The sequence below is a fragment of the Ruegeria sp. AL3 genome (genome assembly GCF_056536065.1).
This window is the reverse complement of record NZ_JBQFJG010000002.1, coordinates 630,158-687,828: the sequence shown is the minus strand read 5'-3', so window position 1 is coordinate 687,828 and position 57,671 is coordinate 630,158. Positions and strand designations below refer to the sequence as shown.

The 57,671-nt window shown below is 57.7% G+C and carries 45 protein-coding genes (2 of these 45 running past the window's edge); 18 read left to right on the top strand and 27 right to left on the bottom strand.

The window, feature by feature from the left end; translation table 11 throughout:
- On the bottom strand, nt 1–89 hold the 5' portion of the coding sequence (locus ACR3E6_RS19550) for a TRAP transporter small permease (protein ID WP_480488884.1). Its footprint begins 448 nt before the window's first position; 89 of the gene's 537 nt are visible here — the first part of the coding sequence; the start codon lies at nt 87–89; its stop codon lies off the left edge, out of view.
- Nucleotides 90–156: 67 nt separating this feature from the next.
- Entirely contained in the window at nt 157–1,173 is a 1,017-nt protein-coding gene (locus ACR3E6_RS19545; protein WP_480488882.1) for a TRAP transporter substrate-binding protein, read from the bottom strand.
- Nucleotides 1,174–1,330: 157 nt separating this feature from the next.
- Here ACR3E6_RS19545 and ACR3E6_RS19540 point away from each other — a divergent pair, with 157 nt between their 5' ends.
- The gene (locus tag ACR3E6_RS19540) at nt 1,331–2,257 is read left to right on the top strand and encodes a LysR family transcriptional regulator (RefSeq protein ID WP_480488880.1); all 927 of its coding nucleotides are present in this window, start codon (nt 1,331–1,333) and stop codon (nt 2,255–2,257) included.
- Between the two features lie 80 nt (nt 2,258–2,337).
- Here ACR3E6_RS19540 and ACR3E6_RS19535 read toward each other — a convergent pair whose 3' ends face one another.
- Nucleotides 2,338–2,682 (bottom strand): RidA family protein, encoded by a 345-nt coding sequence (locus tag ACR3E6_RS19535; protein WP_480488878.1) that lies wholly within the window; start codon nt 2,680–2,682, stop codon nt 2,338–2,340.
- Nucleotides 2,683–3,132: 450 nt separating this feature from the next.
- Here ACR3E6_RS19535 and ACR3E6_RS19530 point away from each other — a divergent pair, with 450 nt between their 5' ends.
- The gene (locus ACR3E6_RS19530) at nt 3,133–5,172 is read left to right on the top strand and encodes an oxidoreductase (RefSeq protein ID WP_480488876.1); all 2,040 of its coding nucleotides are present in this window, start codon (nt 3,133–3,135) and stop codon (nt 5,170–5,172) included.
- 86 nt (nt 5,173–5,258) lie between these two features.
- Nucleotides 5,259–7,277 carry a CocE/NonD family hydrolase gene (locus tag ACR3E6_RS19525; protein WP_480488874.1) on the top strand — a complete coding sequence of 673 codons (2,019 nt, stop codon included), beginning with the start codon at nt 5,259–5,261 and terminating at the stop codon, nt 7,275–7,277.
- A gap of 131 nt (nt 7,278–7,408) precedes the next feature.
- Here the strand turns inward: ACR3E6_RS19525 and ACR3E6_RS19520 are convergent, their stop codons facing one another.
- Nucleotides 7,409–7,870 carry an Lrp/AsnC family transcriptional regulator gene (locus ACR3E6_RS19520; protein WP_171636299.1) on the bottom strand — a complete coding sequence of 154 codons (462 nt, stop codon included), beginning with the start codon at nt 7,868–7,870 and terminating at the stop codon, nt 7,409–7,411.
- A 109-nt stretch (nt 7,871–7,979) separates the two neighbouring features.
- Here ACR3E6_RS19520 and ACR3E6_RS19515 point away from each other — a divergent pair, with 109 nt between their 5' ends.
- The 3 genes from ACR3E6_RS19515 to ACR3E6_RS19505 all read left to right on the top strand — a co-directional run bounded on the left by ACR3E6_RS19515 (nt 7,980) and on the right by ACR3E6_RS19505 (nt 11,756).
- The gene (locus ACR3E6_RS19515; RefSeq protein ID WP_480488872.1) at nt 7,980–9,122 is read left to right on the top strand and encodes an amidohydrolase; all 1,143 of its coding nucleotides are present in this window, start codon (nt 7,980–7,982) and stop codon (nt 9,120–9,122) included.
- Nucleotides 9,123–9,136: 14 nt separating this feature from the next.
- Nucleotides 9,137–10,309 carry a diaminopropionate ammonia-lyase gene (locus ACR3E6_RS19510; RefSeq protein ID WP_480488870.1) on the top strand — a complete coding sequence of 391 codons (1,173 nt, stop codon included), beginning with the start codon at nt 9,137–9,139 and terminating at the stop codon, nt 10,307–10,309.
- Between the two features lie 178 nt (nt 10,310–10,487).
- On the top strand, nt 10,488–11,756 hold the full coding sequence (locus tag ACR3E6_RS19505; protein WP_171636305.1) for an MFS transporter: 1,269 nt from the start codon (nt 10,488–10,490) through the stop codon (nt 11,754–11,756).
- A 48-nt stretch (nt 11,757–11,804) separates the two neighbouring features.
- Here ACR3E6_RS19505 and ubiV read toward each other — a convergent pair whose 3' ends face one another.
- The 3 genes from ubiV to ubiT are packed head-to-tail and all read right to left on the bottom strand — an operon-like array spanning nt 11,805 to nt 14,246.
- The gene (ubiV, locus tag ACR3E6_RS19500; RefSeq protein ID WP_480488867.1) at nt 11,805–12,722 is read right to left on the bottom strand and encodes a ubiquinone anaerobic biosynthesis protein UbiV; all 918 of its coding nucleotides are present in this window, start codon (nt 12,720–12,722) and stop codon (nt 11,805–11,807) included.
- A 4-nt stretch (nt 12,723–12,726) separates the two neighbouring features.
- Nucleotides 12,727–13,704 (bottom strand): ubiquinone anaerobic biosynthesis protein UbiU, encoded by a 978-nt coding sequence (gene ubiU, locus ACR3E6_RS19495; protein WP_480489168.1) that lies wholly within the window; start codon nt 13,702–13,704, stop codon nt 12,727–12,729.
- On the bottom strand, nt 13,704–14,246 hold the full coding sequence (gene ubiT / locus ACR3E6_RS19490) for a ubiquinone anaerobic biosynthesis accessory factor UbiT (RefSeq protein ID WP_480488865.1): 543 nt from the start codon (nt 14,244–14,246) through the stop codon (nt 13,704–13,706). Before ubiT ends, ubiU begins: the two co-directional genes overlap by 1 nt.
- Nucleotides 14,247–14,383: 137 nt before the next feature.
- Between ubiT and ACR3E6_RS19485 the strand changes: the two genes are divergently transcribed.
- Complete coding sequence (locus ACR3E6_RS19485) at nt 14,384–15,892, top strand: UbiD family decarboxylase (RefSeq protein ID WP_480489166.1); 1,509 nt, start codon at nt 14,384–14,386, stop codon at nt 15,890–15,892.
- Nucleotides 15,889–16,506, top strand: a complete 618-nt coding sequence (locus ACR3E6_RS19480) for a UbiX family flavin prenyltransferase (RefSeq protein ID WP_480488863.1) — start codon at nt 15,889–15,891, stop codon at nt 16,504–16,506. The genes ACR3E6_RS19485 and ACR3E6_RS19480 overlap by 4 nt, the downstream gene beginning before the upstream one ends.
- Nucleotides 16,507–16,567: 61 nt before the next feature.
- Here ACR3E6_RS19480 and ACR3E6_RS19475 read toward each other — a convergent pair whose 3' ends face one another.
- From ACR3E6_RS19475 to ACR3E6_RS19465, 3 genes are all read right to left on the bottom strand, one after another.
- Nucleotides 16,568–18,985 carry a GcvT family protein gene (locus ACR3E6_RS19475; protein ID WP_480488862.1) on the bottom strand — a complete coding sequence of 806 codons (2,418 nt, stop codon included), beginning with the start codon at nt 18,983–18,985 and terminating at the stop codon, nt 16,568–16,570.
- Between the two features lie 28 nt (nt 18,986–19,013).
- Entirely contained in the window at nt 19,014–20,264 is a 1,251-nt protein-coding gene (locus tag ACR3E6_RS19470; protein WP_171724535.1) for an aminotransferase class V-fold PLP-dependent enzyme, read from the bottom strand.
- Between the two features lie 241 nt (nt 20,265–20,505).
- Nucleotides 20,506–22,980: a CoA transferase gene (locus tag ACR3E6_RS19465; protein WP_480488859.1), complete on the bottom strand. Its 2,475-nt coding sequence runs from the start codon at nt 22,978–22,980 to the stop codon at nt 20,506–20,508.
- Nucleotides 22,981–23,620: 640 nt separating this feature from the next.
- Here ACR3E6_RS19465 and ACR3E6_RS19460 point away from each other — a divergent pair.
- Nucleotides 23,621–24,727 (top strand): saccharopine dehydrogenase family protein, encoded by a 1,107-nt coding sequence (locus ACR3E6_RS19460; protein ID WP_480488857.1) that lies wholly within the window; start codon nt 23,621–23,623, stop codon nt 24,725–24,727.
- Between the two features lie 18 nt (nt 24,728–24,745).
- Complete coding sequence (gene amaB / locus ACR3E6_RS19455) at nt 24,746–26,242, top strand: L-piperidine-6-carboxylate dehydrogenase (RefSeq protein ID WP_480489164.1); 1,497 nt, start codon at nt 24,746–24,748, stop codon at nt 26,240–26,242.
- A 263-nt stretch (nt 26,243–26,505) separates the two neighbouring features.
- Here amaB and ACR3E6_RS19450 read toward each other — a convergent pair whose 3' ends face one another.
- The 4 genes from ACR3E6_RS19450 to ACR3E6_RS19435 form a co-directional block, all read right to left on the bottom strand.
- A complete protein-coding gene (locus tag ACR3E6_RS19450; RefSeq protein ID WP_480488855.1) occupies nt 26,506–27,285 on the bottom strand; it encodes an IclR family transcriptional regulator in 780 nt (259 codons plus the stop codon).
- 11 nt (nt 27,286–27,296) lie between these two features.
- Complete coding sequence (locus ACR3E6_RS19445) at nt 27,297–28,655, bottom strand: TRAP transporter large permease (RefSeq protein WP_171636325.1); 1,359 nt, start codon at nt 28,653–28,655, stop codon at nt 27,297–27,299.
- Complete coding sequence (locus tag ACR3E6_RS19440) at nt 28,655–29,320, bottom strand: TRAP transporter small permease (protein WP_480488853.1); 666 nt, start codon at nt 29,318–29,320, stop codon at nt 28,655–28,657. Before ACR3E6_RS19440 ends, ACR3E6_RS19445 begins: the two co-directional genes overlap by 1 nt.
- 64 nt (nt 29,321–29,384) lie before the next feature.
- Complete coding sequence (locus tag ACR3E6_RS19435; RefSeq protein WP_171636329.1) at nt 29,385–30,623, bottom strand: TRAP transporter substrate-binding protein; 1,239 nt, start codon at nt 30,621–30,623, stop codon at nt 29,385–29,387.
- A gap of 109 nt (nt 30,624–30,732) precedes the next feature.
- Here ACR3E6_RS19435 and ACR3E6_RS19430 point away from each other — a divergent pair, with 109 nt between their 5' ends.
- Entirely contained in the window at nt 30,733–32,328 is a 1,596-nt protein-coding gene (locus ACR3E6_RS19430; protein WP_480488851.1) for a GMC family oxidoreductase, read from the top strand.
- Between the two features lie 92 nt (nt 32,329–32,420).
- On the opposite strand, the gene ACR3E6_RS19425 is transcribed toward ACR3E6_RS19430, so the two are convergent.
- On the bottom strand, nt 32,421–33,662 hold the full coding sequence (locus ACR3E6_RS19425; protein ID WP_171724541.1) for an acyl-CoA dehydrogenase family protein: 1,242 nt from the start codon (nt 33,660–33,662) through the stop codon (nt 32,421–32,423).
- Nucleotides 33,663–33,673: 11 nt separating this feature from the next.
- Nucleotides 33,674–34,789, bottom strand: coding sequence for a phosphotransferase family protein (locus ACR3E6_RS19420; protein WP_480488849.1), 1,116 nt, complete (start codon nt 34,787–34,789; stop codon nt 33,674–33,676).
- On the opposite strand from ACR3E6_RS19420, the gene ACR3E6_RS19415 reads away from it, so the two are divergent.
- Nucleotides 34,782–35,747, top strand: a complete 966-nt coding sequence (locus tag ACR3E6_RS19415; protein WP_480488847.1) for a LysR family transcriptional regulator — start codon at nt 34,782–34,784, stop codon at nt 35,745–35,747. The genes ACR3E6_RS19420 and ACR3E6_RS19415 overlap by 8 nt on opposite strands.
- Before the next feature lie 81 nt (nt 35,748–35,828).
- Here the strand turns inward: ACR3E6_RS19415 and ACR3E6_RS19410 are convergent, their stop codons facing one another.
- The 4 genes from ACR3E6_RS19410 to ACR3E6_RS19395 form a co-directional block, all read right to left on the bottom strand.
- The gene (locus ACR3E6_RS19410) at nt 35,829–37,124 is read right to left on the bottom strand and encodes a glycosyltransferase WbsX family protein (RefSeq protein WP_209835045.1); all 1,296 of its coding nucleotides are present in this window, start codon (nt 37,122–37,124) and stop codon (nt 35,829–35,831) included.
- A 129-nt stretch (nt 37,125–37,253) separates the two neighbouring features.
- Nucleotides 37,254–38,519, bottom strand: coding sequence for a glycosyltransferase WbsX family protein (locus ACR3E6_RS19405; RefSeq protein ID WP_209835046.1), 1,266 nt, complete (start codon nt 38,517–38,519; stop codon nt 37,254–37,256).
- Nucleotides 38,519–39,502: a class I SAM-dependent methyltransferase gene (locus ACR3E6_RS19400; protein WP_480488845.1), complete on the bottom strand. Its 984-nt coding sequence runs from the start codon at nt 39,500–39,502 to the stop codon at nt 38,519–38,521. Before ACR3E6_RS19400 ends, ACR3E6_RS19405 begins: the two co-directional genes overlap by 1 nt.
- Before the next feature lie 326 nt (nt 39,503–39,828).
- Nucleotides 39,829–40,167 (bottom strand): hypothetical protein, encoded by a 339-nt coding sequence (locus ACR3E6_RS19395; RefSeq protein ID WP_480488843.1) that lies wholly within the window; start codon nt 40,165–40,167, stop codon nt 39,829–39,831.
- A 142-nt stretch (nt 40,168–40,309) separates the two neighbouring features.
- Between ACR3E6_RS19395 and ACR3E6_RS19390 the strand changes: the two genes are divergently transcribed.
- Nucleotides 40,310–41,164, top strand: coding sequence for a glycosyltransferase family 2 protein (locus ACR3E6_RS19390; RefSeq protein WP_480488841.1), 855 nt, complete (start codon nt 40,310–40,312; stop codon nt 41,162–41,164).
- A gap of 73 nt (nt 41,165–41,237) precedes the next feature.
- On the opposite strand, the gene rfbA is transcribed toward ACR3E6_RS19390, so the two are convergent.
- The 5 genes from rfbA to ACR3E6_RS19365 form a co-directional block, all read right to left on the bottom strand.
- Nucleotides 41,238–42,104: a glucose-1-phosphate thymidylyltransferase RfbA gene (gene rfbA / locus ACR3E6_RS19385; protein WP_209835050.1), complete on the bottom strand. Its 867-nt coding sequence runs from the start codon at nt 42,102–42,104 to the stop codon at nt 41,238–41,240.
- Between the two features lie 18 nt (nt 42,105–42,122).
- Nucleotides 42,123–42,986: a dTDP-4-dehydrorhamnose reductase gene (gene rfbD, locus ACR3E6_RS19380; RefSeq protein WP_209835051.1), complete on the bottom strand. Its 864-nt coding sequence runs from the start codon at nt 42,984–42,986 to the stop codon at nt 42,123–42,125.
- Nucleotides 42,983–44,023: a dTDP-glucose 4,6-dehydratase gene (rfbB, locus tag ACR3E6_RS19375; protein ID WP_171724549.1), complete on the bottom strand. Its 1,041-nt coding sequence runs from the start codon at nt 44,021–44,023 to the stop codon at nt 42,983–42,985. The genes rfbD and rfbB overlap by 4 nt, the downstream gene beginning before the upstream one ends.
- A complete protein-coding gene (gene rfbC / locus ACR3E6_RS19370) occupies nt 44,020–44,589 on the bottom strand; it encodes a dTDP-4-dehydrorhamnose 3,5-epimerase (protein ID WP_480488838.1) in 570 nt (189 codons plus the stop codon). The genes rfbB and rfbC overlap by 4 nt, the downstream gene beginning before the upstream one ends.
- Before the next feature lie 377 nt (nt 44,590–44,966).
- The gene (locus ACR3E6_RS19365) at nt 44,967–47,024 is read right to left on the bottom strand and encodes a dockerin type I domain-containing protein (RefSeq protein WP_480488836.1); all 2,058 of its coding nucleotides are present in this window, start codon (nt 47,022–47,024) and stop codon (nt 44,967–44,969) included.
- Between the two features lie 151 nt (nt 47,025–47,175).
- Here ACR3E6_RS19365 and ACR3E6_RS19360 point away from each other — a divergent pair, with 151 nt between their 5' ends.
- The 5 genes from ACR3E6_RS19360 to ACR3E6_RS19340 are packed head-to-tail and all read left to right on the top strand — an operon-like array spanning nt 47,176 to nt 56,736.
- On the top strand, nt 47,176–51,087 hold the full coding sequence (locus ACR3E6_RS19360) for an Ig-like domain-containing protein (RefSeq protein ID WP_480488834.1): 3,912 nt from the start codon (nt 47,176–47,178) through the stop codon (nt 51,085–51,087).
- Between the two features lie 47 nt (nt 51,088–51,134).
- Nucleotides 51,135–51,968, top strand: a complete 834-nt coding sequence (locus ACR3E6_RS19355) for a SapC family protein (protein ID WP_480488832.1) — start codon at nt 51,135–51,137, stop codon at nt 51,966–51,968.
- Nucleotides 51,955–53,298, top strand: a complete 1,344-nt coding sequence (locus tag ACR3E6_RS19350; RefSeq protein WP_480488830.1) for a TolC family protein — start codon at nt 51,955–51,957, stop codon at nt 53,296–53,298. Before ACR3E6_RS19355 ends, ACR3E6_RS19350 begins: the two co-directional genes overlap by 14 nt.
- Nucleotides 53,295–55,442 (top strand): type I secretion system permease/ATPase, encoded by a 2,148-nt coding sequence (locus tag ACR3E6_RS19345; protein WP_480488828.1) that lies wholly within the window; start codon nt 53,295–53,297, stop codon nt 55,440–55,442. Before ACR3E6_RS19350 ends, ACR3E6_RS19345 begins: the two co-directional genes overlap by 4 nt.
- Complete coding sequence (locus ACR3E6_RS19340; RefSeq protein ID WP_480488826.1) at nt 55,426–56,736, top strand: HlyD family type I secretion periplasmic adaptor subunit; 1,311 nt, start codon at nt 55,426–55,428, stop codon at nt 56,734–56,736. Before ACR3E6_RS19345 ends, ACR3E6_RS19340 begins: the two co-directional genes overlap by 17 nt.
- A 142-nt stretch (nt 56,737–56,878) precedes the next feature.
- Here the strand turns inward: ACR3E6_RS19340 and ACR3E6_RS19335 are convergent, their stop codons facing one another.
- Nucleotides 56,879–57,580 carry a response regulator transcription factor gene (locus ACR3E6_RS19335; RefSeq protein WP_152460491.1) on the bottom strand — a complete coding sequence of 234 codons (702 nt, stop codon included), beginning with the start codon at nt 57,578–57,580 and terminating at the stop codon, nt 56,879–56,881.
- On the bottom strand, nt 57,580–57,671 hold the 3' end of the coding sequence (locus ACR3E6_RS19330; protein ID WP_480489162.1) for a PAS-domain containing protein. The gene runs 1,774 nt beyond the window's last position; 92 of the gene's 1,866 nt are visible here — the last part of the coding sequence; its start codon lies beyond the right edge, outside the window — the gene reads right to left on this strand; its stop codon occupies nt 57,580–57,582. Before ACR3E6_RS19330 ends, ACR3E6_RS19335 begins: the two co-directional genes overlap by 1 nt.

Below are 57,671 nucleotides of genomic sequence, written 5' to 3'. Positions count from 1 at the left end.
ATGATCTGCACGAACAAAAGGCAGACGAAGCCGGATAAGAGGATCCGGCAGATGACACTTTCTATGTTGTCCAGAAATTTCCAGAACATGTGGTTTCACTCCTCCCTGACGTGAGAAGAGCGCCGCAGCGCTCTTCCCGGTATCGCCGTGCGACGATTATTGCTGGACCGGCTCGCGGCCGATGGCTTCGAGAACTGCATTCAGTTTCTCGACACCACCAATGGACTCGTAGAATTGCGGCCATACAGCTTCGGTCGCCAGTTGAATGAACTCGGCTTCGTCGTTCTCGGGGTCGATGATTTCCATCCCCTTGGCCGTCAGCTCTTCCTTGATGGCTGCTTCCGAGTCCCGCAGGAACTGGGCCGAGACCTGAGTGGCTTCCTGCCCTGCTTCCAGGATCATCTGCTGTTCCTCTTCGGACAGTTCCTGGAACACGGCTTCCGAGATGATCAGCGGTTCGATCGAGAAGATGTAACGCAGGTTGGTGACGTGGTTCTGAACCTCGTAGAACTTCATCGCATTGATCGTCAGGTAAGGGTTGTCCTGACCGTCAACCACTTTGGTCTGCAGGCCGGTGAAGGTTTCCGACCAGGCCATCGGGGTCGGGTTGATGCCCCATGCCTTGTAGGTTTCGATCATGATTTCGTTTTTGGGAACGCGAATGATCAGGTCCTGCAAATCCGCAACCGATTTGACCGGCTTCTTCGAGTTCGTCAGACGGCGGAAACCGGTATAGGTCCAGCCGATGATGCGCACACCGGCATCACGGATGGTGTTTTCGACCAGTTCCTGACCGATTGGACCCTGGGTCAGTTTTTCGGCATCTTCCAGGCTGAGGATCACGTAAGGCAGTGTGAAAACACCGACCGAAGGCGAGAACGGCGTGATGTTGTTGATCGCCAGCAGCGACATATCCAGCGTGCCGATCGCCGCCTCGTTCACCGTGTCCTGCTCGGAACCGAGCTGACCGTTGAGAAACAGTGTCGCGGTGTGCTCACCACCTGATTTTTCTTCGAGCGCTTTTACGAACGCGAGCCCCAGCGCCTCTTGTGCGCTGCCCGCGCTGTCGCCGACAGCGATCTTGAAGTTCTTCGCCTCGGCCGTGCCTGCAACCATCAGTGCGGCAACGGAAACGGCTGCGCTGAAAGTGCCAAGCTTTTTGATAAATGACATGGATTTCCTCCCATATGTCGTGTTTCGAGGTGCGCGCTGACCTGGGGAGAAGGTGGCCAGTCCGATTCTACCTCGGCGACACGAAGCTAACTTGCCAACTTGGTTTCGTCGTTGTTAATATTTGCGCGAAAGGTTTCATAAATTTCAAACATACGATATGAGACAGAACAAACTTGATACCCGGATCGGCGACACGGACATCCGTCTGCTGCGCGTGTTCAAAACCGTCGCGGAAAGTGGTGGCATCACGGCCGCCGAGATCGAGCTGAACATCGGCAAATCGACGATCTCGAAACACTTGTCTGACCTGGAACTGAGGCTTGGCCTAAAGCTGTGCAACCGGGGGCCGGCAGGGTTTTCACTGACGGAAGACGGCGAAAAGGTGCTGGCCGCGGCAGAAGACCTGCTTATTTCCGTGGCGCAGTTCAGAACCGAGGTCAATGAAGTCAAACAACAACTGGCCGGCAGCATTCGCGTGGCTCTGTTCGATCAATGTACGACCAACCCGGAAGCCCAACTTGCCCGCACCATTCACAAGTTCAATGAGGCCGCACCGGCGGTTCACATCGAACTGTCGCTGGAACCCCCCAACGTGATCGAAACAATGGTCATCAGCGGGCAACTGGATGTCGGTATCATCGCTTTGCACAGACCATCGGCAAGCCTGGAATACACGCCGCTCTACGGGGAAAACATGTATTTGTACTGTGGGCAGGAACACCCCCTGTTTGACCGCTCGGATCCAGAGTTGAAACTGAGTGTTCTTCGCAAGTTCAACTACGCCGGCCTGCACGTGAACTCTCCGAACCTCATCGTTGGTCAACAACTGGGGTTTCGACGTGCGGCCAAAGTGCAGAACGAACAAGCCCTTGTCATTCTGATACTTTCAGGTCGCTACCTTGGGTTTCTTCCCGATCATCTGGCGCAGGAATTTGTCGAACATGGGCTTATGAAAAAGGTTCTGCCCAAAGAGATCAAATACAGAACCCGTTTCGCGGCCGTGGCCAGAAAACAACCTGCGCCAACACGCGTGGCCAAGCTGTTTCTGGAAACTCTGGTAAAGGTACATTCTCAGGTACAGTAGGAACGCGGGCAGGACGTCTTGTTTCCCAGACCCAAACCCGCCCACGCCTGAAATCAGCACACGGCGCAAGGCCGGGCGGATCAATCGCAGGCTGCGGTAACGATCATCTCGACCTTCAGAACATCACGGGCCAGTTTCGCCTCGCCGCAGGCGCGGGCCGGGGCGTGGCCCTCTGGCACCCAGGCATCCCAGACCGCGTTCATTTCGGCAAAGTCGGCCATGTCCGACAGCCAGATCACGCATTGCAGGATACGCGTCTTGTCGCTGCCAGCCTTGGCCAGAAGGTCCTCGATCTTGGCAAGGATGTCACGGGTTTGATCGGCAACGGTTGCGGCATCGGAAACCTGACCGCACAGATAGGCGGTTTCGTTATGTTTGACGATGCGGCTCATGCGCTTGCCGGTCTCGATCCGAGTGATGGTCACGACTGCTGTCTCCTGTCACGAAAGGTATGTTCCAGTTGGGCGATAGAGCGAAACGACGCCAACCGCCAGCCCAGACCTTCAATCATCGAAAAATTGCCAGCCTGCCGCGCGGGAGTTTTCAGCCTAACAGCACGCTTATGTCCGGTGCGCGGCGACGGGATAAGCGGTTGCCAGCGCCTTGCGGACAGGTCGTTTTCGCGGATACCTTTTCTGTCCTGTCTTGCGCGCCTCGGCCAACGCATTCGGAGAAACATCGCGACTTTGGTTCACAAGGCGTTTGACGGAGGTTTCCCAGTCTGCTTTCAATCGGTCAAGAGCTTCTCCGCTCGCCCCAATATCGGAGCGCCATATGCCACCCGGCACTGCCGAAACACTGCTTTTTGCATGTCCGATCCAGGACAGCGAAGTTGGTCGACTGACGTCAATGGTTCCAACAAAGGACGGGTGGTCATGACCCGCGATGTGCTGCTGCAACCCTATCAGCTGAAGCATCTGACGCTGAAGAACAGGATCATGACGACCAGTCATGAACCCGCCTACCCCGAAGACGGTATGCCGAAAGAGCGTTACCGCGCCTATCATGAGATGCGCGCGAAAGCTGGGGTCGCGATGACCATGACGGCGGGTTCCGCCACCGTCAGTCGCGACAGCCCACCGGTGTTCAACAACATCCTTGCCTACAAGGACGAGGTGGTGCGCTGGATGGCTGAATTGACGGATGCCTGCCATGCTCATGGTTGCGCGGTCATGATCCAGTTGACCCATCTGGGGCGGCGCACGGGTTGGAACAAGGGCGATTGGCTGCCGTCGGTCTCTTCTTCGCATTATCGTGAACCGGCCCACCGGGCCTTTGCCAAGAAGATGGAAGACCATGATGTCGAACGGATCGTAAGCGACTACGCCGATGCAGCCGAGCGTATGAAGGCCGCGGGTCTCGACGGAATCGAATTGCAAGCCTATGGCCACCTGATCGATCAGTTCTGGTCACCACTCACCAATACGATGGACGCGCCCTATGGCGGCAGTTTCGACAATCGGTTGCGGTTCGGCTTCATGGTTCTGGATGCAATCCGCAACCGTGTCGGGCAGGATTTCATCGTTGGCGTCCGCTATACCGCGGATGAAGTCGAAAAAGGCGGCATCACCGAAGAAGACGGGCTGGAAATCGCCCGAAGGCTGCGCGACAGCGGTCAGGTCGATTTCCTGAACGTCATCCGCGGGCGCATTCATACGGATCCGGCCATGACGGATGTGATCCCGGTACAGGGCATGAAAAGTGCGCCTCATCTGGATTTCGCCGGGCGCGTACGAGCCGAAATCGGGATGCCGACCTTTCATGCATCGCGCATTCCCGATGTGGCAACCGCACGACATGCCGTGGCCTCGGGGTTGTTGGATATGGTCGGCATGACCCGCGCGCATATGGCCGACCCGATGATCGTGTCCAAGATCCGGGCCGGTCAGGAGGATGACATCCGCCCCTGCGTCGGTGCAACCTACTGCCTGGACCGAATTTATCAGGCGGGTGAAGCCCTTTGCATTCACAACCCCGCTACCGGGCGCGAATTGTCGATGCCGCATGTGATCCCCGCAGCCAAATCCCGCCGCCGGGCGGTCGTCGTCGGCGCAGGGCCCGGAGGGCTTGAAGCCGCGCGGGTCGCGGCAGAGCGCGGGCATGACGTTACCGTTCTGGAAGCGGCCCCTGAACCCGGAGGTCAGGTGCGTCTGGCCGCGCAATCCCGACGCCGGGCCGAGATGATCGGGATCATCGACTGGCGCATGGCGCAATGTGCTGCGCGCGACGTCAGGTTTCAGTTCAACACGTTTGCAGAGGCGGAGAACGTAACAACCTTTGCCCCGGATATGGTCGTGATTGCAACCGGAGGCTTGCCCGAGACAACAATATTGGAAACCGGCAACGATCTGGCGGTTTCGGCCTGGGACATCCTGTCGGCAGACGTGCAACCGGGCGAAAATGTCCTGATCTACGATGATGCGGGCGACCACCCGGCCCTGATGGCGGCCGAGTTCATCGCCGGGTCCGGTGCGCGGGTTGAGATCATGACCCGCGACCGCAGCTTTGCGCCCGAGATCATGGGCATGAATCTGGTGCCATATATGCGTGCGCTGCAAAAAACGGGGGCGGTGTTCACCGTTACCCGAACGCTGAAATCGCTGGTTCGCTCAGGCAATCAACTGGAAGCGGCGATTGGAACGGATTACTCGAAACTTGTTGAAAAGCGCGTGTATGATCAGGTCATTGTCAATCAGGGCACCTTGCCTCTGGATGATCTCTATTTCCAACTCAAGCCGCTTTCGCGAAATCGTGGCCGTGTGGATCACGACGCTCTTGTCGCCAATTCGGGTGACGTGTTTCCGCAGGTGAACCCGAATGCCGGTTTTGATCTTTACCGGATCGGAGACGCCGTTTCTTCGCGCAACATACACGCGGCAGTCTATGACGCGCTGCGCCTAGGCCTTCGGTGGTGACGCCATCTGAGAATGCGTTGAACACGTACAGCCGATTGCCCGCACGGCATGAAACCCCTTATGCGCCCGAACGAAAAGGACCGGACATGAGCAATATTGAGGTCATCGAGACTGTTTGGATACCGCTGCCTGACGGCACGAAACTTGCGGCGCGCCTGTGGCTGCCGGAAAGCGCGAACAACGCCCCTGTGCCCTGTATCGTGGAATACATCCCCTATCGCCGCCGGGACAGGACACGCATGCGGGATGAAAGCATGCATCCGCAGTTTGCCGCCGCCGGTTACGCGTCGATCCGCGTTGATATCCGAGGCTATGGCGACAGTGATGGTGTTTCCGAAGATGAGTATTCGCATCAGGAGATTCAGGACGGTCACGACCTCATCCAGTGGATCGCCGATCAGGACTGGTGCGATGGGAACGTCGGAATGTTCGGCAAAAGCTGGGGCGCATATAACGCGTTCCAAGTGGCGGCGACGCGCCCTGCGGCGTTGAAGGCGATCGCACCGGTGATGGGCACAGACAACCGGTGGCGCGAGGACATCCACTTTTACGGCGGATGTCTGGCCAACGACAATTTCTGGTGGGGCTCGATCATGCAGCTGTACAACGCCATGCCACCCGACCCAGAGATTGTCGGCCCGGACCGCTGGCTTGACATGTGGCGCGAGCGGTTGGAAGGCGCCGTGTTCTGGCCGGCCATGTGGCTGGAACACCAGACCCATGACGAGATGTGGCGGCGCGGTTCGATCTGCGAGAACTATGCCGACGTGGATATACCGGTCTACTTTTTCGGCGGCTGGATGGATCTATACCGCGATACCCCATTCCGCATTGCCGAACACCTCAGCGGACCGGTCAAGATCCTGATGGGGCCCTGGGCGCATCTTTACCCGCATGAAGGGGTGCCCGGCCCCAAGGCTGATTTCGTCGGCGAGGTCATCCGGTTCTGGGATCACTGGCTGAAGGGAAAAGACACAGGGTTGATGGACGAACCACCCTTGCGTTTTTTCCTTCAAGACAGCGCAGCGCCGACCGGAACGCATCTGGAACGCACGGGGCGCTGGGTCGAAGAGCCGAGCTGGCCGTCACCGAATATCACCAACACGTCCCTGTGGCTGAATCATCTGACGCTTGAGGCAGACCCCGTTTCCGCGGCAGAGCTTGCGATTTGCTCGCCGCAAAGCTTTGGGGCGGCCGCAGGTGATATGTGCTCTTTCGCCATTCCCGGAGACATGGCGGCAGATTGCCGGATCGACGCCGCCGGCGCGTTGCAGTTCAAAGCGGCGCCACTTGAAGACGCACTTGATATCCTGGGGCAACCATCGGTCGATCTGAAGGTGTCAGCAGATCAGACTCAGGGCTTTGTCGTTGTATTGCTGGTGGACGAAGCCCCGAACGGTGCGCAGACGCTGATTGCCAGGGGATTCTGTAACCTCAACCACCGGATCAGCGATACAGAACCCACGCCGATCACACCCGGGGAAGAGATGGCTGTTACCGTCTCGATGTATGGAACAGGATATCGGGTTCCGTCAGGTCATCGCATCGTTTTGCAGATCGCTTCGGCTTACTGGCCGGTACTCTGGCCCGCCCCCGAACCTGTGACACTTACAATCCGCCCGGGTCAATCTCATTTGCACTTGCCCATCCGCAACCCAGGCGTTGACACAACCGAACCCCGCCCGCTGCCGGAACCATCGGCGTCCGGTGAGGCCGCAAGAAAGACCAAGGTGCGCTCGGGCTCGATGGAACGCTCGGTCCACACGGACCTGACCAATGGCAAGGTGACACACAGGTTTTTTCTGGACGGGGGCGTCTTCGGGCCGGTGGGTGATTTCCGCCTGGACGATATTGGGACGGTGCTCAGCGACGTGTCGGATCGAAGATATTCAATCCATCCGGGTGACCCGCTTTCTGCTGTTGCCACGATGGAGCAGACCGCCGGTTTCGACCGTGAGGACTGGTCGGCCAGGATATGGACCTATTCCGAACAACGGGCAACGGCCACCGAGTTTCATTTGATCTCGCGCCTGAAGGCATGGTCAGGGGAGGAGCTGATCTTTGAGGAAGAGAAAGCGCATGTCATTCCGCGCAATGGAATGTAGTTGAAAACACGTTGGAAAAATTGCGTTGAGACCCGTGACTGGACTTGCCTTCGCAGTCCTGTCAACCCAACCGAATGGTCCAGACTTGCGCGGACATGTCTGGACGGTCCTGTCGTTGCACCATGTGCCGGTCAGAAACCCAAAGCACTGCCGGATTTGATGGTATCCATGGAAACGAAGGTTCTGAACTTTCTAATATTGCCGTTTTCAAAGAACATCCTGCGGGTGAAATCTTCGTAAACCGCCATGCTTTCGACGACCACGACAACCATGAAATCAACCTCTCCGGTCACGTAAAAGCATTGCTGGACTTCCGGAGCATTCAGCAGGGTTTTCTTGACGGCATCGATCTCGTCCGGGGTTTCACTGACCAGTTCAAGTTCAACGAAGATGGTAAGTTGAAGACCTACGGCCGCCGGGTCAACGACGGCCACATTGGCTCGTATCACGCCCTCGGCCTCCATCCGGCGGATACGGCGCTGCACCGAGGGTGCGGACAGATTTACGGCCTCGCCAATCTTGTGCTGCGTGGTTCTGTTGTCTTGTTGCAGAATCCGCAGGATCGCGCGGTCAAAGTCATCCAATTGCGTCATGTGAAAGAAACTTGCATGGCTTGCCACTAACTAGAGCCCTTTTTTCAGGTCACTTGCAATAAACTTGTTTCTCACATGTGAAGCAACACGTCGAAGGGGAAGTTTTGCCGTGACAGCATTGACAGAACGCCTGCGTGCGTTGCGCCATGAGTTTCATCGCAACCCCGAGCTTGGGTTTCAGGAAGTCTGGACCAAGAACCGGATTGCCGGGCATCTGCGCAACCTAGGCATCGAGGTGTTTGAAGGGGTCGGTGTCGTGGGCGTCTTGAAGGCGGGCAATGGCAATCGCGCCATTGGGCTGCGCGCGGATTTCGACGCGCTCCCGATTACCGAGGTCAATACGTTTGCGCACAAGTCGCAGAACGAAGGTGTCATGCATGCCTGTGGACATGATGGCCACACGGTGATGCTGCTTGGGGCCGCCGAATTGCTGGCCAAGGATCCGACGTTTGACGGCACGGTTGTCTTTCTGTTCCAGCCCAATGAAGAGCATGGGCTTGGGGCAAAAGCGATGATCGATGAGGGCGTTTTGCCGACCTTCCCGATTGATGAGGTTTACGGCGCGCACAATCTTCCGGGTGAGCCTGTCGGGCGGGTTTCCACCCGCGCCGGTGTCATCTGTTGCAGTGAAAGCCTGTTTGAAATCACGCTTTCCGGTCAAGGCGGTCATGCCTCGATGCCCCATGTCGGGCGCGAAACGATCACGCCTGCGGCGGAACTTGTATTGGCCCTGCAAACCATCGTTTCACGCAAGCTTGCACCTTCATCCGGCGCCGTGGTGTCGGTGACCGAGTTCACCACCGACGGGCAGCGCAATGTCCTTCCGGGGCGTACTGTTCTGAAAGGTGACGCGCGGGCCATGTCACCGGCAGACCGCAAGCTGATCGAACGCACCATGCGCCAGATCGCAGGCGGTGTGGCCGAAAGCCATGGCGTCGAGGTGAGTGTGGATTTCCGTACCGCATTCATCGAGGCAAACAATGATGCCGATGCCGCATCGCATGTCGTTGCAGCGGCTTCGGCCATGGGTCTTGAGGTGGACGGAGACCGCTCTGCCATGTCTTTCTCGGAAGATTTTGCTGAATTTGCCGCCGTTGTGCCCGGGTGTTTCCTGCTTATCGGCAACGGGACCGAAGGATCAAACGGCCGTCCGCTGCACTCGGCTGATTACGATTTCAACGACGCACTGCTCCCGCTGGGTGCAGAACTCTGGGCAGAGCTGGTACGGCAGCGCCTGCCGCTGACCCCCTGACAGGATACACGACCATGACAGAAATCATCGCCCATCAGGCAGGCAGGCCGAGCTTTGGCCCCGCTGCCGAAACCGTTTTGACACAACAGGATTTCGATCGCGCAGCAAGGGAAATCACCCAATGGGAGGGGTATGCGCCAACGCCTCTGCATTCTTTGCCATCGTTGGCAGCCGAGATCGGAGTCGCGGAAGTCCACTACAAGGATGAAGGTCCCCGGTTTGGTCTTGGAAGTTTCAAGGCCTTGGGGGGGGCCTTTGCCGCCTTGCGTGTTCTGCAACGCGAAATATCGCGCCGGACCGGTCAGGACGTGTCATTGGAAGATATCCGTACTGGCCGCTGCGCCGACATGGTTGCCAGTATCACGCTTGTTTCGGCAACCGATGGCAACCACGGTCGGTCGCTCGCATGGGGGTGCAAGCGGTTCGGCGCGCCGTGCCGGATCTACATTCACGCCGAAGTCAGTGAAGGCCGCGCGCAGGCCATGCGCGAACTCGGGGCCGACGTCGTGCGCATCGATGGAGACTATGACGCCTCGGTGGATCAGTGTCGGCGGGAAGCTGACAAGAACGGCTGGTTCGTGGTTTCGGACACATCCTGGCCAGGCTACACCGACCCGCCGCGCGACGTGATGTCGGGCTATGGTGTCATGGTCAAAGAAGTCGTGGATGTAATGGACGCGGCACCGACGCATGTCTTTCTGCAAGGTGGAGTTGGAGGGCTTGCCGCGGCAGTTGCGGCAGCATTGCGTCAGGCCTGGGGTGATGCCGCGCCGCGCGTCGTGGTCGTGGAACCGCATCTGGCGGCGTGTTTGTTCGAAAGCGCAAGGCAGGGGCAAGCCGCGTCCGTAGATATCGATGAAGAGACCATTATGGCGGGTTTGTCCTGCGGGGTGCCGTCACCGATGGCGTGGGAGGTTTTGCGCAGCGAAGCCTCGGACTTTCTGACAATCGACGATCAGCTGATACCGCCCACCGTCCGTCGCCTGGCGCGTCCGCATGGTAGTGATCCGGCGATCGAAGCCGGAGAGAGCGGCGTTGCCGGATTGGCCGCATTGATCGAAGCGGCCAACAACCCCGAGCTTTTCCAGAAGCTTGGATTGACGCCGCAGTCTCGGGTTTTGACGATAGGCTCTGAAGGCGTGACGGATCCCGATATCTATGCCCGGATCATGCAAGGCGACGTGTAACTCAGCCGCAATTCCTGCGGGTACTGAGGCCAATCAGCTCAGCCGAAAACCCAGTTGCAATGGGCCTTGGGACGGTTGAATCCGACATTGTGGCCCGCAACGGAGAAGTTCCATCAAACGACATCCCGATGTCGTAGGAGTTGTATACAGGCCCGCCCCGCATCAGTAGCGGTTCGCTATGATACGCGCGTTAAACGAAAACTGGGCACTGTTCCTTGGGATGTTCATGCTGATGGTTGCCAACGGTCTGTTGGCGACGTTGCTGACGATCCGGGGGGCCAGTCTGGGCTTTAGTGACTTCACGATTTCCGTCATGCAGGCAAGCTATCCCCTGGGTGCGCTTGCAGGGACGGCACTTGCCCCGAGGCTGGTCGAAAATGTCGGGCATATTCGGGCATTTTCGGCCCTCGCCTCGCTGGTTTCGATTGCGGCCATCGTGCATCTGCTGACCAGCGACGCGATCAGCTGGAGCGTGATGCGTCTGTTGGGCGGATTTTGTTACCCGGGGCTTTACGTCATCACCGAAAGCTGGCTGAACGCGAAGTCCGAGAACAACATGCGCGCTCAGGTCCTGTCGCTGTATTTCATTATCCAGCTTGCCGGCCCGGCGCTTGGCACCGCCATAGTAGGCTTTCCCGACCCCACTGGGAACCTGCTGTTCGGGCTTGTTTCCATCCTGATTTCGCTTTCGATCGTGCCGCTTCTTCTGTCGGGCAACAAGGCGCCGGAATATGCCGCTCCGGAACGCATGTCGGTTCCCGTGCTTTACAAGGTTTCGCCCATCGCAGTCATCGGTATCGTTCTGGTCAGCATCGGTGTCGCGGCGTCTTATATCTCGTTGCCGCTTTATGCGTTGCAAAACGGCTTTACGACGGCGCAGGCGTCAGGGGCGCTGGTGGCGGCGCTGATCGCCGGTGCGGTTGTGCAATACCCGATCGGCTGGCTGTCGGATCACACCGACAGACGCTATGTGGTCATCGGGCTGGGTGTCGTTACGACCCTGTCCAGTCTTTGGATGGCCATCGATACGTCGCCGTCTCATATCGTCTATGGTTTTGTTCTGATCGCAATCGGGCTGTATCCCGCGTATTCGATCCTGACGGCGCATGCCAATGATCAGCTCAAGCTGTCTCAGATCGTTCCCGCCAGTGGCACGATGGTGCTGCTGCTGAATGTCGGCCTGCTGGTGGGAACCATGCTGGGGCCGAACTCTATCTCATTGTTCGGCGGGCGCGGTCTTCCGTTTCTTCTGGCGGCTATCGGTATTGCGGTCGCCCTTTTCGCATTGATCCGGCGTGTTCAGGTGGCCGCTCCCACCGATACCGGCGATGTGCAGGTCGTGGGGATTATCGGCACCGGGCAACCCGGGGTCTTGCAGGCCGAAACCTGGGTTCAAGAGGAAGAAACCCGGACAAACCCGGACTCATCCCAAGGGTTCAAAGCATAGGCTGTTTCATTCGCGTCCGGCGCGACGGACGCCGTGCCGATGCGGCGGTCAAACCGAGATCGAAGCCGCCTTTGATGCACCGGACCATTCTGCACCGCAGGACCCCGTCAGAAATCCGTCGCTCAACCGAATTTCAGGATCAGCGCCACGCAGGGCGCGCTCCACTTCTCCTTGGGGAAGATCACCGTCGATACGTTTTCGATACAGTTCGCACAGTTGACGGAATCCGCCAGATTGCGGCGACAGACGCAACGCCGAGATGCCAGCCTGTTTAAGCAGGTCGATCTGATGATCCGTACAGGCATGGCTGTCTGACAGGGTCTGCACACCGTTCATGGCCAAAAAAGGCTTGCCGTCGCCGGTCAGAACATCCAACCCGTCCGGATCGTCTTCGCAGGCAAACTGGCAATTGTCCTTGCTGCGCCCATGCAATCGCGCGTGGTAACAGCGCCCGGAAATGGCCAGCGGCAACCTGCCATGCCCCCATATTTCGATCGCGACGCCCAAGTCCGAGGCAGCTTGCGCCAGCGTTTTGACCGAAACGATGGGCAATTCCGGCGGAAGACAAACCCGGCGCGCACCCCGAGCAGCCAACCATTTCAAAGTACCTTCGTTGTAGACATTTACCAGCGGGCCAACGGCAAACGTGCAGGTGCCGGGCAAATGTGCCAGCGCGGTCAGATCGTTGATCTCGACCATGACGCCCATTTCTGCAAGCTCAGCCGTGAGTTTGCGCTCGCGTTTCAGGGTCACAAGGGCCAGGCTTGTCAGCGCAACCTCTTTGCCCGCCTCCACCAGCCGGGAAATCGCCGCAGGGATACGATCCTGGTAAAACGGCAAGCGCTTGGAACAGACCAGTTCCCCAAGCACGACGCGGTCGACGGGCGATCGGGCCAGATCATCATAAAATGCAGCCCAGGTTTCGGAGGGCCAGAAGAACTGGTTCGGGCCTATTGTCAGTTCCATCGGATCACCTCCACGTCTTTTTGTAAGCGCCGGTCGTCATGGCCTGCCCTTCCGACAGTCGCGCAAGCATACCTTCGGGCATCGGCTGGCCTGACTCCAGCGCATCGACCGCGGCGCGAAAATTCCGAACGACCTGTGCGACATAAGATTTTGACCGCTGGCGCCCTTCGATCTTCAAGGCTGTCACACCTGCCTTTTGCAATTGCGGGATCAGCCGTTCTGCGTTCAAGCTGACGGGATCCTCGAACAGGTGCCCGGTTTTTTCACCTGCGGAAAGACACCCTTTGCACAAAGTCGGATACGGTGCGGGCTCATCCCGTTCGACCCGGTGGATCAGGTACCCGCCAAGGCGCGCGTTCAACGCGCCCTGTTCTTCTTGATACTGCACATGGCTGGCAGGGGAGCAGACACCATTCATGTTTGGAGACAACCCGGTGGCATAAGAGGACAGCGAGCATCGCCCCTCGGCCATGACGCAAAGACCGCCAAACACGAAGACTTCGGTTTCGACATCGGTTTCAGAGTTGATCGCGGCAATTTCCGGAACGGACAAAACGCGCGGCAAGACCACCCGCTTTACACCGAAAGTTTCGGCATAGAAATTGATCACGTCAGCATTGGCCGCCGCGGCCTGCACGGACAGATGTCTGCGCAGCTTGGGATGATGTCGCGCCGCGTAGTCCAGCAAGCCCAGATCGGCGAGAATGACAGCATCTGCACCGCAGGTTTCGGCATCCGCCACCGCTTGTTTCCAAATCCCTTCGTTGCCTGCCTGCGGGAAGGTATTGATTGCAATCAAGACCTTCGATCCGTGATCATGGGCAAAGGAAATTCCGGCCCGCATTTCAGCGCGGTCAAAGTTGAGCCCCGGAAAGTTCCGCGCATTGGTTTCGTCATTGAAGCCACAATAGACCGTGTGAGCCCCGGCCCTGACGGCTGCACGCAGGGCCGCGGGCGTTCCCGCCGGGCAAACGATTTCCATTACCATAGGATCGCGTCCTCGGGTCGGGTCAGGCACAGGCCGGTCCGACGCTCTGCAAAGGCGATGATCTGCTTCAGCTGGCGTTCAAGCGGGCCGGAAAGGGTTGCGGCCTCGTGCGCGAGGTCCAGCTCTGCGTCGTCAATTGCGTTGCGCAGCGCCAGTGCCGCGGCTGTGTCGCCCTCGATCACCAGATCGCGCGAAAAGAACAGGGCGTCACCGTCAAACGCTCCATGCACCAGCCCCAACAGCGCCGCCAGTGGGCCGGAAATTCGCGCGGCCCCGTCCACGCGCCCGCGGCTCAATCTGATTCTCGGTGCGCCGTCATTCGGTTCGAGCAGAAGGACAACGGGCAGATCCGTTGGATCAAGCACAAAGGCTGCCCGGCTGTATTCCCCGAGCCGGTTGAGCAAATCGGGGTGTTTCTTGGTTATTTTGCGGGAAAACGCCGTCAGTGACAGCGACAAGGGTGCAAGCGGAACAAACCGCAGGGCTGCGGCCAAAGCGGCAGGGCATTGCGGTATCTGGTTTTGGGGATCGGACAAACAGACCTCCTGCTGTCTCAACAAAGTGAACCGGTGCGGCCTTCCTAAAGCCGCCCCGGCGCCCGGGACTTGACGGTTGTCAATTCGACCGGTCTCTTTCGCTGCTAGAGGGTAGGCACCATCGCCGGAGCAAACCCATTCGCACTCTGCCGCCATATCCCAGCCTTCGACATTTTCTGAAATGGTGTGAAGAAAAAGGGCAGTTCAGGCGCATCGCCGAACCGGTTTCCGTGCGCCATCAAATGACCGCTGTCCACCGCGCCGTGTTAGAGGCCAATGGGCCCGTGTTGCAATTCGACACGCCGACGGGCGTGCCCTCGGGGCAGTGCGACATGCCGGTTGTGGTCAACCTGTTCGGAACTTCGGAACGCGTCGCCGCCGGGCTGGGCGTTTCTTCCGATGGGCTGGGTGATCTGGGCGCGTTTCTGGCCGCGCTTCGGGCCCCGACGCCGCCGGGCGGGTTGCGGGATGCGCTGTCCCGGTGGCCGATGCTGAAGGCCGCATTGTCCACACGACCGAAGCAGGTCAAAACCGCCGCTGTTCAGCAGGTTTGCCACAGCGGAGCCGATGTTGATCTTTCTGCGCTGCCGATCCAGACACACTGGCCCCGGGACGCGGGGCCCCTGATCACCTGGCCTGTGGTCATCACCCGCCCCCGTGGCAGCGAACCCGACGCGGTACAAACTTACAACGCCGGCGTTTATCGCGTTCAGGTGCTGGACCGGAACCGTCTGATTATGCGCTGGTTGCCACATCGCGGCGGGGCCGCTCATCATCGCAGTTGGGCGCAGCACGGCGAAAAGACGCCGGTCGCAATAGTTCTGGGCGCAAACCCCGCGACCTTGTTGTCGGCGGCTCTGCCCCTGCCCGAATTGGTGTCTGAGCTGACATTTGCCGGGGCCCTGAACCAGAACCGGCCACGATTGGTTCCGGCCAAATCCGTCCCTCTGCTTGTACCGGCAGATGCCGAGATCGTTCTGGAAGGCTGGGTGTCGCCAAGCGAGACAGCACCCGAAGGGCCGTTCGGGGATCATACCGGGTACTACAACCCCGCCGAGCCGTTTCCGGTGATGCATGTCACGGCCGTGACCCATCGCGAGGCACCACTGTATCTGTCAACCTATACCGGACGCCCGCCTGACGAACCTGCGATCATTGGCGAAGTGTTCAATCGATTGGCCTTGCCGACCATTCGCGCTCAGATCCCCGAAATACACGACCTTTGGCTGCCGCCTGCCGCCTGTTCCTATCGCATCGCCATTGTCGCTATCGACAAGCGATATCCGGGCCAGGCCCGGCGTGTGATGATGGCGCTTTGGGGGATGCTGCCGCAATTCAGCTATACAAAGATGATCGTTGCGGTAGATGCCGATATCGACCCCCGAAACTGGAACGATATCGCCTGGGCGCTTGCCACGCGAATGGACCCGGGCCGCGATGTGATGATCCTGGACAGGACACCCATGGATTATCTGGATTTCGCCTCGCCGGAACCCGGTCTGGCCGGAAAGCTGGGCATCGACGCCACGACAAAAACAGGCAGTGAAACACAGCGGGAATGGGGGACGGTCATGCGCACCGACAAAGTTGATCACGCATTTGCGGAAGACCTGATAGACAGATTGATGCCAGAGCTGAGAACATGACGAAAACCCGAGTAGTCTTAGGCGTGTCAGGCGCTTCCGGTGCGGTTTTGAGCCTTGCGGTCGCACGACATCTGACATCGGCGGATATCGAAATCGACCTGGTCGTCAGCCCCGCCGCCCGTCTGACGCTTGCGCAGGAATGCGGCCCGGATGCCCTGAAGGAACTGCGGCAGTCGGCAACCCGTCATCACGCGCCCGCCGATATCGGGGCCAGTATAGCGTCCGGTTCGGTGCCGGTATCCGGGATGATCGTCGCGCCCTGTTCCATGCGCTCATTGGGTGCGATCGCGCATGGACTGGACGACAACCTGCTGACACGCGCGGCGGGCGTTCAGCTCAAGGAACGACGCCCACTGGTACTGCTGACACGAGAAGCGCCGCTGACACTGGCGCATTTGCGCAATATGACGGCGGCCGCAGAAATGGGAGCCATCATCCTGCCCCCTGTGCCTGCCTTCTATTTAAACCCGGTCAACATAACCGAAATCGCGGATCAGATCGCAGCGCGCGCTGTTGATTGTCTGAAGGTTTGCGCACCGGCCGCGAAACAGTGGCATCCCGAAACCGAGGCGGACCCTGTCGAACGGTTCGAAAGCAAATTGCACATCCCATAGCCACAGATCGCGGATGAGATCTGCGGCTATGGGATGACCTTGATCCGGCGGGCCGGTTGTTTCAGTCGCGCAGCCTGCCGCCCAAAGGATCGAACGGCGCCTCTGCCAGCACCCGAGCCTTATGCGGTTTGCCAATCACCTGGATCACCACTTCATCCCCTGGCTGCGCCACCTCGGGGTTGCGGAAACCCAATGCCAGAGATTTCCCGACTGAATACCCGTACGCGCCCGATGTGACACGGCCGACAGGCGCACCATCAGGTGTAAAGATCGGCTCACTGCCGGTGGCGTCGGCATCCTCGGTCACGTCCAGTTCAAAGATGGACAGGACCTCGCGCGGAGCTCTATCCTTGATGGACAGATAGGCGTCTTTGTGCAGGAAATCTTTGTCCAGCTTGATCAGGCCCGTCAGCCCGACCTCTTGCGGCCAGTATTCCTGGGAATATTCCCGCCCCCAGGATCCATAACCCTTTTCGATGCGCAGCGACCCAAGCGCCCGTCCACCCACGGGGCCGCCACCGCAGTCTTTGGCGGCTTCGAGCAACGCAGAGTAGAGCGCGACCTGATCGGTTTCGGCGCAGTGCAGTTCCCAACCCAGATCGCCGGTAAAGCTGACCCGGATGGCCACGCAATCAACACCTGCTACGGTGATCTTTCGGGACCGCATGAAGCGGAACGCTTCGTTGGAAAGGTCTGCATTGGTCAGGCGCGCCAATGCCTCGCGTGATTTCGGGCCGGCGATGTTGAACCCGGCGATGCGGTCCGTTGCCACGTCAAGAGTTGTGCCCTGAGGCATTTCCACCATCTGAAAGAAGCGCTGATGATAGCGTTCAGCCATGCCGGAGCCAATCATCATATATTCGTCTTCCGCCAGCTTGGTGACGGTGAAATCCCCCGCCACGCCACCGCGGACCGAAATCAGCGGCGTCAGGCAGCTGCGCCCAATTTCGGTCGGCACGCGATTGGCCACCAGGCGGTCCAGCCAGTCGTAGGCACCAGGCCCCTTGATCACGTAATTGGCGAAGTTCGAGATATCGATCACGCCCACGCTGTCGCGCAGCATCTGAACCTCGCGCCCGACCGGATCAAACCAGTTCTGGCGGGTGAAACCAGTGGTCTCTTCGGTGCCGGGTACATCGGCAAACCACAACGGGTGTTCCCAGCCACAGTTGAGACCAAAGACACAGCCCATCTGTTTCTGCATCTCGTAGGCGGGGCGCACACGGGCCGGGCGGCCTGCACTGCGTTCTTCATTCGGGAAGTGAATTTTGAACCGATGGGTGTATGCGTCTTCGACCCGGGCCTTGGTGAACTTTTTGTCGGCCCAGTCGCCAAAGCGGGCGAGATCCCAGGCGAACATGTCATATTGCGGCTCACCCACGATCATCCATTGCGCCGCCAGCAGCCCCAGCCCGCCGGATTGCGAGAAGCCGGGGATCAGACCGCCGCAGAGGAAATAGTTCTTCAGTTCGGGCACCGGCCCCCACAGCATATTGGCATCGGGCGACCAGATCATCGGGCCGTTGATTACCCGTTTCACCCCGGCTGTGGCGGCAACCGGCACGCGTTCGGTGGCGCGGATCACATTTTCCATGATCCGGTCCAGATCGTCGGGAAACAGATCATGCGCGAAGTCAAGCGGCGTACCGTCTTCGGCCCAGAACTTCATGTCTTTCTCATAGGCCCCGATCAGCAGGCCGTTGCCCTCTTGTCGGAAGTAATACTCGCCGTCCCGGTCGGCGATTGACGGCAGACGACGGCCCAGACTGGCCACTTCGTCGATGCTTTCGGTCACGAAATACTGATGTTCGGTCGGTTGCAGCGGCAGGGTCAAGCCTGCCAGCGCCGCCACCTCGCGCCCCCAGAGGCCCGCCGCGTTGACCACCCATTGGGCATGAATGTCACCCTTGGGCGTACGAACGATCCAACTGCCATCGGGTTGCTGTTCCGTGGCGATCACCGGGCAGAACCGTTCGATGGTAGCCCCCATCGCACGGGCCCCGGCGGCATAGGCATGCGGTACGCCGGACGGGTCCACATTGCCGCCATCAGGTTCGTACATGATACAGCGGATGTCATCAAACTGCGCCAGCGGGTGCAGCTCTTTGGCCTCTTCCCGGCTGACCTCGTGAAAATTCAGCCCATAGAACCGGGCCTTCGCCTCTTGCAGGCGCAACTGCTGTTCGCGCTCTTCGGTCTGGGCCAGATAGAGCGATCCGGGCTGGAACACACCACAGCTTTGGCCGGTTTCCTTCTCCAGCTCTTTGTACAGGTTCATCGTATAGTGCTGGATGCGGGTGATGTTGTTGTTGTCATGCAGACCGTGGATGTTGGCCGCCGCGTGCCAGGTCGATCCGCTGGTCAGCTCATCGCGTTCCAGCAGGATCGAGTCCGTCCAGCCGAGTTTGGCAAGGTGATACAGGATCGACGTACCGGCAAGGCCGCCGCCGATGACAACAGCTTGTGCATGGGTTTTCATGAGGGAATGTCCTTGGATATGGCGCGGCTCAAGCGGCGATTTCTTTCATGACGGCAAGGAATTTGGCGACTTCGCCGATCGAGTTGTAGTGACACATCGAGACCCGTACACAGGCATCATAGCCAAGCGGTGTCAGGATATTGCCGGAATAGTGGTCCGCCTTGCGCAGATGCGTGCGGATACCGTGTTCGTTCAGCCGTTTGACGACCTCGGACGAGGCCACGCCTTCGACACGCAGCGATACCAGACCTTCTCGTGCCGGGTTGTCGGCCCCGCCCAGAATGGTGACTTTTTCCATCTCGGCCAGGCCGCTCAGGTTGCCGGTGCCGTGGATCATCGCGTCGGTCAGCGCCTTTTCCTGCGCATGGATCGCATCACCCGCCGCCAGAAACTTGCCGCGCCGGTCTTCGGCATCGCTGACCTGACTGCCCAGCCATTCGAAATAGGATACGACGTCGGACATCGTGGCATAAGCTCCGGTGTCGCGCGTGCCCATTTCCCAATTGTCCGCGGGGCCATTCAGCAAGGCGTTGTGCTCCAGCGCGGTCAAGCGATCAGAGATCCAGGCCACGCCGTAGCCATGACGCGAAAACACCTTGTAGGGCGAAATCACATAACCATCGACGTCATAGGCGGTCAGATCGATCCGGCCATGCGCTGCGTGCTGGATGCCATCGACGATGATGAAACAATCCGGAGCCACGGTGCGGATGGCCTGAGAAACGGCGGCGACATCAACGCCCATTCCCGTCACCGGAGAGGTATGCAGGATCGTCGCCACTTTGGTATCCGGTGTCACGGCCGCGGCATAGGCTTCGGCCGAGACGGTGCCGGTGGCGTCATCATGGGGTACCAAAACGTGGGTTTGCCCGGAAATGCGGGCCCAACGATCACAGGCCGAACGCGTCGCCGGGTGTTCCAATGTGGATCCCAGCACAACGCCCGGACCCGTTCCCAGACATGCGTTCATGATCAGCCGGAACAACAGTTCTGTACCGCTTTCACCCACAAAGAACTGCCCGCCGGGTGCGTTCATGAAATCCCGCATATCCGCCTTGGCCGCGTTGATCGTGGCGACCAGCGCATGGGATCCCGGATTGTCGCGCCCCTGGTTGTCCGGGATGGCGGCGTAACGAACCGAGCTTTCCAAAACTGAATTCAATGTCAGTGCGCCTCCGGCATTCTCGAAAAAGATCCGCTCACCCTGTTCGGGGCAATGATCGATCTGGGCAAATCGGCTGCGGATTTGGTTCAGCAGGCTCTCTGATATTTGGCTCATGGTCAGTGGTTCTTGTTTCGTTGTGTGTGCAAAGCTGTGCTTTGCCGACCCTAGGACGGTTCTTGCCGCAAGACATGCAAAAAAAACTGTGGCAAAGCGGTTGAATATTCTGTGCAAGTCGCGCGGGTGCCAGTCCAAAGCTTGTCACGACAGATATTGCCCATCGCCAGGCCCGGGAGCCCGTGCCTGCGGCGGCGGATGGTATATCTTCTTGATTTCCGAACCGTCTGTGGCTGGTCGGCTACTCGGGCAAGTACTTTTCCGACCAGCTTTCGGCGGCAGATCCAGCAGAGATCATCGCGTCGATATCCTCATCTGCATAACCGACGTTTCGCAGAATGCTGCGTGTATCCGCGCCGTATTTCGGCATCGGTCCGGGAATGACGATCCGGGCGCGTTCGGGTCGCACGGCATTTGGGGCAACCAGATCGCACCACCGGCCCATGGGATGCATGTCATGCCGAATGACGTTGAACGTTCCCCGCGTCAGGTCGATATTCCCGGCGCTTTCCGGCTGCAACACGGCGTCGCGCGTGTCATGCAACGATCCAAGAGGCATGACAGTGCTGGCGGAACCGGAAAACGCCTTTTGCCAGTATTCAACAGGTTGCCTTGCAAAATGATCCGCAAGCGCATCCGGCAATTCCTTTTCCGGCATATCGGCCACGCTGGCGAGGTCCGAGACACGGCGCAGGGCTTTGCGTTGTTCGGTGGGTGCGGCAAAGAACATCCACCCGTCCGCCGCGCGGTAACAATGGTAGAATGGTCCCCAGCCCATAGCTGCGCTCCCGGCCGGTTCATCAAAGGGCGCGCGGCCTTCGAAATCATACATCAATTGCGCCTGAATGAGGTTGCCGGCCGCCGCCAACGCAGCCCGCGCAATCCCGCCTTTGCCGGTTTTCTGCAATCTCAGCAGGGCCGCACCAAGCGCAACACATGCGCAATAGCCGGTCAGAACGTCAATGGTACCGAAATGCGCATGCTCTTCGGGCGTGGCCATGCCACCGCCAAAACGCACCATGACCCCTGTCGCCGCCTGCGCCAGGTCGTCATACCCCAGATGGTCCGATTTGGGTCCGCGCGCAGGACCGCCAAAGGCATCGAGTTGCACCAGAATGAGACGGGGGTTGATCGCCGCCAGCTCTTCCGCGCTCAACCCCAGGGCATCGCGCTGCTCATCCGTGCCGTTTATGGTGATGACATCCGAGGAGTCGATGAGCCGCCGTAACGCCCGCTTCCCGTCATCCGAGCTCAGGTTCAGCAAAACGCTTTGTTTTCCACGATGTGCGTGCAGGCCGAAAACCACGGTGTTCCACGGATCAACTGATGGCTCTGCCGGCTGAACGGAAGTCACCTGAGCGCCAAATCGTGCCAGCGTGGACCCGACCGTCGGACCGGCGATCACGTTGGTCAGGTCCAGCACCTTCAACCCCTCCAGCCAGCCCTGGCCGCTTGCGGCTGGTGGTCCGCTGCGCGGCGGTTCGGCAAGGATCGTTGAAACGGGTGCGTCATCGGAATCGGGGCCCGGTTTTTTGACCAGCGCAGCGCCATCATCCGCAAGCCACGCAACATTTCCCATCTGCTGCATCTTCCCATGACGCGGGTCCTCTACCTCCAACACCAGGCCCGAGGCCAAAGCGTGCGGATCGGCCAGCCATTCCTTGCTGAACCGTTGCGCCGTTCCGGGCGCCTTGGCAGACCCGAAAAGGGCTTCCCACTCATGAGAGGGCCTTGTCAGAAAGGCCTTTTTCATTGCGTCGGATACACGCGCGCGATCCCTTGCTCCGACAGGGTAGTTGCGCAGCGACCATTCATCCGGCCAGTCTGCGGTATCGAGATAGGCGTCGAAGTCCGGCAATTGATCGGCAAGGTGTTTGAGGCCAAGCGTCTCCAACACCCGCCGGGGATGTGTTTTCACACTGCCCGCCACCACATAGAACCCACGCCCGTCGGCGCAGGTATAAGTTCGATAGAAAGGGTCCAGGAACTCTTCCAGTTCCGCAAAGCTCAGATCCATTGGCAAGCCTTCGGCTGCGCGCCTGTCAAGTTCCACTTCGCGAAGGGACTTGTAACGTTCGGGATAGTCTTCAATCTGCTCACAGTTATACACCAACCCTTCCAGCAAGGCCGAAGCCAGAGGCACCTCGATGTGGTCGCCTCCGTTCCGGTCACGTGCAGCCAAGGCGAACTGCACGGCCATCGCGCCGAACGAAGCGCCATAGGCGGATGCCAGCGTCAAAGGTGAAAAGGATGGGTTGATGCCCATCAGGCGCCGGTTCAGCCCCATATCCGTGAATTGCCCAGTGCGGGCCGCGATCACGGCTTCCCACGCCGGAAGATCGGCCAGCGCGGGATCGGTTGAGGCAAACCCCGGCAATGACAATGACACGATGCGCGGATTTATTTCGCGCAGAGCTTTCGGACCCAGGCCCAGCCTCTCCATCACGCCGGGCCGGAAGTTCTCGATCACCACGTCAGCCCGCGCCACAAGTTCGCGCGCGACCTGCAAACCCCCTTCGGATTTGAGGTCGATCGTCACGGCGATTTTGCCACGTGACAGCATGTCTGTGGCCGGTTCTTTCAATCGCGGGCCACAGGGCGGGTCGATGCGGATCACCTCTGCCCCCAAATCAGCAAGCATCATGCCAACCAGTGGACCAGCCAGGTATTGGCCAAAATCGAGGACACGAATATGATCGAGTGGCCTTGCAGTCATTCGTTGTGACCCTCCCAGGGTGTTTGGTGAGTTTGTTGCGAATCGGCGTGCAGGCAAGAGGTCACAACGCCCTTCTCGGAACAGGCTGAGTTTTCGGGCTTGGGACATAACGCGATCATGCAACACCTGCCCTTGTTCAACACGCGACAAGGCGGCCACGGCCGAGCTTCACAGCCTTCTCCGGCGACCGCTGGGCGTACCATGCAGCCGAGCAATGCCAAGAAGTTGTTCGATTTGACCAAACCATGTCGCAAACGAGAAACACCGCTCAAAAATCCGCGTGTGACGCGAACTTGGAAGCGCTTCGAGGCTTGGATGGAAGCGGATCAGTCGGCTTGAAAGATCACCGGACCGTTGCGCCCGGCAGTCAGAAAACAAGTTATTGGAATCGCTCAAGAACGTGACGCTTCCCAAGTGTCAGGCAACACAAGACAAAAGGTCACGGCGCAATCGGGCCAAGGGCCACGTTGGCACGTGGCAGGACCTGTCGCGACACATGGCCGGCAATTGCGCTTCCGATAATTTAACTCTTTTTCCGACAATTTGACAACCATCTACATCAATTCGTCAAATTGGCACCTATGAATTGTCGTGACCGCGCGTCACGCTTGCGACAGGATGGGAAACAGCGGAGATCTTTATGTCCTGGAATGTGTGCGTTGTCGGCGCTGGAAAGATCGGACAGATGATTGCAACCCTGTTGAAAGGGTCGCCGAATTACTCTGTGACGGTCGCTGATCATGATCTAAAAGCGCTTGGTGATATCTCGAAGATGGGCATTGGAACCAGACAGATCGATGCCAATGACGCGGACGGGCTGGCCCGGGAACTGACCGGTTTCGACGCAGTCATCTCGGCAGCGCCGTTCTTCTTGACCCCTTCCATCGCCAAAGCGTCCAAAGCGGCGGGGGCGCATTATTTCGACCTGACCGAAGATGTTGCGGCCACGAATGCGGTACGTGAACTGGCCGGGGACAGCGCAACTGCGTTTATGCCGCAATGCGGTCTGGCGCCAGGTTTTGTCGGCATCGCCGGAGCTTCGCTGGCGGCGGAGTTTGACCAGATTGACAGCCTGCACATGCGGGTGGGGGCATTGCCGCTTTATCCGACGAATGCGCTGAAATACAACCTGACCTGGTCCACCGACGGGTTGATCAACGAATATTGCAACCCATGCGATGCCATCGTGAACGGCAAGCTGGTCAAGACCGCGCCGTTGGAGAACTACGAGATTCTGGGCCATGACGGCGTGGAATACGAATGCTTCAATACCTCGGGCGGTCTGGGCACGTTGCCGGAAACGCTGGAAGGCAAGGCGCGGGATGTGTCCTATCGCTCGATCCGCTATCCGGGTCATTGCGATATCCTGAAGCTGCTTTTGAACGATCTGGGACTGGAACGCCGCCGCGACCTGCTGAAAGAGATATTCGAGGCCGCCCTGCCCCGCACCGATCAGGACGTGGTGCTGGTATATTGCACCGCAAAAGGCGTCATTGATGGCGTGCTGCGCGAAAAGTCCCTGATCAACAAATCCTTTGCCCGCACCATCACTGGACAGGTCTGGAGCGCTATTCAGGTCACGACCGCCGCAGGCGTGCTGGGGGTGGTCGATCTGATGCGGATCGGAGCTCTGCCCTCGAAAGGCTTTGTCCGGCAGGAACAGGTCAAGCTGGACGATTTCCTCAACACTGAATTTGGCCAGCTGTATCGCGCTGGCGACGTCACCGAACAGAACAAGGCGGCCTGAGATATGAAAGACATCGTAATGACAGCCCAAACCACGCTTGCAAACCTAGATCTGACCGAGGCCCAACTAAAAGGCGGCACGCTCAGGGTCACGTCGCCGATTGACGGAAGCCTGCTGGCCGAAGTGCACGAGACGCCGATCTCGGACATGGACGCCATCTTTTCCCGAGCCAAGGCTGCGTTCAGGGAATGGCGCGTTGTCCCCGCCCCGCGCCGGGGTGAACTGATCCGCCGGTTGGGTGAAGAGCTGCGCGCCGCCAAGGACGACCTGGGTGCTCTGGTCAGTTGGGAAGCGGGCAAGATCACCTCGGAAGGTCTGGGCGAAGTGCAGGAGATGATCGACATCTGTGACTTTGCCGTCGGCCTGTCGCGTCAGCTTTATGGCCTGACCATCGCGTCCGAACGTCCCGGCCACCGGATGATGGAAACCTGGCATCCTGCTGGCCCGGTTGGTGTGATTTCCGCGTTCAATTTCCCGGTTGCGGTTTGGTCGTGGAATGCTGCTCTGGCCATCGTATGCGGTGATCCGGTGATCTGGAAACCGTCCGAAAAAACCCCGCTGACGGCGCTGGCCTGTCAAAAGATTTTCGAACGCGCCCTGGCCCGGTTTGGCGATGCGCCGGACGGTCTTCTGCAAACGCTTATCGGTGGCGCCGATCTGGGAAAAACACTGGTGGCCAGTGAAGATGTTCCGGTGATCTCGGCCACGGGATCGACCCGCATGGGCCGCGCTGTCGCCCCCATCGTCGCACAGCGCTTTGGCAAGTGCATTCTGGAACTGGGTGGCAACAACGCAATGATCATCGGCCCTTCGGCTGATTTGGAGATGGCCGTGCGCGCGATTGTCTTTTCGGCAGTTGGTACCGCCGGTCAACGCTGCACCACGTTGCGTCGCCTGATCGTGCACAACTCGATCCGCGAAGAACTGGTGAGCCGTCTGAAAAAAGCCTATTCGGGTCTGCCCATCGGCAATCCTCTGACAGACGGCACGTTGGTTGGGCCGCTTGTGGATGAAGCGGCGGGCGCGGCGATGACCGCCGCTTTGAAAGCGGCCGAAGCGGAAGGCGGTTCGGTGTTCGGCGGCAACCGCGTTACCGAAGGTGTTCCGGCAGGCGTATACATGGAACCTGCGATCGTCGAAATGCCGGGTCAGACCGCGACCGTGAAAACCGAAACCTTTGCGCCGATCCTCTACGTCATGGGCTATGACGATTTCGACGACGCGGTAGAGCTTCAGAATGACGTACCACAAGGCCTTTCATCCTGCGTGTTTACCCTGAACATGCGTGAGGCCGAGCAGTTTCTGTCTGCGGCCGGATCCGATTGCGGAATTGCCAACGTCAATATCGGGCCCTCAGGGGCAGAGATCGGTGGCGCCTTTGGCGGAGAGAAGGAAACCGGCGGCGGGCGCGAAAGCGGTTCGGACGCGTGGAAAGCCTATATGCGCCGTCAGACCAACACCGTGAATTACTCGGCCGAACTTCCACTGGCCCAGGGCGTCAAATTCGACATCTGAGTATCGCTGGATAGTCGTCGGGCAAAAACTTGAAAGGCCAGCAAAAAACACCACCCGGGACGCCCAGTCCCGGGTGTTTTGTTCTGCATGTTGAGGCGGTCTTTTGGCCAGGGGTTCCGATGCCGGCGCGACGACGGCCATTCCGGTGCTGATGGATTGTCTTGTGTTTCGGCAAGAGGCCTTCCGAGGCTTTGCGGCATCCTCGATACAACTGCTACGAACGGCCGTCGGCCTGATTATTGCCGGTTATCCCGTTGCGCCATTTACTCGCCCAACAGCTGCGACAGTTTTTCCGCCCCCCGGCGCAAGGTGTCGAGAAATGACTTCAGACTGCCGACATCATGCCGTTGCGTCGGGGCATGAACTGAAAGCGTGGCAACCAGCCTGCCCTGCGCGTCCTGCACTGGCACGGCGATCGCCACCATGCCCGCCATGAATTCTTCGTCGTCTGTGGAAAATCCCCGCTCGGCCGTGATCTTGATTTCACTCAGCAGGGCCTTCGGCTCTGTCAATGAACGGGCGGTCTGCTCCTTCAGCTTTCCGGCTGACAGAAACCCGTTTAGAGTTTTGGGGCGCAAGGTGGAAAGGTACATCTTGCCACTGGCCGTGCAGTGGAACGGCACCTGGGTTCCGATCGGCAATTGAATTCGCAACGGCCATTTGGTTTCTACCCGGTCAAGATAGATCATGCCTTCGCGATCCGGGATGGCCAGATTGCATGTTTCGCCCACTTCGTCGGCCACGCCGCGCAGGATGGCGAGACGCGCGGTCCGCAGATGCTCGGCGGACATGGTATTCACGGACAGCAGCCGCAGTCTTCTGCCCGGACCATAGGACCGTCCGTCAAGATCGCGTTGCAGGAACCCTTCTGCCTCTGCCGTTTGCAGCAAACGATGGATTGTGGGTTTGGCCAATCCCAATGCATCGATCAGATCCGAAGGTTTGACCGCAACGCCGCGCCGTGCCACCTCTTCAAGGATCAGCAACAGGCGCAGGTTGGTGGGAATCTGAGTTTCTCTGTTTTTAGTATCAGTCTCGGCCATCCTTCAACATTCTAGTTATTTGGCAGAAGGATCAAGGCCAGTTCGGGCACCAGCGACACCAATATCCAGACCGATAGCAGGGCCACCAAATAAGGCACCGTATAGCGCAGCAACCGGAAGTACGGCACGCCCGTCACGCCTGAAGCGACATACAGGTTAAGCCCGTATGGTGGTGTGATAAACCCGATGGATGCACCGACCAGGAAGATGACTGAGAAATGAATTGGATCAATTCCAACCGAGGCTGCGATTGGCGCAAGGATCGGGGCCAGGATGATGGTGACCGGAAGGCTTTCCAGCACCATGCCTGAAAAGAAGACGATCACCATCGATGTAAACAGAACCGCATGGTACCCCCCCATGGAGGTCACGAAGTTTCCGATTGTTTCCTGTGCGCCAAGTAGGGACAGGATCTGCTGCATCACAACCGAAATTGCGATCAACGGGGCCAGGATACCCGTAATCTGGGCAGACCTGATAACGATTGAGGGGATCTCTGGGATCGTGAACCCCTCGACCACGAACATTTCAGCGAAGCTCTTTTCGGTTGGCGGTATATCGTTCCGGGCCCCCATGATGCGGTTGATCGGGTAGCTGACCAGCCCCGCAATGACACAAAAGCCCACGGTCACGCCAGCGGCCTCTGTCGGAGAGAACTTGCCGGTATATATGCCCCAAAGCACAAGCCCGATGGCGAAAAAGCCGAGCCAGGCCCCGAAGGCGGTTTTCAGCACCCGGTTCAATTGCAGTGGGATCAGATAGCCCCACCCGTTCATGCGGCAGATGATCCAGCACGCCAGCTGCATCCCGATGACCATCAGCGCACCGGGCAGAATACCGGCCACGAACAATTCGGAAATCGGCAGGTTCATCAGAAAGCCATAGACGATGAAGATGATCGAAGGGGGGATGATGATACCGACAGTACCGCCCGCAGCAGCGGTCGCGGCGCTGAACCGTTCGTCATAGCCGCCCTTTACCATCTCGGGGTGCAGCATCGACCCGATGGTCGCCGTCGTGGCCGAGTTCGACCCCGAAATCGCCGCAAACAGCCCGCAGGCCCCCAGCGACGCCATTGCAAGTCCGCCGCGTATCCAGCCTAGGCAGGCATAGGCAAAATCACTGAGCCGTCGCGCGATGCCGGATTTGTTGATCAGGTCGCCGGTCAGGATGAACAACGGCATCGCCAACAGGGCGAAGCCCTTGTTGAAAACGTTCAGAAGTTCGGCCCCCATATTGTCCAGCGTCAGACCAAGGACAAAGGAACATCCAATGACCCAGTAACCGATGACCAGCAGCACCGGCACGCCCAGCATGAACAGAAAGGTGACCCCCAGCGAGATCAGTGTAACAAGTGTTCCGTCTGTCATCAGTCTGCCCCGATCACGGCCTGCTTGATCAGCGGCTCGCCTGTTTTCCAGTTGTGCAAATCATCGGCGAGGTTCTGAAACACGCGACCGACCATCAAGAAGAATGACAATGGTGCAGCCAGCAGGAACCACCACTGCATGATATTGTCCGTGCCCAGTACGATCTGAAAGTTCGAGGCCGAAAGCGCCACCATTCGCGAGGTGGTCACGATGACGATCACCGCGAAGATGAACCACAGCACCGCGTCAAGAAACAGGCAGGCCAATTGCCCGCCGCGGGGCATGGCGGTGCGGAATTCACTGAAACTCAGATGCGTGCGCAAGCGTACGTTGTAGGACGCACCAAACCAGGCCATCACCATGAAAAGAAGCGGAGGAATGGTTGTGGACCAGGGTTCCTGATCATTGAAGACAAACCGGTCGATCACGCCCCAGAAGATGATCAGTGCGATGGCAAGATAAGAATACACCATGACCGACCGTTCCAGATGACGTTCGATCAACGGCACCATGCGATAGATCAGCATGACCAGCAAACCCCCGATCGCGGCAACGATCGCACCAACGATCCAAGCCGCGTCGGATTCCAGAGCAAGTTGAATCTCGAAAGAATCCTGGCTGAGAAAAGCGCTGAATATTGCGCCAATGTCTGCCCAAAGTGACATGAAGCCCGTCCTCCCAGTGGGTATTGATTGAACCGGCCCGTTCGGGCCGGTTCTGGCAGTCTAATCAGGCCTCGCCCTTCCACCAGCGGCGCGGCTCGACATTTTCCGGCAGCGTGTCCGCTGGGATCTCGCGCGCGATGTCGTAGATCTCCTGGTAAGTATCGATGCCACCGGCCCATTTGTTCAGCCGCTCGCGCCACTGCGCCCACGGCTCGGGGTTGTAGTTCGGAGCACACATTTCTTCGGCCAGCTTGATCTGGTCCTCCGGCAGGAAGGCCGGGCGCACGCCGTTTTCCGCAAAAATGGTTTGCGGCAATTGCGGATCCGAGAATCCGACCGTGTTCAGCAGTGCCGCCTCATTCGCGCCTTGGATCAGGGCCTGGGTGAAATAGGACGATTCCATCACGGCATCCTGCAATTCACCGCCCAGGCCATCGAATACTTTGGCAGACATCGAAGTGTGTTCGGTACCGCAGAAGAACTTCAGGTTCACCGATTGCGAAACCACAGGCGCCATGTTCGCATATGCCACCGCCGAGGCCCAGGTTTCCGCACCATCGATCAGACCGGTCTTGAGCGCATCCAGCGTTTCTTCCCATGCCACCGGAACAGGGTTCAGGTTCAGCAGTTGCATCGCGATCCGACCCAGCTGCGTACCGGTCACGCGGTTCTTGGTGCCGAACAGCTCTTCCAGCTTGGTGACGGTCGGCTTGTCGGCAAAGGTCGAGCCCATTTGCAGACCGCGCAGTTCACAATGGGTGAACAGGAATTTCAGCCCGTGACGCTTTTCAAGCGGGTCGCGCAGGATGCGCTGGCTGGCGGGGCTGTAGAAGAAATGATACTGCGCCGCCCGGCTGGGGAACATGTAGGCATAGTCCAGGACGTTCAGATAAGGCGCACCGCCGGCCGAATTCTGGGTCGAAGCTGCGTAGATATCGACGATTCCCTGCTGGGTTTTTTCAACACAGCTGAGTTGTCCGCAGATCTGGTTGTCGCCGATGAACTCGATGCGAATCTCGCCATCGGTGCGTTCTTCGAGGTCGCGTGCAAATTCGATGGCGCCGGCGCGCTCGATCAGCAGGTTGCGGGTGTTGAAGCCCGACGCACCAAATTTCAACGTGTACTTCGGTTCTTTCGAAAAGCGTTTTTCATACGTGGATTCCGCCGCCTGCGCCAGATTGGCCAGGCTCATCGCACCGCCAAACCCTCCTGCTGCAAGCAACGTCGAGCTCATGCCATAGCGCCCCGCTACCCGGAAGAAATCCCGCCGCGAAATACCACTCAGTTTCCGACCAATCTCCATTGCTTACCTCCCTGTTCGCAATTATTGAGACGTTTTGTATCAAAAAAGGCTAGTATATTTCTTGCATCTTGCATAGAGTTTTTTTCAACGACGTTGGAAGGAGGCGGTCATGGAAGTGGATTATGCGGTAGTTGGCGCGGGGTCTTCGGGCTGTGTCATCGCCAATCGGCTCAGCGCCGATCCCAACACTACCGTCGCGCTGTTAGAGGCCGGCGGCCGCGACACCAACCCCTGGATCCACATCCCGGTTGGCTATTTCAAAACCATGCACAACCCTTCGGTGGACTGGTGTTACAGGACCGAGCCCGATCCGGGCCTGAACGGGCGCTCGATCGACTGGCCACGCGGCAAGGTGCTGGGCGGCTCATCCTCTCTGAACGGTCTGCTCTATGTGCGCGGCCAAAAGGAAGATTATGACCGCTGGCGCCAGATGGGGAATGTCGGCTGGGGCTGGGACGACGTGCTGCCGCTGTTCATACGCAGCGAAGATCAAGAACGCGGCGAAGACCCGTATCACGGTGTCGGTGGGCCGCTGTCGGTGTCGAACATGCGCATTCAGCGACCGATCTGCGACGCTTGGGTCGCGGCAGCGCAAGCCGCCGGATACCCGTTCAATCCGGATTACAACGGCGCAGATCAGGAAGGCGTAGGGTATTTTCAGCTGACCACCCGCAATGGGCGCAGGTGCAGCTCGGCTGTGGCGTATCTGAAACCCATTCGAAACCGACAAAACCTGAACATCATCACCAACGCATTGGTGACACGCATAACGCTGGATGGAAAACAGGCGACCGGACTTGTCTATCGGGATCGCGCAGGCAATGAGAAAACCTTGAACGTTCGGCGCGAAATCATCCTGTCCGGCGGTGCAATCAACTCTCCTCAAATTCTGATGCTGTCGGGTATCGGCGACCCGGACCACCTGAAGAAAAACGGCATCGATCCGGTCCATGCCTTGCCCAATGTCGGCAAAAGACTTCAGGATCACTTGCAGGCCCGTCTCGTTTTCAAATGCAATGAGCCCACATTGAATGACGAGGTGCGCAGCCTGATCAATCAGGCCCGTATCGCGCTCAAATACGCTTTGTTCCGCGCCGGTCCGATGACCATGGCGGCCAGCCTTGCGACCGGATTCATGAAAACGCGCCCGGACGTAGAAACACCCGACATTCAATTCCATGTACAGCCGTGGTCCGCCGACAGCCCCGGCGAAGGCGTACACCCGTTTTCCGCCTTTACCATGTCCGTGTGCCAGCTGCGGCCGGAAAGCAGGGGTGAACTGCATCTGAACGGCCCGGATCCATCACAGCATGTAAAAATCATTCCGAACTATCTGTCGACGGAAACGGATTGCCGAACCATCGTTGACGGCGTGAACATCGCCCGCAGAATCGCACAGCACAATCCGCTGGCATCGAAGATTTCCGAAGAGTTCCGCCCGACATCCCAACTCTCGACCGACGATTACGAGGGCACGCTGGACTGGGTCAGATCGAATTCCGTTTCGATCTATCACCCAACGGGGACCTGCGCGATGGGTGCGAACGAAACCGCAGTCGTAGACCCCGCGCTAAAGGTGCGCGGCATCGGAAACCTGCGGGTCGCGGATTGTTCGATCATGCCGGAAATCGTCAGCGGCAACACAAACGCCCCCGCGATCATGATCGGAGAAAAGGCGAGCGATTTGCTTGCCGCCGGAACATAGCGCGGCAGGCCGCGTATCCGAATGCCAGGAAAACTGGGCAACTCGGCTTACGTATCTTAGGGATATTCCGGTGATGCCATCCCTTCCCAGACCTAGCGCAGAGGCGGTGTCAGCCACTGCGCCGACATCCCATAGTTGGAATTCTTCAACTCCTGTTTGGCAATGGCCTGAAGATGGACCTCATCCGGTCCATCCGCATAGCGCAACGCCCGGGCCCAAGTGTAACTGTCGGCCAATGGCGTGTCGGGTGTCATGCCCATTGCGCCAAAGACCTGCATTGCACGATCCGTGACCTTTGCATGTACCTGGGGCGCCACGACCTTGATCAGGGATATTTCGCGGAAGGCCTTTTTCGCCCCCACCTGATCTATTTTCCAGGCCGCCTTCAGGGTCAACAGCCGCGCCTGTTCAATCTCCAATCGGGATTTGGCGATCCATTCACGGATCACGCCTTGTTCCGAGAGTTGCTTGCCAAAGGTCTTCCGTTCCTGAGCACGTTCCACCATCAGGTTCAGTGCCATTTCCGCCGCCCCGATCGAGCGCATGCAATGATGAATTCGCCCGGGCCCAAGCCGCGCCTGAGCCAGTGCAAAACCGCTGCCATCTTCGCCCAGCAGATTGCCGACCGGGACGCGCACGTCCTTGAACACCAGTTCAGCATGGCCTTCGGGATCGTGCATGTTCAGGATCGTCGGATTGCGCACGATCTCCAAACCGGGCGTATTCTTTGGAACGATGATCATGCTTTGCTGTTTATGGCGATCGGCGTTCGGGTCGGTTTTGCCCATGACGATGAAAAGTCTGGTGTTGGGGTGGCACGCATTGGTGATGAACCACTTGCGGCCATTGATGACGTATTTATCACCCTCGCGCCGGATGGATGTTGTTATGTTAGTCGCGTCCGAACTGGCCACGTCGGGTTCGGTCATGGCAAAGGCCGAACGGATCTTGCCGTTCAACAGCGGCACCAACCAGTCTTCGCGCTGCTCGGGTGTGGCGAACATGTGCAGCAATTCCATGTTCCCGGTATCCGGCGCGTTGCAGTTGAAGACTTCCGAAGACCAGCTCACCTGGCCCATCAGCTCGGCCAGGGGCGCGTAATCAAGATTGCTGAGCCGCGTTCCGGGCTCATCATCCCGCAAGGAGGGCAGGAACATGTTCCAAAGCCCTTCGGCGCGGGCCAGCGACTTGAGGTCTTCCATGAACGAAACGGGGAAATTGCCGGCTTCTATTTCCTCTTTGTGGTCGCGAATGCGCGGATAGATATGCGCCTGCATGAAGGCTTTCAGCCGGTCATGCATTTCCGTGGCGCGTGGCGATGGAGCAAAATCCATTGTGATCCTCTTCAGTGCGTTGCAGCAGCGATTTCGTCGAGCGCCATTTGCGCCAGAGGGGCCACCAGCCCCTTGAACGCCATTGCGTTCTCGTTCGATGCGTTTCCCGCCAGCGCACGGCTGTAAACACCCTGTGCAATCGCAGCCATCCGGAAAAAGGAAAACGCCAGATAGAAGGTCCAGTTTTCAATCTCTGGCAGGTCACGCAGCGAACAATACCGCTCGATCATCTCAGCTTCGGAAGGGATGTTCAAAGCAGCGCGATCCAGCCCTTGCAGCCCCCGGATCAGACCGGTGGGCGGCAATCTGAGACACACACAGAAATAGCCCAGATCAGCCATCGGGTGGCCCAGCGTCGACAGTTCCCAATCCAGAACCGCGGTGATCTGCGGGGCATCCGAAGCGAAGATAAAATTGTCTATGCGAAAGTCACCGTGGATCAGACTGACCGAACCGTCACCATCGGGCAGGTTGCGGGACAGCCAGCCCATAAGCTGTTCCATCTCGGGAAGATTACTTGTTTCTGCGGCCCGATACTGTTTGGTCCAGCGGCTGTACTGGCGTTGGAAATAGTTTCCCGGCTTGCCGAAGTCGGACAGGCCGACGGCGCCTGTGTCAACCGAATGCAGCGCGGCCAGAACCCGGATCATTTCATCGAACACCGGATGATGGTCGGCCACGTCCAACTCGGGCAGCGCCGGGTTCCAGAAAATCCGGCCCTCCTGGAAGCTCATGACATAGAACATGGAACCGATGACATCCGTGTCCTCACACAGCACGTAAGGTTTGGCGACCGGAACCGCAGTGCCATGAAGTGCCCTGAGAACACGATATTCCCGATCCACGGCATGGGCCGAAGGCAGCAGGTCACCTGGCGGTTTGCGGCGCAGCACGTATTTCGAACCACCGGCCTTCAGCAGATAGGTTGGGTTCGACTGCCCGCCCGAAAACTTCCGATAGGACAATGGGCCGGCGAAACCTTGGATATGGCGCCCCAAATATGTCGAAAGCCGCTGGGTATCGAGTTCGAGGCCGGATGAGGTCATGCATGAAACTCCGTATTCCGCCGGGATACCATTCAGCTTACCGCCCTCAATGACATTTGTGAAATTTACTTGCATGATCATCAGCATAATTCTGGTGAATGACATGACGACCAAGCTCAACAAGATCGACCTGAACCTTTTTGTTATTTTTGACGCCATCTATACCGAACGAAATCTGACCCGCGTTGCCGAACGCCTGTCGATCACGCAACCGGCCGTCAGCAACGCCCTGACCCGGTTGCGCAAGACACTGAACGACCCGCTTTTCGTGAAGACCGGCACGGGGATGCAGCCCACGGCGCTGGCAGAGAGCATTTCGGACAGGGTCTCAGCCGCTCTTCACCAGTTGCAAGCCGCATCGGCGCAGGGTGAACGGTTCGACCCGTTTACCAGCAAACGGCTGTTCCGGGTCAGTTTGGTCGACCTTCACAGCCTCATCATCCTGCCCGGGCTTTTGTCCGGGTTTCAATGCACGGCACCCCAGGTCGAACTCAGCCTCGTGCGCATTCCCCGCCGGGATACGCGCAAGGCGTTAAAGCAGGGCACGATCGACATCACGTCGGACATTCCGATGCCGGACAGTTCGGATCTGATCAGCCGGACCATCATGAAGGACCGCTATGTCTGTGCCATGCGACCCGGCCACCCGCTGGGTTCGGGCCCATTGACGCTGGAGCGTTATCTTCAGCTGACACATCTGCATGTTTCCTCACGGCCTCAGGGGGCGAGCCCGGTCGACATCGTCCTGCGCAAACTGGGCGCACGGCGCAAACTCGGGCTTCAGATGCAAAGTTATCTGAACATCCGGGATATTCTGCACAAGACAGATATGGTTGCCACGCTGACCGAATGCAGCGCGCGTGAAATGGGGCTGCGCATGTTGAGGCTGCCGGTTGATGTGCCTCCGATCGAACTTCGCCTTTATCGGCATATCCGGTCCGACGGCGACGAAGCCGTACAATGGATGTTCGACCAAATCGCAAGTCGCACCGTCAGAGCGAACGATACGGAACAGCATCATAGGGTCGATCAGAATTGATACGGAACCCCGGGCAACGTGTGACGTCCGGATATCAGAGGCGCCAACCGTCAGGTCCTCGAAACCTCAAGGTCGAAAACATCACGTATTGATCTGACTTTCAGACTTCTTGGGTAACGCGTCATAGGTCGCCTGAAGATAGGCAAAGCCATATCTTCGGTCAGGCTCCAGATGAGTCCCCTCTGCCCACTCGTTCCACGCGTTTATGAAAACGATTTTTTCGTCGGCACTGTATTTTTCCTGCGCAAGAACCTGGCGACACAAATGTTCCGTCCAGCGCTTGTATGCATCGATTGTGAACCGTCCCATAATCCGAGGGGCATCCTGATTGCGCGCGGTATTGTCCCACGAGAGCGTGGAGGACCGAAACAGCTTGTACCGGGGTTCCGGCTTTTGAAGCTCTGCCTCGACCACGGCCTGGTAATCCAGAACGGCACCCGTGAACTCTGGATTGTAGATCCCCATCTCATCCGTGATGTCGGTGCGCTTTACCTGATGCGGCGGGAACTCCATTGCAGCGTCAAAACCCAGTTTCTCAGGATCGCCGATATCAAAAGTCTGGGCAGCTATGAGATACAGGTCCGGCTCGCCCCAGCTTTGTGCCTCTTTTCGCCATGCTGCGGTTGTTTCCTCGATATTCGGTATGATGTTCGCTCGGTAAACGATGAAAACCGGTTTCCCATCTATCCGAATATAACGCGGATCATCAAAATATTTGCGTATGTGACGCAGAAGGTTCAGGGAATCCTCGATCGAATGGTTTTGCGCGATAAGAACGTCGTGCGCCCGCCCGTCCCAGCGGCGCGTCCAGTTTTCGTTTGCCCATGTCAGGCAAAAAGGCATGTCGACTTCCGGATTGCCCAACATTTGTTCGAGCGGGTGCTCCATCAAGGTCTTTCCGCCGAACCAGTAGTAGTAATAGGAGAACCCTCCTATCCCGTAAGACTTCGCGATCCGCGTCTGTTCGACCATGATTTCTGGCAACCGCAAGTCGTAGTAACCCAGATGAATCGGACAATGAGGTTGGTAATGGCCCGGATAATTCGGGACGGCCTTTCCGACATTGGACCATTCGGTAAAGCCTTTGCCCCACCATTCATCATTCTCTTTGAAGGGATGAAATTGCGGCAGGTAATGCGCAATTGCCCGTACTGCGGGTTCAGCTTTCGCAGGCGGGTCGAAGGGTTTGAACTCTTCAGCCTGACCGATGGCTTCAAAACCCTGCCTGTTGGATTGCCCCGGTTTGTCCCAACCCCGTTTGGGGTCTCTTTTCTTGGCTGAATTTCTGAACCGCCTTGCCGTACGTGGCGACAAAGGTGGGCTGAGTTTCGACGCAGCGGTCAGCAAATAGTAAAGCAGGGTATCTTTGATGGACATGCAGTTTCTCGTACTAAGGCGCGTCGTGCCGACTATGACAAAGAAAACCCTTTTTTTCACGCAAAGCACGAGACTGAGTTGCATGACAAGTACTTGGGACTTTCATGCAACTCAATCCGGCGTGGTTTTCTATTTTGTGCGGGCCGCGGACAGCCATTGTTTCAGCAACCGACCGCTGACCGTATCGCGCAAAAGACGGAAAGCCCGTTTGGCCAACGGCTTGTTGGCACCATATGGAACAGGATGCGCGATGCCTTCCGTGGTTTCGCCACGGCGCGAAATTTCCGGGACACCCACATGCGTCCAGTCGATCAGCTTTGAACCTTGGAGAGCGGCCTTGGTGGCGTGCAAAAACGCATGCCCGTACTCGCGATCCGGTTCCAGGTGACATCCTTCAGCCCATTCATTCCATGCATTCACAAAAACGAAACGTTCCTGGTCGGGGAAATCCTGAGCGGTTTGGTGCAAGGCCCGCGAAAGCCAGTATTCATAGTTTTCCGGCGTTCCGTTCAAAACGACCATGGCATTTTCCTTCCGCCGGGCCGTGTTGTCCCAGGACGGAAAAACCGATCGATGAACGTTGTTCTCAGGCCCATAGCTGTGACCCAGGTACTGTTCTGCGATCGCAGAAAAATCAACACAATGGCCTTGGAAATCGTCGAACAAGTCCACTTCTGGCGAGAGGTTGGGCACGTTGATGCCGTGGGGCGGGAATTCCACACCGGAATCAAACCCGTATGACGCATAGTCCCAGTTTCGGTGCGTAAGCGCACAGGCCAGATGGATTTTCGGAATTCCGACAGACGCGCAATAGTCACGCCAGACCTGCACGGTTTTGCGCGAGTTCTTCAAATGCTGCGGCCGATAAACAATCAGGATCGGAGCGCCATCTATTGTTATGTAACGGGGATCCCGGAAAAACGGCTCGATCGACTTGATGAACTCCAGATCATCCTCGGGCTTGTACTTCTGCTCAATGAGAATCTCGTGCTCGGCCGCATCCCAGCGGCGCGTCCAGTTCTCATTCGCCCAGCAAAGACAGAACGGCATATCGCTTTCGGGATCCGCAAGCATTTCGTCGACGGGCCGCTCAAGAAGTCTTTTCCCGGAAAACCAGTAATAGTGGTAGCAGAATCCATCAATTCCGCTGGCCTTGGCCATCTCGATCTGCTCAAGCCGCGTTTCGCGGACACGCAGGTCATAATACCCCAGATCCGTAGGAAGATGAGGCTGATAATGCCCGGTGAAAAGCGGCTTGGCTTTTGCGACATTTGTCCACTCGGTGAACCCTTTGCCCCACCATTCATCGTTTTCCGGGATCGGATGAAACTGAGGAAGGTAGAAGGCAATTGTCCTGATGTTGCCGAATTCACGATCCGTGGTGTTTGAGGACATTACTTCTTCAACCCCAACAGCCGCGCCAGCGATTTTTTTTTCTTCTTGGCCAGTGGGCCGGGCTCGACTCGGGAAGCCTTGCTCGTGTCCATCGGCCCGATAGTCGATTGCAGATCAATCTCTTCGGACAGGGGCAGGCCTGCCATCATGTTGGTCCAATGCTGCCGGGTCTTTTCATCGGGTTGTTCGACGGGCAAGCCCATGAGGTAGATGTCATTCTCTGCCCGTTCTTTGGGGACCGATCTGCTTACGACCTGGAAGACATGGGAATAGCGATTGCGCTGCAAGGCGGCCTGAACATCCTGTGGCAGACGGCTCCAGCGTTGACAAAACTCCGTCATTTCTGGCGAACGAACCACAAACTCGGCTTGTTCAATGCTCATGCCCTGCGAATTGAGCAGGTGCTGAACGTTTTTGATGCCGAAAAACCGCACATGGGTCCGATCCAGCAAGCCCCAGTCACGATATTCGAAATCTTCATCGACAAGACAACCGGCAACGGCTGCATGGCCAACATGCGGCAGCGAAAGAATAACCGATCCTGTGTCGTTCAAAAGCGACTTCATGCCTGAAAGAACGCTCCACGGGTCGTAAACATGTTCCAGAACGTCCGCTGCGATCACGTAGTCGAATACCCCGTCATTCTCGCGAACGATATCACTCCATGAAGCATCGTTGAGATCCATCGGGTACACCGAACGGGCAAACGGCTTTAGCTTTTCGATCGCCGAAGGGTCGATCTCAAGCGCCACAACATCACATTCCAACGTGCCGGAAAGATGGCGCGTGATCGAGCCAGGACCGGCCCCGATCTCAAGCACTTTGGACCCAGGCTTTACCATGCGCAACACACGTGCGGGTGCTACATCACTGTTCACATCAATGTCGTAATCGTAAGTATGTCTATCGCGCACTGCAATTCTTCCGTGATGCTTATTTCGTGCTTCAGTTCGGCTGCTATATAGTTTGGTCTGGTTCTGCAATCCCCAATACCAAACCGATACCTAAGGCTTTGGATGTTGTACCCAAATAACGTTCAACTCAGAGAATACTGTTGCACAAAACGCCCCCAGCAGCAATGACCACCCACCCGGGGATGATTCACACCAAGGGCGCCACGCAACCATCTTCAAAGAAGCATGTTTTGAAAGGGTTCTGTTTCGTGGCCTTTTCTGCAAAAGAAGCGGCATCCGCGTGGGCGTCGGATTGAACCTCGTGGGCTCCTGCCGCATTTCAGTTGAGGTATGCTTGATACGCTTTTCAACAGCTTACCGATATCACTGGAAACCACGGCTTTGGCACTGTGAGATCATGCGAACGCGCGCAGGGTGTTGAGCGCACAGGCTTGCGTCCGCAACCATTTGCAGAACGTTCTGAGAACCGCGAACGCCTTCATTCCGGCAAGTGGTTGGCGCCGGAATTTCGATATCACCTTCAAGGAAGTTTGCGATTTACTGGTTTCAACCCGACGACTGGCAACAATCTGCTCATTCACCACGGCCACCGGAAATCGAAAATTTCCAAAGAGGTAAATCTTATCACTCTGATCAAACAGGCATTGCATCCCCTGACGCGGCTTCGCCATCCGGCCGCGCTTGATGATCGGTTTCCCGCCTTCGCTTCGTAGGGGCAGAACCATTTCAATCATTTCTCAGATTGTCGTCGCGGAGCGCACAAGATCACGGACCGCTGCAGCAGCCCGGTTCCGTCGTACTGTAACCGGGGTTGACCCTAACTGTGTTTGAGAGGAAGTAACGATCAGGCCCATTCCACAGATACGGCAGGCAGGATTGTCACAGATTACGATCATAAGCGTTTGTTACAACAGCAGTGGCGTGCTGCCGGAGATGCTGAATTCCATCCCAGAGGGCGTGCCGACAATTTTGGTCGACAATGGCTCGGATGATATTGAAGCGGTTCGGCCAATGGCCGAGGTACATGGCGCAACTCTGATCGAAAGCCGCGACAACATCGGGTTTGGCCGCGCATGCAACCTTGGTGCCGCCAAGGCAACAACGGACCTGCTTTTATTTCTGAACCCGGATTCCCACTTGCTGCCCGGAGCATTGGACGCGTTGCAAGAGGGGGCTGACAATCATCCGGATGCGTCAGCCTTCAACCCTGCAATTCTGGACCGGAAAGGGGCACCTCGTTTCAGGCGATACAGTGTGATCATTCCCCGAAATGAAACCCTGCCCAGGAAAACAGCCGATTCCGACTTTGAATTGCCGGTCCTCGTCGGCGCCGCGTTCCTGGTCCGCCGCGAAGCATTCGAAGCGGTCGGCGGGTTTGATCCCGAAATCTTTCTGTATCATGAGGACGATGATCTGAGCCTGCGGCTCAAAGCCGTTTGCGGGCCACTGTACTATGTCCACAACGCTCAGATGCGCCACGCCAGAGGCAAATCCTCGCCGGGAAGCCCAGCCATCGCTGGCCTGAAGGGCTGGTATATGGGGCAATCACGCGTTTATGTCGCCCGCAAGCATGAAGTCCCGATGGCTTTTGGTCGAGCCCTGGCATCGGCGCTTCTGCAAATGCTGTCACCGGTTGTGTTGTTTTCTACGAGAAAACGCGCCAAACAATGGGCCTTCTTGCGTGGCGTTTGGCATGGCCGGAATGTCCGACCAACCCCGTTCAGACCTTGATCACAAAGCGTGAAGCAGCTTACCGCCCGTGCAAATTTCCGCTTGCACACGTACCCATGATACAGTTCGCGGCCTAGCTCAAAAGACCTTTCAGATAGGTGCCATACGTGGACTTGGCGAACAGTCGCGCACGCGCCTCAAGAGCCTCGTCGTCGATCCAGCCATTCGCCCAGGCGATTTCATCCAGGCTGCCGGTCTGCATACCCTGACGTTCCGTGATCGTTCGCACGAAGTTTCCCGCATCCAGCAAAGACCCGTGCGTGCCGGTATCCAGCCAGGCAAAACCGCGCCCCATAGTCTGCACATCCAGCAAACCTTCGTCCAGATACATTTCCAGCAGTGACGTGATTTCCAGCTCGCCGCGATCTGACGGTTTGACCTCATGCGCGCGGGCCGAAGCGTCGCCATCCAGAAAATAAAGACCTGTCACCGCGTAGTTCGACGGAGGCACCTTGGGTTTTTCGACGATCGCGCGGGCTTTGTTCCCTTCGAAATCCACAACTCCGTAGCGTTCTGGGTCAGCGACCCGGTACGCAAAAACCGTACCGCCGCGCTTCAGTTGATCCGCCTCGAGCAGCAGGTCCGGAAGGCCATGTCCGAAGAAGATGTTGTCACCCAGAATCAACGCAGACGGGGCACCGTCCAGAAAATCCTCGGCCAGTGTATAAGCCTGCGCCAGACCGTCAGGAGACGGTTGCACAATCCATGTCAAGGACAATCCGTATTGACTGCCATCCCCCAACAGGCGCTGAAACTGATCCTGATCCTGGGGGGTGGTGATGATCGCGATTTCGCGGATCTGCGACAGCATCAAAACACTCAGCGGGTAAAAGATCATCGGCTTGTCGTAGATCGGCAGCAATTGCTTCGATATCGCCATGGTGATCGGGTAAAGCCGGGTTCCGGACCCACCGGCAAGAATAATGCCTTTGCGCTGCATAATCTGTCCTTTCAAGGTTCAGCTGGTCGCTGACTTCAACTCGCTCAATATCTCGGCCAGTCCGGCTTTCCAGTCGGGTCTCTGGATTCCGAACACATTTTCCAGCCGCAAACAGTCCATACGTGAGTTCAGCGGCCTGGGCGCCGGCGTTGGGTAAGCCTCGGTTGGAATATCCTCGATTTCGACCGACAAGCCGGATTGAGAAACAATTTCACGGGCGAAATCCGCCCAGCTGGCATCGGGTGCGCCGGAATAGTGAAACACCCCCCCTTTGGCTTCGAGGCCGGCCTTGGCCATTTTCAGCAAGGTTTCGGCAATGTCGGCAGCAGGTGTTGGCCCGCCGATCTGATCAGCGACAATGGTCAGCTTGTCACGAGTCTCTGCCAGTCGGAGAATGGTCTTTGCAAAGTTCTTTCCGTGTGCCGAAAACACCCAGCTTGTGCGCAAAATGGCATAGTGACCGCCAGCCTCTGCGATCTGGTGTTCGCCGTCCAGCTTGGTTCGACCATAGGCCCCCAAGGGCCCGGTCGGGTCATCGGTGTTCCAGGGGGTCGGACCAGAGCCGTCAAAAACGTAATCCGTGGAAATATGCAGAAAAGGCAGGTTGCGGGCCGCGGCGGCACGCGCCATTGCTCCGGGTGAATCTCCGTTGATCCGTTGCGCCAGGTCGCTTTCTTCTTCGGCCTGGTCCACCGCCGTATAGGCGGCCGCATTGATGATCACGTCCGCATCCGTATGCCGGATGGCGTCTGCACATTGCGACGGGTCAGACAGGTCCGCCGCGGCGCGATCCAGAGCTTCAACCAAGACACCATGCGCCTGTCCGCGACGCCGCAACTCGGTCGCCACCTGCCCCCCGTGGCCGAACACCAGCGCCTTCATTTGGCAACACCCAGCCGCTCACCCACGCCACTGCGGGCCTGCAAGGCGTTCAGCCATGCACTGTTGTCCAGATACCACTGAACCGTCTGTTCCAGCCCGGTTTCGGGCGTGTAGGAGGGACGCCAGTTCAGTTCGGTGCGAATCCGGGTCGGATCGATGGCATAACGCTGATCGTGACCCGGGCGGTCAGCGACGAACGTGATCAAATCCGCATAGGGCGTTTCACCCGGCTTGAGGCGATCCAGGATCGAACACAGCATTCTGACAAGATCAAGATTGGTCATCTCATTCTCGCCACCGATATTGTAGCTGCGGCCCAGTTCACCCTTTTCGAGCACCAGCAACAGGGCTTCGGCATGGTCATCGACATGCAGCCAGTCGCGAATGTTGTCGCCTTTCCCGTATATCGGGATCGGTTTGCCCGCCAGCGCACTGAGGATGACAACGGGGATCAGCTTTTCCGGAAACTGGTAAGGGCCGTAGTTGTTAGAGCAATTGGTAAGAACCACTGGCAGGCCGTATGTTTCACGCCACGCCCGCACGAGATGATCCGATCCCGCTTTCGAGGCCGAATAGGGTGAGTTCGGCTGGTATGGGCTGTCTTCGGTGAAAAACCCGGTTTTACCCAAGGACCCAAAGACCTCGTCGGTTGATATATGGTGAAACCGGAAATGCTCGGGCCGGCCGGCACCCACCCAATAGGCGCGTGCGGCTTCCAACAATACATAGGTCCCGGTCAGGTTCGTGTCGATGAACGCGGCTGGGCCATCGATCGAACGGTCAACATGGCTTTCAGCGGCCAGATGCATGATCGCGTCTGGCTGGTGTCTGTCCAGTATCGCCGACATGGCGGCGGCATCCCGGATATCCGCATGTTCAAAAACGTATCCCGGCGCATCCGCGACAGAGGCAACATTGTCCAGACAGGCCGCGTAGGTCAGGGCATCGACATTGACGACCGAATGCCCATCGGCAATCGCACGACGGATAACGGCAGACCCGATAAAGCCCGCCCCGCCCGTAACCAGAATTTTCATTGTGTGTCCTCGAATACGAAAGGAGATTCAATTTCGCGCAGAAGTGGTGCGATCCGATCTTTCTCGGACAGCTGGGGTTCTGAATTGCTCTGTGGCCATTCAATGCCGATATCGGGATCGTCCCAACGAACCGCGCCTTCAGTTTCCGGCGCGTAGGTATCAGAACACTTGTAGACGATCTCGGTCTCCGGCTCCAACGTCACGAACCCATGCGCGAACCCCGCAGGAACCAACAGCATCCGCCCGTTCTCGAAACTCAGTTCTTCGCCGACCCAGTAACCATAGGTGGGCGAACCTTTGCGGATATCGACCGCGACATCAAACAGCCGTCCACGACCGCAGCGCACCAGCTTGGCCTGCGCTCTTGGGGGAGCCTGAAAATGCAATCCGCGCACCGTGTTCACCGTGCTCGAAAGGGAATGATTGTCCTGAACGAATTGCGTATGAATCCCTTGTGCCGCAAAGCTGTCGACATTGTAGGTTTCCTCAAAGAACCCGCGGTGATCGCCAAAACGCTTCGGGGTGATCAGTTTCACTTCCGGAATGGAAAGCGCCAATATTTCCATTGTTACTAATTTTCATCTCTGTGTTGAAGTCTCGGCCTGCTATGTCACATTTGCTCCACCGACGCCAAGACCTATGTTGTCCGACCAGCAATTTGAGCGGCTTATCGGTTCCAAAGGTCAGGCGATTATCGCAGGCAACTTGCGATTCTGGTAGAATTCATTGAAATTATTGGACCATCTGCAAATGAAAGCACAGGGATGGAACAGATAACGAAGCCGCCGGCGCGACAACACTTGGGCCGAAAGCTAAAGCACCGCGTCATGGGGCGGCATCCGAACGCTGAGGCTGGGTCGTGTCGATTTGGCGGCAAAAGCCAATCCGCACCTTACCGCTAAAAAAGATACAACTTTGCTTTGGCCTAGATATCTTTCGGCACTCAGGCCGCTTCGAGATTTCCCAACAGGATGGAGGTCATGTCCACGTTGATGACCCCATCCACCGCCACAACATCGACACCCGTCTGATAGGTTACATTGTCCTTGGTTATTCCGGAAAGGTCCGCGTTCTCATCCAGAAATACCCATTCAGGGTCATGGGCCGTGGGCTGCCCGACGGCGACTTGCAAAATTGCAAGCGCATCCAGGGCGTTCACGGTGCCATCCCTGTTGACGTCTGCCGCTATCAGGTTTTCCGCGGTCGCTGGACCCCATGTCGGGTCAAGACCAACCGAGATACGCAACACTTGCAAAGCGTCCAGCGCGTCAATCTTCCCGCTTGCCGTGGAATAGTGTTTGGTGATGTCCAGCACTCCGGGAAAGGTGCCATCGGGCAATTCCAGATCAAACCGCCCCTGACTATCTGCGGTGGCGGATACCGTACCCCCGCCGTCCGGCGTGAACCGGATTTCCGCATCCGTCAGCCCCGGATTCGCAACCTGGCTGTCCACCGTAATCTGCCCGACCAATCCATCAGAGCTGCCCGGTGTCAGCCCGCCCAGGTCCCCGAAATCTACCGGGATGTGATCCGGTCCGGCGATGCCTGCGCCAAAGATATCCGTGCTTGTCAAAGCGCCGCCCGACGCGGATTGGACCTGCACGATCTCGCCGCGATATTCGATCTGAGCCCCGTTTGCTGTGCTAGTAAAGGTCAGTTGCTGAGGCGACCGCAACAGCAGGTAGTCGAACATATCCAGACGATCCAGGCCCGCCTGAAAATCGGTTATTGTGGTCAGACCGCTACCGGACTGCATCACGAAGATGTCGGCCCCTGCACCACCTGACATCGTCGTCGCACCCTTCCCCGCGATGAGAATGTCGTCTCCGGCGCCTCCTAAAAGGGTCGTGTCCAGAATACCGCCGCTGAGGATATCGTCCGACGCGCTCCCGTTCACGGTACCGAACCCCTTGCGCACCACACCCAGATCATCGACCGGGACCGTCAGGACGTTCACCCCGGCATCCTGTTGTGATGTCACGAGAATTTGCAGCTCGTCGCCCACATGTGCAACCGCCAGCGATTCGACATTCTGCAATCCACTGGCCAGCGTATCCGCGAAACTGTCCATATGAACAAGTTGACCTTCGGGTGTCAGAGTGAACAGAGACAGGCCATCATCGCCGCCGCCTGCAACCACAAAGACCCGACCGTTCACGTCTATGACCGCCAGATCCTGAACGGATTCAAACCGCGTATGAAGCGTATCAAGCACATGGTCCGTCGCCTTTAAACTTCCATCGCTGCTCAATTGAAGAACACTGAGAGAGTTGCTGCCGGACCCTGCCACCACGACCCAGGATTTGCCGTATGCCTCTACGGTCTCGACATCTGTTGGGGTTGAAACACCTAGGGTTCCGAGAGCCGAGTCATTGTTGATCTCGGTTAACGTGCCGGTGCCGGAATCGATGCGATATGTCGAGACAGAGTTTGTTGCCGCGTCACTTGAGATCAGAAAATGTTCCGAACCCGACCGCAACGTCTGCATGGCATCCGCCGTGCCGGCAATCAAACCCGCAATACTGAGCGTCCCGTTCGCGTTCACATGATAGGTTCCGATATTGCCAGTACCCTCATGCGCCATCGCAAGGACATCCGAAGACCCCAGTGAAAACTGTATGATGGCCGAGATATCTCCGCCTCCGTTGAGCACACCCGTTTCCTTCAGGTTACCGATCGTTCCGTCCGCGTTCACGTCATACCCGACCAGGCCCGTGGCAGTATTGATATCCAGCGCGATCTGCTCGGTTCCCGCCAGCGTTATCGGCGTGGCACTGCGCCCCACCTGGAAGGTGATCGAACCGCTGTAATACTCGGTATCAACCAGCTGCGGCAGGGCACCGTCGGCCAGCCGCCAGACCGCGACACCGCCACCCGGGCCGGTCACCGTGTAGAGATACGTATTCCCGTTAAGCGTTTTTAAAGCCGTATCGCCGATACCTGAATCGAGCGCCGTGCTCCCCGTTGCCACTACACTTTCGAACTGAAGCATCACAGCCATCACCTCCTGCGCCACCCCTGGCAGTTACGGCAAGATGACCAGATGAGCAGACCGAAACCGAAGCAGAATTGTGGTGAAAACGAGAAGTTCGGTTTCAGTTTAACTCAATTTTTTCAGGTCCGATCGCAACGGCAACAAATGGGAAAGACAGATGAGCAAAACGCCAAACAGCACATCGTTTCCTGTTGCGATGATCGCGGACACCACATGCGAGGGCACGATGACCAAAGCACCTGAGGCCAACAACCGTCCGGCGGCTGACTCAACGGACGGAGATCGCAAATCTCAAGTTCAACAATGGATCAAGGGAAAGCTTGGTCGTTGGGCGGGTCGCGGCGCGGCTGGCGGCCTCATGTCCACATTGATGGCCTTGCCTGCCTTGTCACAAGCAACCATCGAAGAGCTTTACGCCTTCCAGTTTGCAGAGACAATTCCGGGTGTGCGCTCCGCCAAGTTGCTGAAAAACGGCGATGTTCTTCTGAAAATGGCTGACGGTCGGACGATGATCGTGGCGGCGGAAAACGTGCAGGTCCTGGACAGCGGCGCAATCATGATCGCAGAAGAGGCGGTTGCTGAAATCGCCCAGTTCAGCGCAGCTGAAGCTGGCGCAGCAGCTGGCGGAATCAGCGGCGCCGGGGCTGCACTGGGCGGCCTCGGGCTGGCTGGTGCAGCTGCCGCTGCGGGCGGAGGTGGCGGCGGCGGCGGCGATTCCCCGGAACCTGTCGCGCCAGAGCCTAAACCCCAACCCCAACCGGAACCGAGCTATACCAGCCTGAACCTGGCCGAACTTCAGGCAACGGCATTGAACAGCGCCCTTACCAATGCTGCCGCACCCGAAGGAACATCGACAGTCGAGGTCACGATAGGTTCGCTTGTCAAAACCGTAACGCCCAACGATGACGGCAGTTGGAGCGTTTCTCTCACGTCGGCCGAAGCCAATGCGCTTCCGCAAGGCGTTTCTACGGTGACAGTCAGGCATCTGGACGATTCAGGCACGGAACTGTCAACCGAATCCGTCAAGTTCGATATTGATACAATTCCTCCAACCCTGTCGATCAGCGGGTTTTCCGATGGCGCTGTTTTGAATTCGATCGAACAGGCAACGGATCTGACGGTCACCGGAACAACCGATGCAGAAGACGGGCAGACCGTTACCGTCTCAATGAACGGGCAAAACTATTCGGGCACGGTATCCAACGGACACTGGAGCGTCACTGTCCCGGCGGCAGACCTCTCGGCCCTTCCTGATGGCGCGACGATTGACGTTACCGCGGATGTTGCCGACGCGGCGGGAAATTCCGCACCACAGGCGAGCGGAAGCTTTGATACTGATTTCACCGCACCAACTGTTTCTCTGGATCCCGTGGCTGGCGGCTCGATAGAACTGATCGACGTAGCCGGCGACCTGGCCTTGACCGGTTCCACCACGGCAGAGGATGGTCAGACCATCATCGTCACGTTCAACGGACAAGTGCATACAAGCACCGCGTCTGGCGGAAGCTGGAGTGTAACGATCCCCAATTCCGATTTGAGCAGTCTTTCCACCGGAGTGCCGGCATCTGTTCTGGTAGCCGTCGAGGACGTGTCGGGCAATCCGGCAGTACCGCTTCTTGTATCGGTTCCCGTGGACCTGACCGGCCCTTCCATTTCTATATCACCGCTTCCTGTTGGGTCCGTACTGAACGCAGCCGAAGCCGGATCCGACTTGACCATCAGCGGGCTGACGTCAAACGTTGAGGATGGTCAGCAAGTTACTGTAACCCTCGATGGTCAAACATATTCCGGCACAGTATCTGGCGGGGCCTGGAACGTGACTGTGCCAGCTGGGGATCTGGCGTCCTTGTCGGATGGAGGCAACTTTTCTGTTACCGCAGATGTCGACGACGCCAGTGGCGTCACGGCACCGCAGGCCGCAGTGACATTTTCCAAGGATGTGACCGCGCCGACGCTTAGCATCGACAGTTTCTCGGACGGAGCTGTCATGAACGCATCCGAGCGGGCCACGGATCTTTCCATCTCGGGCAGTACGACAGCTGAAGACGGACAAATCGTAACCGTCAGTCTGAACGGGCAGTCCTATAGCGCAACGGTTTCTGGCGGCAATTGGAGCGTAACCGTACCTGCTTCGGATCTGGCAGGTCTTTCTGACGCGGCGACCGTCACCGTAACCGCGGATGTCTCGGACGCTGCCGGGAATCCGGCCTTGCAAGCGAACAACAGCTTTACCACCGATTTCACGCCACCGACGATCGGAATTTCAACCGTATCCGACGGGGCCGTCATGAACGTCGTTGAACAAGGAACCGACCTGACGGTGTCAGGAACGTCCGATGCGCCCGACGGAACAGTTGTTACCGTCGAAGTCACGCGCGCTGACGGCACTACGGACGTCACCGGAACGGCAACAGTAACCGGGGGTACTTGGACCTATACGGCAACCGTGACAGATTTGTCTGCCCTGCAAGACAACGAGACTTACAATATCAATGCGTCGATCTCGGACGCGACGGGAAACCACAATCAAACCACGACAAGCTTTGCCACTGACTTCACAGCACCTTCAATAACCATAAACAGTCTGCCTGTGGGTGCCGTGTTGGACGTGACCGAAAGGGGCGTGGATCTTGCAATCTCAGGCACGACCACGGCTGAAGATGGCCAGACCGTTTCGGTCACATTCGGCGGGCAAACCTATACTGGCGTCGCATCAAATGGCTCGTGGGCAGTTACCGTTCCAGCAAATGATCTTGGAATGCTCTCTGACGGAACGAGCTATTCCATTTCCGCCACTGTTGACGATCTGGCCGGAAACAGCTCGGCCGCGGCGAACAGCTCACTTTCCACAGATTTTCGCCCCTTGTTGACGTTGAACGATGTCGGGGTCAACAATTCGATTGGTCTTGCCGATGCCAAGGCCTCCGGGATTACTATCGGCGGGTCATCGACCGGATTGTCAGTCGGCCAGTCGGTGGATGTCACGTTAAACGGCAGTTCGGTCGGATCTGCAACGGTGGCCGCAGACGGATCCTGGTCGCTGGCTGTCGCAGCGTCCAACTTTTCGGCAGTAGAGGCAGGTGATGACCTTGTCTTTTCCGCGCAGGCGACAGTTGCGGGTAGACCAGATCCGCTGCCGGTTTCCGAGCAAGCCGTTGCGCACGAACCCGCCGCCTATGTGATTTCTGAAGTTGGGCGCTCGGGATCTACAGTGACGTTCGCAATCTATGCCGAAGCCGACCGCGATATCTCTGGTGGTCTGGCGTTGACGGCAGAGCTCGGATTTGACCCTTCGGTTGTCACCTTCAACTCTGCATCGGTTTCGGAAAACAACGCCTTCGATTTGTTTTTGGCCAGCCCAGGCGCCGGGGGCGCGATGAATTTTGCCGGGGCCGCGACAACCTTTGCAGATCTTTCTCAGCCGCTTGTCACTTTCACGATGACGATCCAGGACTCCAGCCAGCCTATTGAACTGACGATCAAAACGTCTGATGGCGGGCCAACGACAGTGCAGTTTGGCACCAATGGTGATGACACGCTCAACGCTGCGAATACGGACACTATCACGCGCGGCGGTGACGGCGACGATACCATTGATGTTTCTGCAGCAGGGCGAGACATCGTCGTCTTCGAGGCGGACCCGGCCAGCAATGGTACAGATATTGTGACTGGCTTTACGATTGGCCCGGCTGCGGATGTAACTGACGCACTGATGTTCCACGGGCTGGACACCAATACGCTTCGCGGTGATGGCACCGGATTCGAATTGCTTTCCACCGGGGACACGTTGGGCACAAACACCGGATTTGTCGGCCTCAGCACGGTACTCACAGACCTCAACCTCAGCACAATCGAAGCCGCTGTCGAGAGTCTTGCCGGAGCCATGGCGGGCGATGAACTTTACGTGATGGCAACCGACGGAACAAACAGTGTTTTGGTCAAGGTAGATTTCCAGGCGGCGAACGATGCCAGCGTTGAAACCGTGGCCACGTTCCAAGACCTGAGCGATCTGAGCGGCCTGACCGCAGATAACATCCTGCACACCGACCCGACCGGGGCAACGGCCTGATCCAGACCGGCGCGCATACAGACGTAATTCAACATCATGAGGCAGTTATGGCACAGAATGGCTTAACTCCGGTCAGTCTTGGACGACATGGTCATCGGTTCTGGCGGCGGTTCACCTCGTTCGATTTCGCAGGGACTATGGCAGATTGCCCTGTGGTCGAAGCAGAAATTCTTCAGGCCGCCGCCACATTTCCAATCACTTTTCGGAAATCTGAACACGGCTTTTACCCAGTGGCTGTTTTGTCCATGCAACCAGACCAGCCTACGCCATTTGTATCAGCGCATGGCAAATGGCTGGCGACTTATGTCCCATGCGTCTTGCGCTGTGCTCCGTTTCGGCCACGACTGATTGAATCGGATGGTGACGGCAGTGACGAATTGCTTGTCGACGAAACGGCGGGGCTTATCACTGACAATCCGGAGGACGAGGTATTCTTCGACAAATCTGGGCAATTTGCGCCGGAATTGAAAAAAGTCGCAGCCTTTTTTCGCGCCCTGCAAGAGTCGATGAAATACACAACTCATCTGTGTCGTGTTCTTGCTGACATGGGATTGTTTGGTCCGCTTACCTCTTTTCAGGGGGTTAAGTTTCCGAGCGGGCATTTTGGCGTCACGCAGAAAGCCCTGGAGAAAATTCCCCGCGCGCACTTGTCACTGCTTACATCGAATGGGGGGTTGCGACTGATTCACGCTCATCAGATTTCGCTGACCCATAGTATCTGGCTGACACATGCACATGCCCGCGCACATCGGGAAGCTGATAGTTCTCTGACACAACAGACCACCGGTGTTTCAGGGTTCTTGGACGCGTTGGTTGCGGCACAACAGAAAGAAGAAGCCATGGACCATTGCAGTCAGGAGGGTCATCATGCGTTCCTGTAAAGCAGTGTTGTCCTGGGTTGCGTTCGCTCTGCTTGCAATAGCGTTGTCCGCCTGCACGCCCCCTCCTGATTTGACTCCAGTGGCAGTGTCCTTTGCACCCGGGACCACCGGTGCAGGGGCAGCAAAGCCATCGGCAAAGCTCAGCAGTAGTGCATTCGGGCAACGCGTGCGCCAGGCGGTGGAGACAAGCCCGACACTGGCGCAAAGTAATACCAGGATGGATATCGCATCAGCCAATCAAGATGCAGCGGAAGGCGCCTTTCTTCCGCAGATCTCGTTGGGAATAAATGCACGGTCTGAACGGGTCGAATCTGATATTGCAGATGTTTCACCCTATCTGAGAATTTCACAATTGGTTTATGACGGTGGGGCTGCCTCGGGGGATCTGACGGCAGCCCGGGCACGTATTCTGGAAACACGGGGCGATCAGATTCAGACGGCATCGGCCACGGCGCTGGCCGCCATCGAGACCTATGTGCTTGTCATTGATCAAAGAAAAATACTCCGCATCGTGGCCGACAATGTCTCGGTTCATGAAGAACTGGTGCGTCAGATTTCGGACCGCACAGCGGGCGGCGCCGGTTCAAATGCAGATGTTCTGGCCGCTCAGTCCAGAATGGCAGATGCACGCACAAGACTGGCTGATGCGCGATCACGAACTGATCGGGCCGAAGCGCGGTTTCGAGAAGTGTTCGGGACTTTTCCCGGATCATTGCCCCCTCCTGTACCAGCCCCACCGCTGAATAGAAGTGATGCCCAGATCGTGATGAACAGCCCTCAGATCCGTAGGGCGGATGCCAGCTTGCTGGCAGCCAAAGCTGAATGGTCGGCCGCTCAGGCACGGCGCAAACCGAACGTTCGGGTCGCCGCATTTGCCAACCAGGATGACACTCGGGATGCAAATTTTGGCGTGGATCTTTCTTTCAACTACGAGCTGGACAGCACCGGCCAACGCCGCGCCGCCATCGCCGCCGCAGAAGCAAAGGTGAAAGAAGCGGAGTTCGCGCGAGAGCAATTGGTTCGCGAAATCATGCGGGAGCTGGGCTTTATTCGATCCGATCAAAAAGCAGGCGCGGAACGGCTGCGCGCGGCCCGTATTGCGGCAAGTGCCAATGCCGACAGTGTTGCTGCATCCCGCGCACAGTTCTCGATCGGGCGTCGCAGCCTGATCGAAATCCTGGACGCTCAACGCGATTACGTAAATGCGCAAGAACGCCTGATTCTGGCCGAACAGAGTTATTTTCTGACCAACTACGCGGCTCTGAGCCTTACCGGAGACATTCTGGACCTGCTCGGAATTTCGCTTGGCAATTGGATCGAGGTGAAATGAGCACGTTTAAATCAATGCAGGACCGCGCCCGTTTGACATGCTACGAAGCCTGCATTCTGAATATCGCAGCGACGCTTGAACGCCCTCTGACCCTTGCAACGATCCAGGCGTCGCAGACCGGTTCGGACGGGGATCTGACTGTTCGTGACATCCTCTCGGTGGCGGAAAACACTGGTCTACAGGCGGGCTATGGCGAGCGGTGCATCGCGAGTTTTGACGAAGCATTGGCCCCGGCCTTGTTGCTGATGACCGAAAACAAGGCTGTTGTGTACCATGGCCGCGCAAAAAACGGTGCCTTGCTGATCTATGACCCGGAACTTGGTGAAGGAATCGGCGAAGTTTCAGAAGAACAGCTGGCCAATTCATACACCGGTTTCGCGGTCTTGTTTCGGCGAAATCATACAGATGAACTGGACGCCGGTCACACGGGTAACCGAGGTCATTGGTTTCGCGCGGCGTTGTCCGCCAATCGATGGACTTACATACAGGTTGCTCTCGCTGCGGCTCTGGCAAACCTTCTTGGCTTGTCGACCTCAGTTTTCATCATGGTTGTCTATGATCGCGTGTTGCCCAATGAGGCAACCGAATCGCTTATTGCCTTGACGGCGGGCGTAGCTCTGGCGCTGCTATTTGACTTCGTGCTGAAATTGCTGCGAGCGGCGTTTATCGACAAGGCCGGGCAAAAAGCCGACTTGTTCATGGGGCGGCGAATTTTCGACCACGTTCTGAACATCCAGATGAAGTCACGCGCGGGTTCCACCGGCGCCATGACCAGTACCATCCGTGAGTTCGAGACCCTGCGTGAGTTCTTCACATCCGCAACGCTTGTTGCCGTCGTGGATCTGCCGTTCATCGGGTTGTTCGTATTTGTGATTTACCTGGTCGGCGGACAACTGGCATTGGTCCCGGCTCTGGCCGTGCCTGTGGTTCTGCTGACAGGTTTGGCCGTACAGCCGCTTCTGTCGCGCATGGCAGAAAAGAGCCTGTCCGACGGGCAGTCCAAACAGTCGGTCCTCGTAGAAGCCGTCTCAGGCCTTGAAACGATAAAGACAACAGCAGCGGGCCGGCAAATGCGTTCCCGATGGGAGCAGGCGATAGAACGGCAATCCTCGCACGGTGCTCAGAGCCGGACCGTTACACAATTTGCTCTCAACCTGACCGGTTTTACGCAACAAGCGGCACAGGTGTTGATCGTGTTTTATGGTGTTTTTCTGATCACAGACGGCCAGACCAGCATGGGCGCTTTGGTTGCTTCAGTAATGCTGACAGGGCGGGCCCTGGCACCCTTGGGCCAGTTAGCGCAAACGTTGACAAGGCTTAACCAAGCCCGAAGTGCATACCGAAACCTCAACGCGCTGATGATGGCGGAAAGCGAACGCCCACTAGGCCGAACATGGGTGAACCGGCCCCATTTCAAAGGAGCGATCGCCTTCAACAACGTGTATTTTTCCTACCCTGACCAAGGGGAAGATACCCTGCAAGGCGTTTCATTCACGATCAAACCGGGTGAAAAAGTGGCGATCCTTGGTCAGATTGGCTGCGGTAAAAGCACCATCGCACGTCTGATGCTGGGATTGTACGCGCCGCGTGTTGGATCTGTTACGTTCGACGGTCTTGATATCCGCCAGATCGATCCTGGCGATCTGCGCCGCAATATCGGATCCGTCTTACAGGACATATGGCTCTTTTCCGGATCAGTCCGGGACAATATCGCAAGCGGTGCAATCCGGCCAAAAGATCACGAACTGATCGAAGCAGGCCGCGCCGCCGGGGTTGAGGATTTCGTGGCCAACCATCCCGGGGGTTACGATCTTCAACTCGCGGAACGCGGCGAAGGCCTCTCTGGCGGACAGCGTCAAGCCATTGCCCTGGCAAGGGCACTCATAGGCCGTCCGCCGGTTCTCTTGCTGGATGAACCAACAAGCGCGATGGATGTCAAAACCGAAGCCCAGGTTATCCAACGTCTGAAAGAATGCACGGTAGAGTCCACCATGGTTGTCATTACACACAGAACCAGCCTGTTGGAGCTTGTTGACAGAGTCATCATCCTTGAACACGGGAAAATCGCGGCGGATGGCCCCAAAAGCATGCTGACGCAACATGTTCGCCGGACAGGGAGGCACCTGAATGTCGCAGCATCCTGATCTGGCCACCCTGGCGCGCAAGATGCAGGGACGCTCTCCTGTTCGGAGTTCCTTGCTGCTTTTGGTGATTTTGCTCTGCCTGATCGCCGCCCTATTGTGGGCGCACCTGACTGAACTGGACGATGTCACGCGCGTGGACGGCCGGATCGTGCCTTCCGGAGACATCCAGCTGATCGAAGCCACCGAGCCCGGCGTATTGCAGTCGTTGCATGTGCGCGAAGGCCAACTGGTCGAAAAAGGTTCTCTGCTTATGGAACTGGAAACAACCCAAATTGACAGTCAGCTCAGTCAGGAACAGCAACGCGCGTTCGGGCTGATGGCGCGCATCCAACGCCTTCGGTCCGAAATTGATGGGACACAACTGGATTTCGATGTTCAACTGATCAACGGCGCGCCTACCGTCGTGCAATCTGAAACTGCACTGTACCAAGGCCGGCGGGCCGAGTTGGAGGCAGAAATAGCCATCTTGGAGCGTCAGCGTCAGCAAAAACAGCGAGAATTTGAGGAAGGCCTGGTCGATCAAGTGACGGCAGAGGAAACCTTGCTGGTCCTGGCTGAAGAAAGGGCGATCATGGCGCCGCTGGTCGAGCGTCAAATGGAGCCTGCAACAACATTGCTTGCGTTGCGACGAAGTGAAGCCGAATGGCGCGGTCGCAAGGTGCGGGCAGAAGCCGTAACCAACAGGTTGCAAACGGGCTTGGACGAAATCGACGATCGAATTCAAGCGGTGCGAAGCCGGTTTCGCAGCGCCGCGCTGACGGACCTGGCGCTTGCCACTGCCGAGCTGGCTGCCTTGCAACCCGCCCTGCCCGCTTTGCGCGACCGGGCCTCAAGGGCGCAGGTTCGGTCTCCGGTACGCGGCATTGTAAACCGGATTCATCGCTCTACCATTGGCGGTCTTGCCCGCAGTGGAGAGGACCTTGTTGAAATCGTGCCGCTGGACGACACATTGCTGGTTGAAGCCTATGTAAAGCCCGAGGACATTGCGTTTCTGCATTCTGGTCAGCCTGTGAAGGTCAAAATCACGGCTTATGATTTTGCACGATATGGAGCGTTGGATGGGGAAATCATCCGCATCGGAGCAGACACGGTCACTCGATCTGAGCGGAATGACGAAGAGGTCTTTGTGGTCGAGATTCGAACCAAAAGCACCATGCTTGATGGGAATGGCATAGCAGTCGAAATCATACCTGGAATGATCGCCGAAGTCGACATTCTGTCGGGTCGCAAAACAGTGCTGGACTATATTCTGCAACCGGTTGTGAAGATAAAGGATCAGGCATTGCGCGAATGAGCGATGGGGCAATTGGGGACAGACGTGTCACTTCCGATACGGAAATCTCGGTGTCAGCAGCTTCAGCACGGAAGGCTCGAAAGGGTCAAACAAACATGGAAAACAACTCATCTGACCAAGTCTCGGCCGGTTGGATCTGCGACTACTTCCAACCGACATCACCCAAGAATATATACCCCGCCCCATAGATCGTCTTGATCAACCGCGGGTTCTTGGGATCTTCTCCCAGCTTGGTGCGCAACCTGGAAATCCGAACGTCCATCGCCCTGTCAAAACTGTCTCCGGCTGCGCCACCCAGGGACTCCTGCATTTGCCCTCTGCTGATCAGCCGCTTGGGGCTTTCCAGAAACAGCCGCAGGACTTCCCCCTCTGCATGGCTGAAAGGCGTTTCGTCACCTGATTCACTTTCAAGGACGTATCGGTCAAAATGTGCGGTCCAGCCGTTGAATTCCGCCGTATCCGAATGAGAGGTCTGAGTGCGAGGTGTTCTTAATCTTGCCCTGATCCGCGCCACGACTTCCGCAGGGTCAAACGGTTTTGTAATATAATCGTCTGCCCCAAGTTCCAGCCCCGTAACACGGTCCTGCACCTGCGCGCGCCCCGAAATGATGATCACTGCCGCGCCTTGTTCCAACGCCAGACGATGAACCAACGCCAGCCCATCCGTATCCGGCAATGACAGGTCGACCAGACAGACATCGGGTGTCACACGGTTGAGCGCAGCCTCGAACTCTCGTGCGCGGGAAAAACTCTGCGTACGGAAACCGGCATCCTCCAGAGCGTCCGTCAGGATGCGCCGGATTTCGGGTTCGTCGTCGAGGATGGTAACCAGCGGTTGCGTCATCAGGCGGCCTCGGTTTGGATCAGGGCTGACAATTGAGCCTGCGAAAACGGTTTACGCAACACCGGGGCCAACGCAAGGGCGCGCTGGTACA

Excerpts from the sequence above, each read along its gene's own strand:
- ACR3E6_RS19545 (WP_480488882.1), bottom strand. The coding sequence starts at position 1,173 with ATGTCATTTATCAAAAAGCTTGGCACTTTCAGCGCAGCCGTTTCCGTT.
- ACR3E6_RS19540 (WP_480488880.1), top strand. The coding sequence starts at position 1,331 with ATGAGACAGAACAAACTTGATACCCGGATCGGCGACACGGACATCCGT.
- ACR3E6_RS19530 (WP_480488876.1), top strand. The coding sequence starts at position 3,133 with ATGACCCGCGATGTGCTGCTGCAACCCTATCAGCTGAAGCATCTGACG.
- ACR3E6_RS19525 (WP_480488874.1), top strand. The coding sequence starts at position 5,259 with ATGAGCAATATTGAGGTCATCGAGACTGTTTGGATACCGCTGCCTGAC.
- ACR3E6_RS19520 (WP_171636299.1), bottom strand. The coding sequence starts at position 7,870 with ATGACGCAATTGGATGACTTTGACCGCGCGATCCTGCGGATTCTGCAA.
- ACR3E6_RS19510 (WP_480488870.1), top strand. The coding sequence starts at position 9,137 with ATGACAGAAATCATCGCCCATCAGGCAGGCAGGCCGAGCTTTGGCCCC.
- ACR3E6_RS19505 (WP_171636305.1), top strand. The coding sequence starts at position 10,488 with ATGATACGCGCGTTAAACGAAAACTGGGCACTGTTCCTTGGGATGTTC.
- ubiV (WP_480488867.1), bottom strand. The coding sequence starts at position 12,722 with ATGGAACTGACAATAGGCCCGAACCAGTTCTTCTGGCCCTCCGAAACC.
- ubiU (WP_480489168.1), bottom strand. The coding sequence starts at position 13,704 with ATGGAAATCGTTTGCCCGGCGGGAACGCCCGCGGCCCTGCGTGCAGCC.
- ACR3E6_RS19480 (WP_480488863.1), top strand. The coding sequence starts at position 15,889 with ATGACGAAAACCCGAGTAGTCTTAGGCGTGTCAGGCGCTTCCGGTGCG.
- ACR3E6_RS19475 (WP_480488862.1), bottom strand. The coding sequence starts at position 18,985 with ATGAAAACCCATGCACAAGCTGTTGTCATCGGCGGCGGCCTTGCCGGT.
- ACR3E6_RS19470 (WP_171724535.1), bottom strand. The coding sequence starts at position 20,264 with ATGAGCCAAATATCAGAGAGCCTGCTGAACCAAATCCGCAGCCGATTT.
- ACR3E6_RS19465 (WP_480488859.1), bottom strand. The coding sequence starts at position 22,980 with ATGACTGCAAGGCCACTCGATCATATTCGTGTCCTCGATTTTGGCCAA.
- ACR3E6_RS19460 (WP_480488857.1), top strand. The coding sequence starts at position 23,621 with ATGTCCTGGAATGTGTGCGTTGTCGGCGCTGGAAAGATCGGACAGATG.
- amaB (WP_480489164.1), top strand. The coding sequence starts at position 24,746 with ATGACAGCCCAAACCACGCTTGCAAACCTAGATCTGACCGAGGCCCAA.
- ACR3E6_RS19450 (WP_480488855.1), bottom strand. The coding sequence starts at position 27,285 with ATGGCCGAGACTGATACTAAAAACAGAGAAACTCAGATTCCCACCAAC.
- ACR3E6_RS19445 (WP_171636325.1), bottom strand. The coding sequence starts at position 28,655 with ATGACAGACGGAACACTTGTTACACTGATCTCGCTGGGGGTCACCTTT.
- ACR3E6_RS19440 (WP_480488853.1), bottom strand. The coding sequence starts at position 29,320 with ATGTCACTTTGGGCAGACATTGGCGCAATATTCAGCGCTTTTCTCAGC.
- ACR3E6_RS19435 (WP_171636329.1), bottom strand. The coding sequence starts at position 30,623 with ATGGAGATTGGTCGGAAACTGAGTGGTATTTCGCGGCGGGATTTCTTC.
- ACR3E6_RS19430 (WP_480488851.1), top strand. The coding sequence starts at position 30,733 with ATGGAAGTGGATTATGCGGTAGTTGGCGCGGGGTCTTCGGGCTGTGTC.
- ACR3E6_RS19425 (WP_171724541.1), bottom strand. The coding sequence starts at position 33,662 with ATGGATTTTGCTCCATCGCCACGCGCCACGGAAATGCATGACCGGCTG.
- ACR3E6_RS19415 (WP_480488847.1), top strand. The coding sequence starts at position 34,782 with ATGATCATCAGCATAATTCTGGTGAATGACATGACGACCAAGCTCAAC.
- ACR3E6_RS19420 (WP_480488849.1), bottom strand. The coding sequence starts at position 34,789 with ATGATCATGCAAGTAAATTTCACAAATGTCATTGAGGGCGGTAAGCTG.
- ACR3E6_RS19410 (WP_209835045.1), bottom strand. The coding sequence starts at position 37,124 with ATGTCCATCAAAGATACCCTGCTTTACTATTTGCTGACCGCTGCGTCG.
- ACR3E6_RS19405 (WP_209835046.1), bottom strand. The coding sequence starts at position 38,519 with ATGTCCTCAAACACCACGGATCGTGAATTCGGCAACATCAGGACAATT.
- ACR3E6_RS19395 (WP_480488843.1), bottom strand. The coding sequence starts at position 40,167 with ATGATTGAAATGGTTCTGCCCCTACGAAGCGAAGGCGGGAAACCGATC.
- rfbA (WP_209835050.1), bottom strand. The coding sequence starts at position 42,104 with ATGCAGCGCAAAGGCATTATTCTTGCCGGTGGGTCCGGAACCCGGCTT.
- rfbD (WP_209835051.1), bottom strand. The coding sequence starts at position 42,986 with ATGAAGGCGCTGGTGTTCGGCCACGGGGGGCAGGTGGCGACCGAGTTG.
- rfbB (WP_171724549.1), bottom strand. The coding sequence starts at position 44,023 with ATGAAAATTCTGGTTACGGGCGGGGCGGGCTTTATCGGGTCTGCCGTT.
- rfbC (WP_480488838.1), bottom strand. The coding sequence starts at position 44,589 with ATGGAAATATTGGCGCTTTCCATTCCGGAAGTGAAACTGATCACCCCG.
- ACR3E6_RS19365 (WP_480488836.1), bottom strand. The coding sequence starts at position 47,024 with ATGGCTGTGATGCTTCAGTTCGAAAGTGTAGTGGCAACGGGGAGCACG.
- ACR3E6_RS19360 (WP_480488834.1), top strand. The coding sequence starts at position 47,176 with ATGAGCAAAACGCCAAACAGCACATCGTTTCCTGTTGCGATGATCGCG.
- ACR3E6_RS19355 (WP_480488832.1), top strand. The coding sequence starts at position 51,135 with ATGGCACAGAATGGCTTAACTCCGGTCAGTCTTGGACGACATGGTCAT.
- ACR3E6_RS19350 (WP_480488830.1), top strand. The coding sequence starts at position 51,955 with ATGCGTTCCTGTAAAGCAGTGTTGTCCTGGGTTGCGTTCGCTCTGCTT.
- ACR3E6_RS19345 (WP_480488828.1), top strand. The coding sequence starts at position 53,295 with ATGAGCACGTTTAAATCAATGCAGGACCGCGCCCGTTTGACATGCTAC.
- ACR3E6_RS19340 (WP_480488826.1), top strand. The coding sequence starts at position 55,426 with ATGTCGCAGCATCCTGATCTGGCCACCCTGGCGCGCAAGATGCAGGGA.
- ACR3E6_RS19335 (WP_152460491.1), bottom strand. The coding sequence starts at position 57,580 with ATGACGCAACCGCTGGTTACCATCCTCGACGACGAACCCGAAATCCGG.